General features: G+C 72.4%; 52 protein-coding genes (2 of these 52 cut by a window edge). 26 read left to right on the top strand and 26 right to left on the bottom strand.

Features of this window, described 5'->3' with window-relative positions:
- Together TR50_RS04035 and TR50_RS04030 are read left to right on the top strand one after the other, a co-directional pair.
- On the top strand, window positions 1-422 hold the 3' portion of the coding sequence (locus tag TR50_RS04035) for an ArnT family glycosyltransferase (RefSeq protein WP_236654253.1). It extends 958 nt beyond the left edge of the window; 422 of the gene's 1380 nt are visible here — the last part of the coding sequence; its start codon lies beyond the left edge, outside the window; its stop codon occupies window positions 420-422.
- Between the two features lie 118 nt (window positions 423-540).
- The gene (locus TR50_RS04030) at window positions 541-1473 is read left to right on the top strand and encodes a DsbA family protein (protein WP_052440675.1); all 933 of its coding nucleotides are present in this window, start codon (window positions 541-543) and stop codon (window positions 1471-1473) included.
- 998 nt (window positions 1474-2471) lie between these two features.
- On the opposite strand, the gene TR50_RS04025 is transcribed toward TR50_RS04030, so the two are convergent.
- From TR50_RS04025 to TR50_RS04005, 5 genes are all read right to left on the bottom strand, one after another.
- Window positions 2472-4601, bottom strand: coding sequence for a 3-hydroxyacyl-CoA dehydrogenase NAD-binding domain-containing protein (locus TR50_RS04025; protein ID WP_042414007.1), 2130 nt, complete (start codon window positions 4599-4601; stop codon window positions 2472-2474).
- The gene (locus tag TR50_RS04020; protein WP_042414003.1) at window positions 4601-5824 is read right to left on the bottom strand and encodes a thiolase family protein; all 1224 of its coding nucleotides are present in this window, start codon (window positions 5822-5824) and stop codon (window positions 4601-4603) included. Before TR50_RS04020 ends, TR50_RS04025 begins: the two co-directional genes overlap by 1 nt.
- Window positions 5825-6006: 182 nt before the next feature.
- Entirely contained in the window at window positions 6007-7365 is a 1359-nt protein-coding gene (locus TR50_RS04015) for an HRDC domain-containing protein (protein WP_084699744.1), read from the bottom strand.
- 217 nt (window positions 7366-7582) lie between these two features.
- Complete coding sequence (locus tag TR50_RS04010; RefSeq protein ID WP_042414000.1) at window positions 7583-8311, bottom strand: response regulator transcription factor; 729 nt, start codon at window positions 8309-8311, stop codon at window positions 7583-7585.
- Between the two features lie 280 nt (window positions 8312-8591).
- On the bottom strand, window positions 8592-9299 hold the full coding sequence (locus TR50_RS04005; protein WP_042413997.1) for a DUF3000 domain-containing protein: 708 nt from the start codon (window positions 9297-9299) through the stop codon (window positions 8592-8594).
- A 142-nt stretch (window positions 9300-9441) separates the two neighbouring features.
- Here TR50_RS04005 and hemE point away from each other — a divergent pair, with 142 nt between their 5' ends.
- A complete protein-coding gene (gene hemE, locus TR50_RS04000) occupies window positions 9442-10452 on the top strand; it encodes a uroporphyrinogen decarboxylase (RefSeq protein ID WP_236654272.1) in 1011 nt (336 codons plus the stop codon).
- Between the two features lie 164 nt (window positions 10453-10616).
- Here hemE and TR50_RS42275 read toward each other — a convergent pair whose 3' ends face one another.
- Window positions 10617-11639, bottom strand: a complete 1023-nt coding sequence (locus tag TR50_RS42275) for a DUF4349 domain-containing protein (protein ID WP_084699712.1) — start codon at window positions 11637-11639, stop codon at window positions 10617-10619.
- Between the two features lie 146 nt (window positions 11640-11785).
- Here TR50_RS42275 and hemG point away from each other — a divergent pair, with 146 nt between their 5' ends.
- On the top strand, window positions 11786-13240 hold the full coding sequence (hemG, locus tag TR50_RS03990) for a protoporphyrinogen oxidase (protein WP_042413990.1): 1455 nt from the start codon (window positions 11786-11788) through the stop codon (window positions 13238-13240).
- A gap of 20 nt (window positions 13241-13260) precedes the next feature.
- Window positions 13261-13977 (top strand): hydrogen peroxide-dependent heme synthase, encoded by a 717-nt coding sequence (gene hemQ, locus TR50_RS03985; RefSeq protein ID WP_042413986.1) that lies wholly within the window; start codon window positions 13261-13263, stop codon window positions 13975-13977.
- Between the two features lie 66 nt (window positions 13978-14043).
- Here the strand turns inward: hemQ and TR50_RS03980 are convergent, their stop codons facing one another.
- The 3 genes from TR50_RS03980 to TR50_RS03970 all read right to left on the bottom strand — a co-directional run bounded on the left by TR50_RS03980 (window position 14044) and on the right by TR50_RS03970 (window position 17187).
- A complete protein-coding gene (locus tag TR50_RS03980; RefSeq protein WP_042413984.1) occupies window positions 14044-14934 on the bottom strand; it encodes a TIGR04222 domain-containing membrane protein in 891 nt (296 codons plus the stop codon).
- A gap of 541 nt (window positions 14935-15475) precedes the next feature.
- Window positions 15476-16045 (bottom strand): PIN domain-containing protein, encoded by a 570-nt coding sequence (locus TR50_RS03975; RefSeq protein ID WP_042413981.1) that lies wholly within the window; start codon window positions 16043-16045, stop codon window positions 15476-15478.
- On the bottom strand, window positions 16042-17187 hold the full coding sequence (locus TR50_RS03970) for an XRE family transcriptional regulator (protein WP_042413979.1): 1146 nt from the start codon (window positions 17185-17187) through the stop codon (window positions 16042-16044). Before TR50_RS03970 ends, TR50_RS03975 begins: the two co-directional genes overlap by 4 nt.
- A 95-nt stretch (window positions 17188-17282) precedes the next feature.
- Here TR50_RS03970 and TR50_RS03965 point away from each other — a divergent pair, with 95 nt between their 5' ends.
- Window positions 17283-18092 (top strand): heavy metal-binding domain-containing protein, encoded by an 810-nt coding sequence (locus TR50_RS03965; RefSeq protein ID WP_084699711.1) that lies wholly within the window; start codon window positions 17283-17285, stop codon window positions 18090-18092.
- 117 nt (window positions 18093-18209) lie between these two features.
- Window positions 18210-19373, top strand: coding sequence for an acyltransferase family protein (locus TR50_RS03960; protein WP_042414584.1), 1164 nt, complete (start codon window positions 18210-18212; stop codon window positions 19371-19373).
- A 60-nt stretch (window positions 19374-19433) separates the two neighbouring features.
- Here the strand turns inward: TR50_RS03960 and msrB are convergent, their stop codons facing one another.
- The 4 genes from msrB to TR50_RS03940 all read right to left on the bottom strand — a co-directional run bounded on the left by msrB (window position 19434) and on the right by TR50_RS03940 (window position 22938).
- Complete coding sequence (gene msrB / locus TR50_RS03955) at window positions 19434-19841, bottom strand: peptide-methionine (R)-S-oxide reductase MsrB (RefSeq protein WP_042413975.1); 408 nt, start codon at window positions 19839-19841, stop codon at window positions 19434-19436.
- Between the two features lie 16 nt (window positions 19842-19857).
- Entirely contained in the window at window positions 19858-21255 is a 1398-nt protein-coding gene (murC, locus tag TR50_RS03950) for a UDP-N-acetylmuramate--L-alanine ligase (RefSeq protein ID WP_042413971.1), read from the bottom strand.
- 256 nt (window positions 21256-21511) lie between these two features.
- On the bottom strand, window positions 21512-21982 hold the full coding sequence (locus TR50_RS03945; RefSeq protein ID WP_042413967.1) for a hypothetical protein: 471 nt from the start codon (window positions 21980-21982) through the stop codon (window positions 21512-21514).
- A 131-nt stretch (window positions 21983-22113) separates the two neighbouring features.
- Window positions 22114-22938, bottom strand: a complete 825-nt coding sequence (locus TR50_RS03940; RefSeq protein WP_042413963.1) for a pyrimidine reductase family protein — start codon at window positions 22936-22938, stop codon at window positions 22114-22116.
- On the opposite strand from TR50_RS03940, the gene zapE reads away from it, so the two are divergent.
- Genes zapE through TR50_RS03930 form a run of 3 tightly spaced genes read left to right on the top strand, consistent with a single transcriptional unit; the run spans window position 22939 to window position 24583 of the window.
- Entirely contained in the window at window positions 22939-24048 is a 1110-nt protein-coding gene (zapE, locus tag TR50_RS03935) for a cell division protein ZapE (RefSeq protein WP_042413960.1), read from the top strand.
- Window positions 24045-24290 carry a nitroreductase family protein gene (locus TR50_RS48410; RefSeq protein WP_236654252.1) on the top strand — a complete coding sequence of 82 codons (246 nt, stop codon included), beginning with the start codon at window positions 24045-24047 and terminating at the stop codon, window positions 24288-24290. Before zapE ends, TR50_RS48410 begins: the two co-directional genes overlap by 4 nt.
- A complete protein-coding gene (locus TR50_RS03930) occupies window positions 24176-24583 on the top strand; it encodes a nitroreductase family protein (protein ID WP_236654251.1) in 408 nt (135 codons plus the stop codon). The genes TR50_RS48410 and TR50_RS03930 overlap by 115 nt, the downstream gene beginning before the upstream one ends.
- Here the strand turns inward: TR50_RS03930 and TR50_RS03925 are convergent.
- Window positions 24580-25371, bottom strand: a complete 792-nt coding sequence (locus TR50_RS03925) for a class I SAM-dependent methyltransferase (protein ID WP_042413957.1) — start codon at window positions 25369-25371, stop codon at window positions 24580-24582. The two genes, TR50_RS03930 and TR50_RS03925, sit on opposite strands and share 4 nt — an antisense overlap.
- A gap of 83 nt (window positions 25372-25454) precedes the next feature.
- Here TR50_RS03925 and uvrB point away from each other — a divergent pair, with 83 nt between their 5' ends.
- The 4 genes from uvrB (at window position 25455) to TR50_RS03905 (ending at window position 30175) form a co-directional block, all read left to right on the top strand.
- Window positions 25455-27569: an excinuclease ABC subunit UvrB gene (gene uvrB, locus TR50_RS03920; protein ID WP_042413954.1), complete on the top strand. Its 2115-nt coding sequence runs from the start codon at window positions 25455-25457 to the stop codon at window positions 27567-27569.
- A gap of 117 nt (window positions 27570-27686) precedes the next feature.
- On the top strand, window positions 27687-28244 hold the full coding sequence (locus tag TR50_RS03915; RefSeq protein ID WP_042413951.1) for a TerD family protein: 558 nt from the start codon (window positions 27687-27689) through the stop codon (window positions 28242-28244).
- A 2-nt stretch (window positions 28245-28246) separates the two neighbouring features.
- Window positions 28247-29032 (top strand): glycoside hydrolase family 16 protein, encoded by a 786-nt coding sequence (locus tag TR50_RS03910; RefSeq protein WP_236654250.1) that lies wholly within the window; start codon window positions 28247-28249, stop codon window positions 29030-29032.
- 123 nt (window positions 29033-29155) lie between these two features.
- Window positions 29156-30175 carry a TerC family protein gene (locus TR50_RS03905; RefSeq protein ID WP_042413945.1) on the top strand — a complete coding sequence of 340 codons (1020 nt, stop codon included), beginning with the start codon at window positions 29156-29158 and terminating at the stop codon, window positions 30173-30175.
- Here TR50_RS03905 and TR50_RS03900 read toward each other — a convergent pair.
- Complete coding sequence (locus TR50_RS03900) at window positions 30155-31117, bottom strand: TauD/TfdA dioxygenase family protein (RefSeq protein ID WP_042413942.1); 963 nt, start codon at window positions 31115-31117, stop codon at window positions 30155-30157. The genes TR50_RS03905 and TR50_RS03900 overlap by 21 nt on opposite strands.
- 138 nt (window positions 31118-31255) lie before the next feature.
- On the opposite strand from TR50_RS03900, the gene TR50_RS03895 reads away from it, so the two are divergent.
- The 3 genes from TR50_RS03895 to TR50_RS03885 are packed head-to-tail and all read left to right on the top strand — an operon-like array spanning window position 31256 to window position 33457.
- On the top strand, window positions 31256-31897 hold the full coding sequence (locus TR50_RS03895) for a TetR/AcrR family transcriptional regulator (protein ID WP_042413940.1): 642 nt from the start codon (window positions 31256-31258) through the stop codon (window positions 31895-31897).
- A gap of 31 nt (window positions 31898-31928) precedes the next feature.
- Window positions 31929-32723, top strand: coding sequence for an ABC transporter ATP-binding protein (locus TR50_RS03890; protein WP_084699709.1), 795 nt, complete (start codon window positions 31929-31931; stop codon window positions 32721-32723).
- Window positions 32720-33457, top strand: a complete 738-nt coding sequence (locus TR50_RS03885; protein ID WP_042413937.1) for an ABC transporter permease — start codon at window positions 32720-32722, stop codon at window positions 33455-33457. Before TR50_RS03890 ends, TR50_RS03885 begins: the two co-directional genes overlap by 4 nt.
- Before the next feature lie 323 nt (window positions 33458-33780).
- On the opposite strand, the gene TR50_RS03880 is transcribed toward TR50_RS03885, so the two are convergent.
- The gene (locus tag TR50_RS03880; protein WP_042413934.1) at window positions 33781-33987 is read right to left on the bottom strand and encodes a cold-shock protein; all 207 of its coding nucleotides are present in this window, start codon (window positions 33985-33987) and stop codon (window positions 33781-33783) included.
- A gap of 280 nt (window positions 33988-34267) precedes the next feature.
- Here TR50_RS03880 and TR50_RS03875 point away from each other — a divergent pair, with 280 nt between their 5' ends.
- Window positions 34268-34477: a cold-shock protein gene (locus TR50_RS03875; RefSeq protein ID WP_042413932.1), complete on the top strand. Its 210-nt coding sequence runs from the start codon at window positions 34268-34270 to the stop codon at window positions 34475-34477.
- 115 nt (window positions 34478-34592) lie between these two features.
- On the opposite strand, the gene TR50_RS03870 is transcribed toward TR50_RS03875, so the two are convergent.
- The 3 genes from TR50_RS03870 to TR50_RS03860 are packed head-to-tail and all read right to left on the bottom strand — an operon-like array spanning window position 34593 to window position 37298.
- Window positions 34593-35315: an FAD:protein FMN transferase gene (locus tag TR50_RS03870; RefSeq protein ID WP_084699743.1), complete on the bottom strand. Its 723-nt coding sequence runs from the start codon at window positions 35313-35315 to the stop codon at window positions 34593-34595.
- Between the two features lie 23 nt (window positions 35316-35338).
- Entirely contained in the window at window positions 35339-35872 is a 534-nt protein-coding gene (locus TR50_RS03865) for an FMN-binding protein (protein ID WP_042413928.1), read from the bottom strand.
- A 43-nt stretch (window positions 35873-35915) separates the two neighbouring features.
- Complete coding sequence (locus TR50_RS03860; protein WP_042413924.1) at window positions 35916-37298, bottom strand: ferredoxin reductase family protein; 1383 nt, start codon at window positions 37296-37298, stop codon at window positions 35916-35918.
- A gap of 220 nt (window positions 37299-37518) precedes the next feature.
- On the opposite strand from TR50_RS03860, the gene TR50_RS03855 reads away from it, so the two are divergent.
- Both TR50_RS03855 and TR50_RS03850 read left to right on the top strand, forming a co-directional pair.
- On the top strand, window positions 37519-38277 hold the full coding sequence (locus TR50_RS03855; protein ID WP_236654249.1) for a response regulator transcription factor: 759 nt from the start codon (window positions 37519-37521) through the stop codon (window positions 38275-38277).
- A gap of 16 nt (window positions 38278-38293) precedes the next feature.
- A complete protein-coding gene (locus tag TR50_RS03850; RefSeq protein ID WP_236654248.1) occupies window positions 38294-39862 on the top strand; it encodes a sensor histidine kinase in 1569 nt (522 codons plus the stop codon).
- 100 nt (window positions 39863-39962) lie between these two features.
- Here TR50_RS03850 and TR50_RS03845 read toward each other — a convergent pair whose 3' ends face one another.
- The 4 genes from TR50_RS03845 to TR50_RS03830 all read right to left on the bottom strand — a co-directional run bounded on the left by TR50_RS03845 (window position 39963) and on the right by TR50_RS03830 (window position 42736).
- On the bottom strand, window positions 39963-40931 hold the full coding sequence (locus tag TR50_RS03845) for a tetratricopeptide repeat protein (protein ID WP_042413918.1): 969 nt from the start codon (window positions 40929-40931) through the stop codon (window positions 39963-39965).
- A 182-nt stretch (window positions 40932-41113) separates the two neighbouring features.
- A complete protein-coding gene (locus TR50_RS03840; RefSeq protein WP_152648236.1) occupies window positions 41114-41347 on the bottom strand; it encodes a hypothetical protein in 234 nt (77 codons plus the stop codon).
- Complete coding sequence (locus tag TR50_RS03835; protein WP_042413911.1) at window positions 41344-41997, bottom strand: MBL fold metallo-hydrolase; 654 nt, start codon at window positions 41995-41997, stop codon at window positions 41344-41346. Before TR50_RS03835 ends, TR50_RS03840 begins: the two co-directional genes overlap by 4 nt.
- Window positions 41998-42001: 4 nt before the next feature.
- Complete coding sequence (locus tag TR50_RS03830; protein ID WP_042413908.1) at window positions 42002-42736, bottom strand: maleylpyruvate isomerase family mycothiol-dependent enzyme; 735 nt, start codon at window positions 42734-42736, stop codon at window positions 42002-42004.
- Window positions 42737-42932: 196 nt separating this feature from the next.
- On the opposite strand from TR50_RS03830, the gene uvrA reads away from it, so the two are divergent.
- Together uvrA and TR50_RS03820 are read left to right on the top strand one after the other, a co-directional pair.
- Window positions 42933-45851: an excinuclease ABC subunit UvrA gene (gene uvrA / locus TR50_RS03825; protein WP_042413905.1), complete on the top strand. Its 2919-nt coding sequence runs from the start codon at window positions 42933-42935 to the stop codon at window positions 45849-45851.
- Between the two features lie 127 nt (window positions 45852-45978).
- Window positions 45979-46431, top strand: a complete 453-nt coding sequence (locus TR50_RS03820; RefSeq protein WP_084699707.1) for a Rieske (2Fe-2S) protein — start codon at window positions 45979-45981, stop codon at window positions 46429-46431.
- 238 nt (window positions 46432-46669) lie between these two features.
- Here TR50_RS03820 and TR50_RS49650 read toward each other — a convergent pair whose 3' ends face one another.
- The 3 genes from TR50_RS49650 to TR50_RS49645 all read right to left on the bottom strand — a co-directional run bounded on the left by TR50_RS49650 (window position 46670) and on the right by TR50_RS49645 (window position 52004).
- Window positions 46670-50185 carry an AfsR/SARP family transcriptional regulator gene (locus tag TR50_RS49650; RefSeq protein WP_042413902.1) on the bottom strand — a complete coding sequence of 1172 codons (3516 nt, stop codon included), beginning with the start codon at window positions 50183-50185 and terminating at the stop codon, window positions 46670-46672.
- A 412-nt stretch (window positions 50186-50597) separates the two neighbouring features.
- Entirely contained in the window at window positions 50598-51779 is a 1182-nt protein-coding gene (tuf, locus tag TR50_RS03810) for an elongation factor Tu (protein ID WP_042413898.1), read from the bottom strand.
- 96 nt (window positions 51780-51875) lie between these two features.
- Window positions 51876-52004: a hypothetical protein gene (locus tag TR50_RS49645; protein ID WP_269084777.1), complete on the bottom strand. Its 129-nt coding sequence runs from the start codon at window positions 52002-52004 to the stop codon at window positions 51876-51878.
- A 66-nt stretch (window positions 52005-52070) separates the two neighbouring features.
- On the opposite strand from TR50_RS49645, the gene TR50_RS03805 reads away from it, so the two are divergent.
- From TR50_RS03805 to TR50_RS03790, 4 genes are all read left to right on the top strand, one after another.
- Entirely contained in the window at window positions 52071-52622 is a 552-nt protein-coding gene (locus tag TR50_RS03805) for a Uma2 family endonuclease (protein WP_042413895.1), read from the top strand.
- A gap of 108 nt (window positions 52623-52730) precedes the next feature.
- Window positions 52731-54716 (top strand): excinuclease ABC subunit UvrC, encoded by a 1986-nt coding sequence (uvrC, locus tag TR50_RS03800; protein WP_042413892.1) that lies wholly within the window; start codon window positions 52731-52733, stop codon window positions 54714-54716.
- A 51-nt stretch (window positions 54717-54767) separates the two neighbouring features.
- Window positions 54768-55676, top strand: coding sequence for an RNase adapter RapZ (gene rapZ / locus TR50_RS03795; RefSeq protein WP_268874041.1), 909 nt, complete (start codon window positions 54768-54770; stop codon window positions 55674-55676).
- 148 nt (window positions 55677-55824) lie between these two features.
- Window positions 55825-56354: the 5' portion of a gluconeogenesis factor YvcK family protein gene (locus TR50_RS03790; RefSeq protein ID WP_236654270.1), read on the top strand. The gene runs 427 nt beyond the window's last position; the window shows 530 of its 957 coding nt (coding positions 1-530); it begins with the start codon at window positions 55825-55827; the stop codon falls past the right edge of the window.

The raw sequence follows: 56354 nt of genomic DNA, 5'->3' as shown, positions 1-56354 counted from the left end.
TCTTCGTCGCCCTCGGCCTGACGGCCTCCACGCAGCCGGTGACGCGCGTGCGGACCGTCGCGCAGGCCGTCGACGCCGACACCAGCGCCGGGCAGCGCGTGCTGGTCTGGGGCATGCACCCGGAGATCTACTGGCTCGCCGACCGGGCCCCCGCGAGCCGTTACCTGACCGCGGGACTGCTCACCAACTTCGCCGGCGGCCGGGGCGGCAAGGGCGTGGGCGTGCAGAAGGCCGTGGCGGGCTCCTGGACGACGTTCGAACGGGAGGTGGAGGAGCACCCGCCGGCCCTCGTCGTGGACGACTCCCAGGGCGCTCCGTACGCCCCTGCGGCCGTCCCGCCGATCCGGGATCTGCTCGCGGCCCGCTACGAACGGGTCGGGACCTCGGGCGGCGCTGTGATCTACCGGTTGCGAGGGCGTTGACCCATGATCCAGTTGAAGCCTTCACACGTTCGCATGAGAGGCTGACCCCCGTCCGCCGAACTGGGCAGTAGGCCAGTCGGATACACAGCACGGACCGAGTAGTCGAGGACAGGTGGAAGTGAAGAGCTCCACGGACAACAACCCGCAGCAGGCGGGAGCGTCTGTTCGCAAGACGCCGTGGCGACGCTGGCTCGTGGCCGGCGGTGTGGTCGTCGCGATCTTCGTGGTCGCGGGCCTGATCGGATCCGTGGTGCGGGCCGACAAGGCCACGCAGCTGGCGCCTCCGGCCGGTGCGGTCGGCACCCCCGCGCTGGCCGTTCCCGAGTACGGCCACGCGGCCGTCACCCTGACCGTCTACGAGGACCTGCGCGACCCCGCGACGCTGGCCTTCGAGAACACCTACGGCGCGACGCTGCGCCAGCTCGTCTCCTCCGGCGTGGCCAACGTCTACTACCACGAGACCGCCGGTGTGGACGCCACCCAGGGCGGCAGCGGCTCGCTCGACGCGGGCAACGCGCTCGGCTGCGCGCTGGACGACAAGAAGTTCGCCGACTACCGCGCGGTCCTGCTGAACCACCAGCCGGCCGAGTCGGACGACGCGTTCGCGTCGAAGAGCGGCCTCATCCTGCTGGCCAAGAAGGTCAAGGGCCTGGACACCGACGTGTTCCGCGCCTGCGTGAACAACGGCGACCACAACGTCTGGGTGCAGGACTCCACGAAGGCGTTCACCGCGCTGAACCTGGGCGCGGCCCCGGTCCTGCAGATGCAGAGCGCGGCTGACGCCGCGGCCGGCAACGCGAACGCGACGACGATCGTCTCCGCGTCGCAGTCGCTGACCCCGCAGCAGCTGCAGGACCGCGTCCTGGCCGCGGCGGTCTCGGCCACGCCGGTCTCGGGCGACCTGCCGTCCATCGCCGTCACCAACGGCGCGACCCCGACGCCGACGGCGCCGCTGACCCCGAGCGCCTCGGCGAGCCCGAAGGCGAAGGCGGCGAAGGACAAGAAGAAGCCGACGGCCACCACCTCCCCGTCGGCCTCGGTCACCCCCTGACCCGAGCGCCCCACGCCCCCTCCCGGGGGCACACCGGCCTCCGCAGGCCCCGGCCCTCCCGGCCGGGGCCTGCGCCGTCCCAGGCCACCAGCCCACCCCGCCCCCGGCCGAAGCACCTCACCCTGCGGCTCTCGACCGGCGTCCCCCGAGCCGAGCCGCCCTCCGGGCTCTCCGCCCGGCCCAGGACAAGGGATCCCCTCCTCGGCCGGGCCGCCCGCGTGTCTCCGGCCCCTCCGGGGCTGGTGGCTGGCCACGGGCCTCCCGTACCGCGCATGGCGCGGCTCCTGCGGAGCGTGCCGGCCGGTCGAGGCCCTGCGGGGCGCTCGCGGCCGTCGCGGGCCGGGCTCGCTCACGTCTTGCGCGCGTGTCTGGCCCTTCCGGGGGTGGTGGTCAGCCGTGGCTGCCGTCCGGCCCGCGGATCGACTTCTGCGGAGCGTGCCGGTGAGTCGAGGCCTTGCGGGGCGCTCGTGGCCGTCGGCGGGACTCCCGACCCCGCGCGGACCCTGCCCGTCCACAACTCGCCTGCGCTAGCAGGCCCCTGCAGGGCTGGTGGCGAGTCACGTCCATCCCGTCCGGCGCGCGTCGCGGCTGCTGCGGAGCACGGCGTCCGTCCGGTGCGGAGCCCTGCGGGGCGCTCGCGGCCGTCGCGGGCCGGGCTCGCTCACGTCTTGCGCGCGTGTCTGGCCCTTCCGGGGGTGGTGGTCAGCCGTGGCTGCCGTCCGGCCCGCGGAGCGACTCCTGCGGAGGCGTGCCGGCGGGTCGAGGCCCTGCGGGCCGGGCGCGGACGCGCCTCGTGCGCGCGGTGCCCGGCCTCCCGTCCGGCGCGTGGCGCGGCTCCTGCGGAGCACGGCGTCCGTGCGGTGCGGAGCCCTGCGGGGCTTGGGGCCCTCCCGGAGGCGGGCGGCGGGCGGGTGGTGGGTCGGTGGGAGGGAAAGCGAAAGGGCGGCTTCCCCGAGAGGAGATCTCGGGGAAGCCGCCCTTCTGCGTCAGCTACTGCCTCACGCCGGGACGCTCGCGACGCCCTGGGCGAGGAAGCGCTTGCCGTTGACGCGCTCGGAGACGCCCTCGCGGTCCAGGTACGGGGTGATGCCGCCCAGGTGGAACGGCCAGCCCGCGCCCGTGATCAGGCAGAGGTCGATGTCCTGCGCCTCGGCGACGACGCCCTCGTCCAGCATGAGCTGGATCTCCTGGGCGACGGCGTCCAGCGCCCGGTCGCGGACCTGCTCCTCGGTGAGGACCTTGTCGCCGACCTGGAGCAGCGCGACGACCTCGGGGTCCAGCTCCTGCTGGCCCGAGGCCCAGGTGTAGAAGCCGCGCTTGCCGGCCTGGACCACGCGGGCCAGGTTCTCGGAGACGAAGAAGCGCTCCGGGAAGGCGGTGTGCAGGGTCTCCGACACGTGCAGGGCGATGGCCGGGCCGACCAGCTCCAGCAGCACGATCGGGGACATCGGCAGGCCGAGCGGCTCGACGCCCTTCTCGGCGACGGCGATCGGGGTGCCCTCGTCGATGATCTGCTGGATCTCACCCATGAAGCGGGTGAGAATCCGGTTCACGACGAACGCCGGGGCGTCCTTCACGAGAACCGCGGTCTTCTTCAGCTTCTTCGCGACGCCGAACGCGGTCGCGAGCGACGCGTCGTCCGTCTTCTCGCCGCGGACGATCTCCAGCAGCGGCAGGACCGCGACCGGGTTGAAGAAGTGGAAGCCGACGACCCGCTCGGGGTGCTCCAGCTTCGACGCCATCTCGCTGACGGACAGCGAGGAGGTGTTGGTCGCCAGGATGCAGGTGGGCGAGACCACGGCCTCGACCTCGGCGAAGACCTGCTGCTTGACGCCCATCTCCTCGAAGACGGCCTCGATGACGAAGTCCGCGTCGCCGAAGGCGGCGGCCTTGTCGAGCGAGCCGGTGACGAGGGCCTTGAGGCGGTTCGCGTTGTCGCCGTTGACGCGGCCCTTGGCGAGCAGCTTGTCGATCTCGCCGTGGACGTAGCCGACGCCCTTGTCGATGCGCTCCTGGTCGATGTCCGTGAGGACGACCGGCACCTGGAGACGACGGGCGAAGAGCAGCGCCAGCTGCGAGGCCATCAGGCCCGCGCCGACGACGCCGACCTTGGTGACCGGGCGGGCCAGCGACTTGTCCGGCGCGCCTGCCGGGCGCTTGCCGCGCTTCTGGACCAGGTTGAAGGCGTAGATGCCGGACCGCAGCTCGCCGCCCATGATCAGGTCGGCCAGCGCCGCGTCCTCGGCGTCGAAGCCGGCCTGCAGGTCGCCGTCCTTGACCTGGGCGATGATGTCCAGCGCCCGGTAGGGGGCCGGAGCCGCGCCGTGGACCTTGCCGTCGACGACCGCGCGGCCCCAGGCCACGGCGTCGTCCCAGGCCTGGCCGCGGTCGATCTCCGGACGCTCGACCGTCACCGCACCCGTCAGGACCTTGGCGGTCCACAGCAGCGACTGCTCGACGAAGTCGGCCGGCTCGAAGATCGCGTCGGCGATGCCCAGCTCGAAGACCTGCTTGCCCTTGAGCTGCTTGTTCTGGGCCATCGAGTTCTCGATGATGACCTGGACGGCCTTGCCCGCGCCGATCAGGTTCGGCAGCAGCGTGCAGCCGCCCCAGCCCGGGACCAGGCCCAGGAAGCACTCCGGCAGCGAGAAGGCCGGCAGGCCCGAGCTGACGGTGCGGTAGGTGCAGTGCAGGCCGACCTCGACGCCGCCGCCCATCGCCGCGCCGTTGTAGAAGGCGAAGGACGGGACGGGCAGGGCCGCGATCCGCTTGAAGACGTCGTGGCCGCCCTTGCCGATGGCCAGCGCGTCGCTGTGCTCCTTCAGCACCTCGACGCCCTTGAGGTCGGCGCCGACCGCGAAGATGAACGGCTTGCCGGTGATGCCGACGGCGACGATCTCGCCGGCCGCGGCCTCACGCTCGACCTGGTCCAGCGCCTCGTTCAGCTTGGCCAGCGAGCCGGGGCCGAAGGTGGTCGGCTTGGTGTGGTCGAAGCCGTTGTCCAGGGTGATCAGCGCGAAGCGGCCGGCGCCCAGCGGCAGGTCGAGGTGACGCACGTGAGCGGTCGTCACGACCTCGTCCGGGAACAGCTCGTGAGCCTTGAGCAGCATCTCGGTGGTGGTGGTCATCACTTGGCCTCGTTACCGTCGAAGTGCGGGTTCTCCCAGATGACCGTCGCGCCCATGCCCATGCCGATGCACATGGAGGTGAGGCCGTAACGGACGTCCGGACGCTGCTCGAAGCGGCGGGCCAGCTGCGTCATCAGGCGCACGCCGGAGGAGGCCAGCGGGTGGCCGAAGGCGATCGCGCCGCCGTACGGGTTGACCCGCTCGTCGTCGTCCGCGATGCCGAAGTGGTCCAGCATGGACAGGACCTGGATGGCGAAGGCCTCGTTGATCTCGAACGCGCCGATGTCGTCGATCGTCAGACCGGCCTTGGCCAGCGCCTTCTCGGTCGCCGGGACCGGGCCGATGCCCATGACCTCGGGCTCCACGCCGACGAAGGCGTAGGAGACCATGCGCATCTTGACCGGCAGGCCCAGCTCGCGCGCGACGTCCTCGGCGGCGATCAGGGAGGCGGTGGCGCCGTCGTTGAGACCGGCCGCGTTGCCGGCGGTGATCCGGCCGTGCGGGCGGAACGGGGTCTTCAGGCCCGTCAGCGACTCCAGCGTGGTGCCCGGGCGCATCGGCTCGTCGGCGGTGGCCAGGCCCCAGCCGGTCTCGCCGCCGTCAGGGTTGGTGCGGCGGACGGCGACCGGCACCAGGTCGGGCTGGATGTTGTTGTCGGCGTAGGCCTTGGCGGCCTTCTCCTGGCTGCGGACGGCGTAGGCGTCGCAGCGCTCCTTGGTCAGGTGCGGGAACCGGTCGTGCAGGTTCTCCGCCGTCATGCCCATGAACAGGGCGGACTCGTCGACCAGCTTCTCGGAGAGGAAGCGCGGGTTGGGGTCGACGCCCTCACCCATGGGGTGGCGGCCCATGTGCTCGACGCCGCCGGCGACGGCGATGTCGAGGGCGCCCATGGCGATGCCGCCGGCGACGGACGTCACGGCGGTCATCGCGCCGGCGCACATGCGGTCGATGGAGTAGCCCGGGACGGTCTTGGGCAGGCCCGCCAGCAGCGACGCGGAGCGGCCCAGGGTCAGGCCCTGGTCGCCGATCTGCGTGGTGGCGGCGATGGCGACCTCGTCCACGAGGGCCGGGTCCAGGTTCGGGTTCCGGCGCAGCAGCTCCCGGATCGCCTTGATCACCAGGTCGTCGGCGCGGGTCTCGGCGTAGATGCCCTTGGGGCCGGCCTTGCCGAAGGGGGTGCGGACGCCGTCGACGAAGACGACGTCCCTCGCGGTACGAGGCACGGTGGCTCTCCTCCCAAGCGCCCGTTCGCAGCGGGCACGGTGTGGTCACAGGGGAACGGGGCAGCCGACGGCGGCAGAGGCTCACGACAAGCTCACGACTGCGGCTCGCGACTGCGACGTCCCGAGAGTGATGCTACCCGCCGGTAACCAACGCGCCAAGGAGGGGAGGGATGAGCCGTGGGTCACTCCGCCGCGGCGGCACTCGCGGAGGCGTTCGCGGTGGGGCCCGTGGCGGGGTCTGTGGCGGGGTCTGTGGTGGGGCTCGCGGTGGCGCCGTTCGGGCTCACCCGGGCGGTCACGAAGGCGCGGGCGATGACCGGCGAGACCTGCTCTATCTGCCAGGGACGCGCGCCCAGCGCGGCGAGCGCGTCCGCGACCGATCCGTCGGTGACCCGGGACGGGGGCGTCCACGCGAGGCGTCGCACCAGCTCGGGGGTGACCAGGTTCTCCTGCGGCAGGTGCAGCCGCTCCGCGAGCGAGGTCACGGCGGCGCGGGCGGCGGAGAGCCGGGCGGCGGCCAGCGGGTCCTTGTCGGCCCAGGCGCGCGGCGGCGGCGGTCCCTCGTGCGCGGCGGTGGCCGTCGGCAGTTGGAGCTCGGGCAGCGTGCGGGCGACCTCGATCGCGGCTATCCACTGCTCCAGCGCCCGGCGGTGCATGCGCGGACCGAAACCCGGTACGGCCTGCAGCCCGGCGATGGACGAGGGCATCGCGAGCGCGGCCGCGACGATCGCGGCGTCGGAGAGGACGCGCCCGGGGGAGACGTCGCGCTCGCGCGCCAGCCGGTCCCGCAGCTGCCACAGCTCCCGGACGGCCGCCAGCTGACGACGCCTGCGGATCTTGTGCACGCCGGACGTCCGCCGCCACGGATCGACCCGCGGTGCGGGCGGGGGAGCGGCGACGATGGCGGCGAACTCCTGCCGCCCCCACTCGAGCTTGCCCTGGTCGCTCAGCTCCTGCTCCAGCGCGTCACGCAGCTCGACCAGCACCTCGACGTCGAGCGCGGCGTAGCGCAGCCACGGCTCGGGGAGGGGGCGGGTCGACCAGTCGACGGCGGAGTGGCCCTTCTCCAGGCTCAGCCCGAGCACGTTCTCCACCATCGGCCCGAGGCCCACCCGCGGGAAGCCCGCGAGGCGTCCGGCGAGCTCGGTGTCGAAGAGCCGGGCCGGCCGCATGCCGAGCTCGGCGAGGCAGGGGAGGTCCTGGTTGGCGGCGTGCAGCACCCACTCGGTGTCGGCCAGCACGGCCCCGAGCGCGGAGAGGTCCGGACAGGCGATCGGATCGATCAGCGTGCTGCCGGAACCCTCGCGGCGCAGCTGCACGAGGTACGCCCGCTGCCCGTACCGGTAGCCCGAGGCCCGCTCGGCGTCGATCGCCACGGGCCCGTGCCCGCGCGCGAAGCGGGCGACGACGTCCGCGAGCGCGTCGGCGTCCGCGATGACGGGCGGGATGCCCTCGCTCGGTTCGAGCAGGGGAACGGCGACCGTCGGCCCGGGGGCATCGCTGCTTGCTTGGTCGATGGCGTCTTCGCGGGCGTCGGTCACGAACAAAGACTACGCCCGTAGGTGGGTGATGACCTTCCGGTGCGAGGCAACAGGGGCACGGGCGACTGCGCGACAAGCCACCGTGGGCGGGGGGTCCCGAAACAGCGGGCCATCCGCACATCAGTGGTTTCTCGCGCAGTTCCCCGCGCCCCTGGAGGGTGCGGCCTGAGCCTCGCCGAAACGTTCCCTCCGGGGAGGGGCGGTCTCAGCGGATGTCTCAGTGGATGATGCCGGTCCGGAGCGCCACCGCGACCATGCCCGCGCGGTCGCCCGTGCCGAGCTTGCGGGCGATGCGGGCCAGGTGGGACTTGACCGTCAGGGCCGAGAGCCCCATCGCGACGCCGATCGCCTTGTTGGACTGCCCCTCCGCGACGAGACGCAGCACCTCGACCTCGCGGCCGGAGAGCTCGCGGTACGCCTGCGGCGCGGGCTGGCCCTGGGTCGGGGCGGAGCCCGGGACGCCTCCGGCGCCGGGCGGCATCTGCATGCCGGGGCGCCGCAGGTGCGACGCCGAGCCCGGCAGGCCCGGACGCAGCGCGGGGACGCCGTTCATGCCGGGGCGCTGCGGGACGCCGTTGCCGACGCGGGTGCCGGTCACGACGTAGCCCTTGACCCCGCTGGCGAGCGCGCTGCGGACCGCGCCGATGTCGTCGGCGGCGGAGAGCGCGAGGCCGTTGGGCCAGCCCGCGGCGCGGGTCTCGGCCAGGATGGCGAGGCCGGAGCCGTCCGGGAGGTGGACGTCGGCGACACAGATGTCACGGGGGGTGCCGACCCGTGGCCGGGCCTCGGCGAGAGAGGAGGCCTCGATCACGTCGCGCACGCCGAGGGCCCAGAGGTGCCGGGTGACCGTGGAGCGAACGCGCGGGTCCGCGATGACCACCATGGCGGTGGGCTTCGTCGGACGGTAGGCGACCAGGTTTGCGGGGTGCTCAAGGAGAACGGACACCAGGCCTCCTGTATGAGGTGCCGGGAAAGGGTCACTGTCTGCTTCGGCACCATCGGTGCCCGGCTTTAGCGAATGATCACGATTGAGTGAGGGGCAAATCGGGCAGTTCGGATACTTTGTTCAGCCTGATTGAGCCTAAGTCACCCGAAAGTGATCAAAAGCGGTCGACACGCCGAACATGTGACCCAAATGTCCGAAATCGGATACCCCAGCGTACGCCGAAGCTGACGAACCTTCACCTGATCGGCGCGAGTAAACGACGGGCGGACCGGGTGCCGTCTCACGCCCCGCCGCGCGGCTGGCGGCGCGTCGGCATCGGCACGACGCTGCTCACCTGCGAGGGCGCGGTCGGTGACGGTGCGCCCGGAGCCGGCAGCGGCAGCGGTGACGGCGGCAGGCCCGCGCACTGGCACAGCAGCTCGCCCCACGCACGCAGGTGCGCGCCCAGGTCGAGCGAGCCGTCACCGTGCGGGACCGGCGTCCAGGACGCACGGATCTCGATCTCCGTACTGGAGGGACGCTCCGCGATCGCGCCGAAGTACTGCGAGTAGGCGCGCGAGACCGTGCCGCTGGGCTCGGTGTAGCCGCAGCCGAACTGCTCCAGCGCGTCCGTCAGCCAGGACCAGCCGACCTCGGCGAGCAGCGGGTCGTCCGCGATCTCGCGCTCCAGCTCCGACTGCGTCAGCGAGACCAGCCGGAACTCGCCCCGCCAGGCCTCGTGCCCGGCCGGGTCGTGCAGCAGCACCAGCCGGCCGTCGGCCAGCTCCTCGCCGTCGGACTCCACGGTCGCGGTCAGCGCGTAGGCGTAGGGCGCGAGACGGCGCGGCGCAGGGGTGTTCCCCAGCGTGATCTCCGGGCGCATCCGGGTGCCGAGCAGCTCGGTCACGGCCGCACGGAACGGCTCGGGGAACGAGTGCTCCCCCGACGCCCCGTCACCGAACCCGGAACCGCCCTCGTACCTCGGCTTTCCGCCGCTCACCCCAGCCATGCCGGAAGACTATGCGCCCGTGGTGTCCGCGCAGCGCAGACACCACGGAAGACGCCCGCTTCGAGCGTGCGAAGATTTCAGGGTGACCCAGAGCGAGAGCGGCCCGATCGGCCAGAGCAGCCCCACGTACGACTCCGCGTTCATGCGCGCCTGCCGTGGGGAGGAGGTTCCGCACACCCCGGTCTGGTTCATGCGCCAGGCGGGCCGTTCGCTCCCGGAGTTCCGCAAGGTCCGCGAGGGCATCGCGATGCTGGACTCCTGCATGATGCCGGAGCTGGTCAAGGAGATCACCCTGCAGCCGGTCCGCCGGCACGGCGTGGACGCGGCCGTCTACTACAGCGACATTGTGGTGCCGCTCAAGGCCATCGGCGTCGACCTCGACATCAAGCCCGGCGTCGGCCCCGTCATCGCCCACCCCGTGCGCACCCGCGAGGACCTCGCGCAGCTGCGCCCGCTGGAGCCCTCCGACGTCCCCTACGTCACCGAGGCCGTCGGCATGCTCGTCGCCGAGCTCGGCAGCACCCCGCTGATCGGCTTCGCCGGCGCGCCGTACACGCTGGCCAGCTACCTCGTCGAGGGCGGCCCGTCGCGCACGTACGAGAACACCAAGGCCATCATGTACGGCGACCCGGAGCTCTGGGCCGAGCTGGTCGACCGCCTCGCGGTCATCACGGCGGGCTTCCTCAAGGTGCAGATCGAGGCTGGGGCCTCGGCCGTCCAGCTCTTCGACTCCTGGGCGGGCGGGCTGGCGCCGGACGACTACCGGCGCTCGGTGATGCCGGCCTCGCAGAAGGTCTTCGCGGAGGTCGCCTCGTACGGCGTCCCGCGGATCCACTTCGGCGTGGGCACCGGCGAGCTGCTGGGCCTGATGGGCGAGGCCGGTGCGGACGTGGTCGGCGTGGACTGGCGCGTCCCGCTGGAGGAGGCGGCCCGCCGGGTCGCCGGCGGCAAGGCGCTGCAGGGCAATCTGGACCCGACGGTCCTGTTCGCCCCCGAGTTCGCCGTCCGCGCGAAGACGGACGAGGTCCTCGCCTCCGCGAAGGCCTCCGGCCGCGGCCACATCTTCAACCTCGGCCACGGCGTCCACCCGACCACCAACCCGGACGCCCTCACCCGCCTCACGGCCTACGTGCACGAGCAGACGCAGCGGTAGCTGCGGGATCCGCGGGCGAGGGGAACGGCGCGACAAGCCACCGTGTGTGGGGAGTCTCCGCGCGAGCAGGGCCATCCCGGCCGGGTGGTTGCCCGCGCCCCGCGGCGCAGCCGCATGTCGGCACAGCCCCGCGTCGCTGGGCTGTGCCACTCCTCGTCTGTCTCCTACTCTTCGTGCTCTTCGTGTGCCTGGGCCTTCCGGCGGCGGCGCGAGAGCCGGTAGACGGCGTAGCCGACCAGGGCGAGCGGCAGCAGGAAGGGGAGGCTGGCCGAGACGGCCACCAGCAGGCCCCGGCCCACGAGATAGAGGCCGTGCCAGCCCGCGGCCAGTGCGTGGCCGGCCGCGCCCCACGCGCCGGAGGGCTTCGGCTTGGCCGCCGGCGGGGCCGCCGTCTGGAAGAGCTCGACCGTCACGGTCGACATCGCGACCTGGCTCTGCAGGGACGCGACCTGGGATTCCAGGGAGTTGAGATCGGACTCCCGCTGGGTCACCGCCTGCTCCAGGGTGAGCATGTCGTTCAGCGAGCCGGCCTGCTTCATCAACGCGTCGAGCCGGTCGAGGCTGGCCTTCTCGCTGGTGACGCGGGCGTTCAGGTCGACGACCTGCTCGGTGACGTCCTGGCTGGAGCGCTCGCGCGCCAGCACCGTGCCCAGCGCGGAGAGCTGGGTGAAGACCGCGTCGTAGGACGCGGACGGGACGCGCAGCTCCAGGACCGCCGCCTCGCCCGACGCCGCGGACGGCGGGGCGAGCGGCGCGGGCTGGGGTGTCCCGGAGTCGGCGGCCACGCCGCCGTTCCACGGCATCGTCGTGGCGTCTCCGACCTGCTCGGAGTCGATGTAGCCGCCGACCGACCGGACCAGCGTCTGCGTCTGTTGGACCGCCGCGTCGACGTGCGCGGACCGCAGCTGGATCTCGCCGCTGTAGATCACCGACCGGTTCGCCGCCGCCGCGCCCGTCGCTCCGGGCGAGGGCGCGGAGGACGGTGCGCTTCCCGCCGTGCCGCTCTTCGGTTGGGCCTGCGACCCGCCTGCCCCCGATCCCGCCGCCCCCGCCGCGGCGCGCGGCGCGCCCGCCGCACTGCTGTCGCTGCCGCTGGACGCCGAACAGCCGGTCAGTGCCAGGCCCGCCGCCAGGAATCCGGTGGCCACGGAGATCCCGAGCCTGCGTCTGTGGTCCCTCGTTCGCATGTGTCCGCTCCCCTCGTCACGTACTCGCGCATTGGATGCCCCGGACAGCCCGCGGGTTCCCGACTCTGTGTCAACAAGGCGGTAACGAAAGGGTTGAGACCCGGCCGCGGTCGGCGGCGCGGACGGGGTGTGCGAGAGTGAGGGACATGCACAGCACGACGCCCGCCCCCTCCGGCAGCCCGACCGGAGCCCTTCCGCACGTCCTGGTGATCGGCGGCGGGATCGCCGGCCTCGCGGCCGCCGCGCGGCTGCGCGGGATCGTCGACGGGACGGAGCGGGCGCGCGTCACCCTGCTGGAGGCCTCGCCGCGGTTCGGCGGCAAACTGCTCTCGGGTGAGGTCGGCGGGGTCGGCGTGGACCTGGGTGCGGAGTCGATGCTGGCCCGCCGCCCGGAGGCGATCACGCTGGCGCGGGCCGTCGGCCTCGGCGACGCGCTGCAGCCGCCGACCACCGCCAAGGCGTCGATCTGGACCCGCGGCGAGCTGCGCCCGATGCCCACGGGCCACCTGATGGGCGTCCCCGGCGATCTCGACGCGCTCGCCGCCACCGGCGTGCTCTCGCCCGAGGGCCTGGCCCGTGCCGCCGAGGACGAGACGCTGCCGCGCACCGAGATCGGCGAGGACATCGGCGTCGGGGAGTACGTGGCCGCGCGGCTGGGCCGCGAGGTCGTGGACCGGCTGGTCGAGCCGCTGCTCGGCGGCGTCTACGCCGGCCACGCCGACGCGATCTCGTTGAGCGCGGCCGTGCCGCAGTTGCTGGCCATCGCCCGGCGCGAGCGTTCCGCGATCGAGGGCGTGCACGCCGCCCTGGCGGCCGTGGCGAAGAACCCCGACCCCGCCCCCGTCTTCACCGGCATCGACGGCGGCATCGGGCGCCTGCCCGGCGCGGTCGCGGACGCCTGCCGTGCCGCCGGGGCCGAGCTGCGCACCGACACGCCCGTCGCCGCACTGCGCCGCACCGCGGACGGTTGGACCGTCGTCACCGAGGGAGGCGGGGTGCTGACCGCCGACGCCGTGGTGCTGGCCGTCCCCGCGCCGGTCGCGGCGCGGCTGCTCGCCGAGCTCGCGCCCGGCGCGGCCGCGGAGCTCGGCGAGGTCGAGTACGCGGGGATGGCGCTGGTCACCCTCGCCTACCGCCGCGCCGATCTCGGTCCGCTGCCCGGCAGCGGCTTCCTGGTCCCGCCGGTCGACGGCCGCGCGATCAAGGCGTCCACCTTCTCCAGCAACAAGTGGGGTTGGCTCGACAAGGCCGCCCCCGACCGTTTCGTGCTGCGCACCTCGCTGGGCCGCCAGGGCGAGGAGGCGGTGCTGGACCTCGACGACGCCGAACTCGTCGCCCTCTCCCGCGCGGACCTGCGCGAGGCGGCGGGCATCACAGCGACGCCGTACGCGCACGCGGTGACCCGCTGGCGTGCGGGACTGCCGCAGTACCCCGTCGGACACCCGCAGCGCGTCGCCCGCATCGAGGCGGCCGTCGCCGCGCTGCCCGGCCTGGCGCTGTGCGGCGCGGCCTACCACGGCGTCGGCATCCCGGCCTGCGTCGCGGACGGCTGGCGTGCGGCGGCCGCGGTGACGAAGGACCTGGTGTCCGGAGCCGAGTGAGCAAGGGAGACAATGACCCCATGAGTGACCAGCACACTGACACCGATAAGGCGAAGCCGAAGGCTCGCGAGCTGAACGACGTCATCCGCTACACCCTGTGGTCGGTCTTCCGCCTCAAGGACGCGCTGCCGGACGACCGCGCCGCGATGGCCACCGAGGTCGAGGAGCTGTTCGCGCAGCTCGCCGAGAAGGACGTCACCGTGCGCGGCACCTACGACGTCTCCGGCCTGCGCGCCGACGCCGACCTCATGATCTGGTGGCACTCCGGCGACAGCGACAACCTGCAGGAGGCGTACAACCTCTTCCGTCGCACGGAGCTCGGCCGCCGCATGGAGCCGGTCTGGTCGAACATGGCCCTGCACCGCCCGGCGGAGTTCAACAAGTCGCACATCCCGGCGTTCCTCGCGGACGAGACGCCGCGCGGCTACATCTGCGTGTACCCCTTCGTGCGCTCGTACGACTGGTACCTGCTGGAGGACGCCGAGCGCCGCGAGATGCTGGCCGAGCACGGCAAGATGGCGCGCGGCTACCCGGACGTCCGCGCCAACACGGTCGCGTCCTTCGCCCTGGGCGACTACGAGTGGCTGCTCGCCTTCGAGGCGGACGAGCTGTACCGCATCGTCGACCTCATGCGCCACCTGCGCGCGAGCCGCGCCCGCCTGCACGTCCGCGAGGAGGTCCCGTTCTACACGGGCCGCCGTCGCCCGATCGGCGAGCTCGTCGCCGGTCTCGCCTGACGGTCCGCTCCGACGGTCCGCTCTGACGGTCCCGCCTGACGGGCCCGTCCGGCGGCATCACTCGCCTCAGGGGCGCGGGGTCTCCCCGCGCCCCTGACGCGTCCGTGGACGCACCGTCAGCGCGGCACGCAGCCGCGGGTCACGGATGGCCGCGGGCCCGCGCAGGACGACCGCCGACAGCGGGTCCGCCGCGTGGTGGAGTGCCCGGCGGCGCGGGCGGAGCGCGTGCAGGAGCTCCTGACCGGCCGGGGCCGCCCAGGGCGTGACCGGGGCGAACTCGGCGCGGGCCATCAGCAGCGTGCCGCCGGTCAGCACCAGCGGCAGCACGAACCAGGCCGCCGGGGTCAGCAGGCCCTCGTGTGCCCCGGACACGAGGTCGCGGGCGCCGATGAGGGCCAGTGCCGTGGCCCCGAGGCCGAGCGTGGCCAGGAACGCGAACCGCACGCCCGCGACCGCCTCGGCGAGCGCCGCCCGTGCGCCGGGAGGGACGGCGAGCCCGAGGTCGGCCAGGGAGCGGGCGAGCGCGGCGACGGCCGGACCGGCGGCGACCTCGCCGCGGACCTCGTCGGTGCGGCGCTGGCCCTCGGGGCCGAGCGCGGCGAGGACCTCCGACTCCAGTTCCGTGTCGGGGAGCGGACGGGCCACCGAGGTCCAGCCGGTGTGGGCGAGGTGGAGCAGGCCGCGCCCGGTCATGTCGATCAGCGTCACGTCCACGACCCGGCGCGGTCCGCCCGCCAGGTACGCCGCCTCGACGGGCGCGGGCGGGCGCGGCGCCGACGGGCGCAGCTCACGCAGGAACGACTCAGACGGCGTGCTCGGCGCCGACGCGCCGGGCGGCAGCAGGAGCGCCTCCGGGCCGAGGCCCGGGAGCGGGTCGCTCGCCGCGGCCAGGCGGCACAGGCGGAGCGACGACAGGGCCGCGAGCAGCACCGCGGGCACCAGGAACAGGTACGGCATGTCCGCCAACCAACCCGAGTGGCGTCTGTTGCTCAAGATGCGCAGGTCGACGGATATGCAACCGTGATCCGACGTCATGCCGTCGGCGCGCGGCCACGACCCGCGCGACCCCGGCCAGCGCGGCCAAGGCGACGAAGCCGGCCAGCGGCGGCACCCCGGCAGCGGGCCCGGGTGCGCCCGGCAGCGGCACGCTCGCACCGGTCGTGGTCGCGCCCATCGTGGCGTCCGACCAGCGGAAGGTGGCGACCGCCGCCAGCAGCAGCGTCAGCAGCACCGAGCCGCCGAGCAGCCGCCTGGCGGCGCGAAAGGCTCGGGCGCTGCCCCTGGATCGGGAGCTGGTCCACAGGAGCAGCCCGGCCGCCGGACCGACGACGACCGCCGCGGCGACCAACAGTGGATCGAGGCTCATCCGGACACCTCCTCCAAAGAAAGAGGGAAGGAGCCAGGTCCCCCGCACCTGGCTCCATGGGGAGAGCATGTCGGCTGGGCCGTTCGCCGGGAAGAGCCGGACCTCATTCTCAGAGCTAGATTTGAGCTTTCCTCACCTGTGCGGAAATGGTCCGGCGCCGAACTCCTCCGGCCCCGAACTTGTTCGGTGCAGGTGGCGGCCCGTCTCCGTCATCCGGTGCAGCAGTTCGTGGGCCTCGGCGGGGGTGACCAGCCGCTCGCGGACGGCTGCGGCGACGAGATCGTAGGTCTCCAGGGTGGTGATGCCGCGGCGGCGGGCGTAGCGCGCGGCGTCGCGGTCGTCGGAGATCCACACGGAGCGGCGGAACTCCGGATCCCTGGTGATCAGCGCGAGCGTCTCGGCCTCGCCGAGATGCTGGGTGGGACGACGTCGGTCGCCGCCGAAGACGGCCCGGCGCAGGCGTTCCACCTCGGCGCGGACGTCCATGTCGGTGACCTCGATCGGCTCGCCCAGGGAGCCGCGGTCGACCAGGCCGGTCAGCGGCGGCAGCCGGCGGGCGGAGAGCCCGGACTCCCGGGCGACCGCCTCGGACCAGCGGCCTCTCCCGTCGAGCACCTTCTCCAGCAGCGGCAGTCGGTCGACGGCCGCGAAGTTGCAGAGCACCGTGTTGTCGGGGAACCACCACTGGGTCCGGCCGGTCATGGTTGGTAGACCAACTCCCCCTCGTCGGCGCGGGGTTCCGAGGGGTTCGGCCCGGCGTCGGACGTCGCCAGCCGGCCCTCCAGCTCGCCGGGGGCCATGCCGAGCAGGGCGGCGAGCGGACGCAGTGTCGTCTCGCCCGCCTCGAAGGCGGACCAGAGGCCGTCGGCGAGACGCGCCGGCGGGCGTTCCGCGGCGGCGAGGGCGGCCTCCCGCAGGTAGGCGTCCATGGCGGCGGCCGCCAGGTGGCAGGCGGCGGTGGTGCGCCGCCGGAGCCTGGCCTGCTCGGTCGGGCCGATCATGCCGAGCCGGCGCAGCCGCGCGGCGAGCGCGCTGGGCGAGACCCGGAAGCGGACCACCAGCTCGGCGAAGTCGAGCGTGGCGGCGGCCTCGCGGACCTCCGCTTCGGGCAGCAGCAGTGCCGCGGCGAAGGCGTTGGCGCGCACCTCGTCCGGTTCCGCCTGGCGGCCCGGCGCCACGGGGGACTCGGCCAGCGGCTCGACGGCGTCCCCGGCGAGCAGGTGGCCGAGCTCGTGGGCGAGGGTGAAGCGCTGCCTGGTCCAGCGCTCGTCGCGCCGGGCCAGGGCTAGCCGGAAGCCCTCCTCCTGCCAGGCGAATCCGTCGACGGCGGCGGGCAGTTCGGTCACGGCGAAGTCCACGCCGAAGGTGTGTTCGCAGACCGAGAGCAGGTCGCCGGTGGCGAGCAGGGCGGGCTCCGCATCGGCCTCCGCGCGGATCCGGGCGCCCGCGTCGGCCGCGAGCAGTTCGCCCTGCTCGTCCGGGTCGCCGACCGGGGGCACCACCGGCAGCGCGGGCAAAGCGGGTGCGCGGCCCAGTAGTTCGAGCACGTCGTAGGCGGCGGTGAACCGCTCGGCGCGTTCGCTGAGGCTCGGGCCGTGTGCGCCGGCGTCGCCGCGCGCGGCGACGCCGGCCGGGGGCTGCCGCCGACCGGTGAGCAGCCAGTCGACGCTGACCTCGGCCGTCTCCGCGATGAGCGCGAGGTCGAGCGAGCTGAAGCGGCGGACGCCGCCGAGGGACTTGGAGAGCTTGTCGGGCGTGATTCCCGTGCGCGCGGCGAAGGCGGCCTGGCTCAGGCCTGCCGCCCGGATCACCTCGCGTACCCGCCCGGAGACGGATTCGTCCATACCCCCACGGTACGGCCGTATTGCGAGAATCGCAACGCTGCTACCGTTCCCCCGAAGGGCCGCGCCGAGGCCCGTGACCGAAGGGGGAGGCGGCCATGAGCACGCCCGGGTATCAGCAGGTCCAGGTCTCCGAGATCGCACGCGGCCGTCTCGACGGCTCGCGGCAGGGCCGTCCCTGCTTCACCTCCGACCTGTCGGTCAACGAGTTCGTGCTGGTCACCGAGTCCGGCTTCGAGCCGCTGGGCATGGTGATGGGCACCAGCGTCTACCACGTCGGCGTCCAGTACGGGAACTGGAAGGTCAGCCAGGAGCTGGGGGTCCTCACCCAGGCCATGTACAACGTGCGCGAACTGGCCATGGCCCGCATGGAGGCGGAGGCCGCCCAGCTCGGCGCGGACGGGGTCATCGGCGTCGAGCTGCGCCCGATGAACTACGGATTCCTCGCGGACGTCGTCGAGTTCATCGCGGTGGGCACCGCGGTCAAGGCCACCGACGGCGCCAACTACCGCGCCCCGAACGGAAAGCCGTTCACCACCAGCCTCTCCGGCCAGGACTTCTGGACGCTCTGGGAGCACGGCTGGCTGCCGCGCCGGCTCGTGCTCGGCAACTGCGTCTACCACGTGGCCCACCAGACCCTGCGGCAGACGCTCTCCCAGGTCGGGCAGAACGCGGAGATGCCGCAGTTCACGCAGGCCCTCTACGACGCGCGCGAGCTGGCGATGGCCCGGATGCAGTACGAGGGCCAGCAGCTGGGCGCGGACGGCATCGTCGGGACCTTCGTCGACGACTTCCGCTACTGGGGCGAGCACGGGGTCGAGTTCTTCGCGCTCGGCACGGCGGTCAGCAAGGTCCGGCCGGACGCCAACCCGGTCAAGCCGACGATGACCATGCCGCTCAGCCGCTGACCCTCGGGCGGGTTGCCGAGCTGTGTCGACCCTGTGAATGCATGGTTCCGCATATGGATTATCGGACAGGTGTCTGGGTAGGGTCGCCGGGCAGTGTTCCCCACCGAAAAGACCGTCGTGACCAGCACCCTCCTGGACCAGCCGACCGCCACTGCCGCACCGAAGGCCGCCACCCCAGGCCCCGGTACGGCACGTCCCCGCCTCGCCGTTCTGGACGGGCTACGCCTCGTCGCGGCCCTCGCCGTCCTCTCCTGGCACTGGATGGGAGTCCAGCACTGGCCGCAGATATGGCACGGCAAGACCGGTCGGCTGATGCCGGTGGGCTCCGCGATCGGCGCCTACGGCTGGCTGGGGGTCGAACTCTTCTTCCTGATCAGCGGCTTCGTCATCTGCATGACCTGCTGGGGCCGCTCGGTCGGTGAGTTCGTCACCTCACGGGTGACCCGGCTCTTCCCGGCCTTCTGGGTCGCCGTGCTGCTGACCTCGGCCGTGCTCTACTTCGCACCCCAGCGCTGGGGCGTCGACCCGCACAAGCCGACGCTGGTGCGGGTGCTGACCAACCTGACGATGGTGCCGTCCCCCGTCGGCCAGTCCAACATCGACCAGGTCTACTGGACGCTCTGGATCGAGCTCTGCTTCTACGTGCTCTTCGGCGTCCTGGCCGCCTTCGGCCTGACCTACCGCCGGGTGCTCGCCTTCTGCGGCATCTGGGGCTTCGCCTCGATCATCGCGATCGGCTCGAACTTCCCGCTGCTGAGCAACCTCGTCCAGGCCGACTACTCCTGGTACTTCATCGCCGGGATCGCGTTCTTCCTGATCCACAAGTACGGTCCCAACCTGCTGCTCTTCGGCATGGTCGGGTTCTGCTGGCTGATGTCGCTGGACCGGATCCAGTCGATGGTCCAGACGAACTCGGGCGGCGCGGAGCGTCCGCTGTCGTGGCGGGTCGCGGCCGTGGTGATCACCCTCTCCTTCGCCCTGGTCGGGGCGATAGCGCTGGGTGCCATGAACGGGGTGCGGTGGCGCTGGCTCACCGTGGCGGGCACCCTCACCTACCCCCTCTACCTGGTGCACCAGGAGATCGGGTTCGAGATCATCAACCGGCTCAGCCCGCACCTGCCGCCCTACGCGACGGTGGCCGTCTCGCTCGGCGTCATGCTGGTGACGGCGTGGCTGCTGCACCGGCTGGTGGAGCGCCCGCTCGGCCCGCTGCTCAAGCGCGGCATGGCGCGCTCCTTCGCCCAGGTCCGCGCGAACGGCCATCTCGGCAGCGGCTCCTGAGCCCCCCGGGCTCGCGCCCGGGGACTCACCCGGCGGGCTCGGCCCGCCGGGTCTCGGCCGTCACGCGTCCGCGGGGCGGAGCTTCAGCGAGATGGAGTTGATGCAGTACCGCTGGTCGGTCGGGGTGCCGTAGCCCTCGCCCTCGAAGACGTGGCCCAGGTGCGAGCCGCACTTCGCGCAGCGCACCTCGACCCGGTTCATCCCGTGGCTGTCGTCCTGGATGTACTGCACCCGGTCCTCGGCCAGCGGCGCGAAGTAGCTGGGCCAGCCGCAGTGCGAGTCGAACTTGGTCTCCGAGCTGAACAGCTCGTTGCCGCAGGCGCGGCAGGAGTAGACGCCCACCGTCTTGGTGTCGGTGTACTCACCCACGAAGGGGCGCTCGGTGCCGGCCTCGCGCAGCACCGCGTACTCGGCGGGCGTCAGCTCGCCGCGCCACTCCGCGTCGGTCTTCTCGATCTCGTAGCCCATGATCGCGCTCCTTCGGTCAGCCGAGGGTGTCCAGGCGGGAGAGGATCTCCGGACCGAGGAAGGTGACGTCCCCGGCGCCCATGGTGAGAACGAGGTCACCCGGCTTCGCGATTCCCGCGACGAGGTCCGGGACCGCCGCGAGCGAGTGGGAGCCCTGGACGTCCGTGCCCTTGGCGCGGGCCGCCTCGATGACGATCTCGCTGGTGATGCCCGGGATCGGGTCCTCGCGGGCCGGGTAGACGTCCAGCACCACGACCTGGTCGGCCAGCGACAGCGCCTCGCCCATCTCCAGACCGAGCTCCCGCGTGCGGCTGAAGAGGTGCGGCTGGAAGACCACGACGACCCGGCCCTCGCCCGCGGCCTCACGGATCGCCTGGAGGTCGGCCGCGATCTCGGTCGGGTGGTGCGCGTAGGAGTCGATCACCTGGACGCCGGCGGACTCGCCCTTCAGCTGGAGGCGACGGCGCACGCCCTGGTAGGTGCTGAGCGCCGGGGCCAGCTCCGCCGCCGGGACGCCGAGCTTGACGCCCGCGGCCAGCGCGGCGACGGCGTTGTGCGCGTAGTGACGGCCCGGGACGTTGACGGTGAAGGTGTACTCGTGCCCGCCGTCGAACTCGACGGTGACCTCGCTGGTCATCCCGCGCGGAGTGATCTTGCGGATCCAGAAGTCCGCGGGCTCGGCCTCGCCGACCTTCACGATGTCGAAGTGGCGCCCGGAGACCCGCGAGGCCAGCTCGGCCGCACCCGCGTGGTCGATGTCGACGACCAGCGTGCCGCCCGGCGTGATCCGGTCGCAGAAGGCCTCGAAGGACTCGTAGATCTCGTCCATGGAGGCGTAGTTGGCGTGGTGGTCCAGCTCCACGTTGAGGACGATGGCGACCTCGGGCGTGTACTTCTGGAAGCTGCGGTCGCTCTCGTCCGCCTCGGCGACGAAGATCTCGCCGGCGCCGTGGTGGGCGTTGCTGCCGGGCTCGTTCAGGTCGCCGCCGATGGCGAAGGACGGGTCGAGGCCGAGGGCGGTGAGGCTGACCGCCAGCATGCTCGTCGTCGTGGTCTTGCCGTGCGTGCCGGCGACGGCCAGCGCCCGGCGGCCCTCCATCAACGCGGCCAGCGCGTCGGAGCGGTGCACGATCGGCAGGCCGCGACGGCGGGCCTCGGCGATCTCCGGGTTGTCCTCGCGGATCGCGCTGGAGACGACGATGGCACTGGCGCCGGCCGGCACGTTCTCGGCGGCGTGGCCGACGTGCACCTCCGCGCCGAGCTGGCGCAGGGCCAGCACGACGGTCGACTCCTTGGCGTCGCTGCCGGAGACCTGCGCCCCGCGCAGCGCGAGGATCTTGGCGAGCCCGGACATGCCGGCGCCCCCGATGCCGATGAAGTGCGGGGCGCCTAGGGGCGCGGACGAGGCGTTCATGGTGTCGGGCTCCGATTGCTCGCGTCGACGACGGGCGGTCGCCTCGATTCTGCCGCATCCAGGGCGAGGCGCCCGCCAGGCACTTCAGCTGCGCGGCGGAGCCGCCGATGTGCGGCTCCCCCCGGCCTTCGGCCGGGAGGCGCGCCCAGCGCGGGCCCGACAAGCCGGGCCCTGGGCGGTCGGATCCCGGGCGGACGAGGCCGTCCTCCTCGATCGGCCGTCCTCCTCGGTCGGGTTGCCCACGCGGGGCGCGGCACTAGTCCTGCTGGGAGAAGAGCTGGAGCACCGGGACGCCCACCTTGTGCCGGGCCTGTGAGGCCCAGTCGCGGTGGAAGAGGCCCTCGACCCAGTGCGGAGCGGCCAGCACGATCACCTCGTCCGCGGAGACCTCCTTGACCAGGTCCTGGAGGCCCTCCAGCGGGTTGTGGTCCACCACCGCGCCCTCCGCGCCGGCCGCCCCGGCGTGCCGCAGCGCGCGCAACGTGTGCTCGAGCGCCGCGTCGGCGGCGCTCAGCGCCGCCTGCCCGTGCGGCTCCTCCCGCTCCTTGGCCGCCTGTTCCAGGTAGCCGAACGCCACGTCGTCGATCGCGCGCAGAAACTCGTCCTGCTTGCCGCGCGGCTGCATCACCACGTGGAAGAAGACGTTCTCGTCGGCATGGAGCGTGGTGACCAGCTCGACGTCGGCGTCCGACAGCGCCTTCTCGATCAACAGAACGGTAGTGAACACGTGAGTCCTTCTTCCCTCGTCAGCCGGAGAACCTGTCGTCCAACCGCCACGGCCCGCCATGGCGTGCTGCCCGGCGTGCCGCTGTGCGCTGCTTCTGCATCCTCCCGCAATATCCGGAGGCAATCCCTCCGTTATTGCGCAATCTTCACGCTACGGGTGTAGCGAGCGAAGAGGAAACCTTTCTCCTCCAGCAGCCCGACCAGCTCCATGCGCTGGGCGATCGACTTCGCGCCGTGGGCGATCCGGGGTGCGTCACCGGCCGCGAGCAGGGGTGCGAGGGTCAGACAGAGTTCGTCGAGACGGTCCGCCTCGGCGAGCTGACCCAGGAGTCGGGGGCCGCCCTCGGTCAGCTGCCGCGTCCAGCCCCGCTCGGCGAGCGCGGCGGTGGCCCGGCCGATGTCGACCTGCTCCTCCCCGGCGACCACGACGTCCGAGACCCGCCGCGTCGCGGCCAACGCGTCGGCCGGCGCCGCCTCCGCCGTCACCACGACGGTCGGCACCCGCGGCGAGGTGAAGAGCGGCAGATCGAGGTCCAACTCCAGGCTCCGGCTGACCACCGCGATCACCGGCGCCGGCCCCTGGCCGCGCGCCGCGCGCTCCGCGGCGAACTCGGCGCGGGCCATGGCCGGGCGGTAGCCCTCCGCCCGGACGGTCTGCGCGCCGACCAGGACGACGTCCGCGAGCGCCCGCAGCACGCCGAAGATCCGCTTGTCGGCGGGGGAGGAGAGGCCCTCCGAGAGCCCGTCCAGCCGGGCGGCGCCGTCGAGGCTGCTGACCATGTTCGCCCGCAGCCACGGGCGGCCGGCGTCGACGACCTCGGCGGGGTACGCGTACGCGTCGGCGAGCGCCGCGAGGCTCCACCGGTCCGCGTCGGCACCGGCCGGTGCGGTCTCGTTCTGGCCCGGTCTGGAGGTGAAGTCCGTCACATCCGGGGCGTACGGAAGCAGTCTGCGCACATGGGGCAGTCTTCCACGCCCCCGAGGACCGTACCCTTGGGACTCGTGTCGCCTGTGCCTCCCATAGCCCTTGCCGAGCGTCGACCCGTCGTCGCCGCGGAGCGGCTGATCGCCGAGATGGTCCCGCCGCCCCGCTTCCAGCAGGCGCGCTTCAGCACCTACATCCCGGACCAGCGGCAGCCCAGCCAGGCCGAGGCCGTCCGGGTGCTGGAGACCTTCGCCTCGGGCCTCACCGCACGGGACGGCGCCTCCGCCAAGCCCGCGAAGAAGCGCTGGTTCGGCCGCTCCGCGCAGCCTGCGACGCCCGCCGGCCCGGGCGGGGTCTACCTCGACGGCGGCTACGGCGTCGGCAAGACCCACCTGCTCGCGTCCCTGTGGCACGCCACCCCCGGTCCCAAGGCGTTCGGCACCTTCGTCGAGCTCACCAACCTCGTCGGCGCGCTGGGCTTCCAGCAGGCCGTGCAGGCGCTCTCCGGGCACACGCTGCTGTGCATAGACGAGTTCGAACTCGACGACCCGGGCGACACCGTCCTGGTCTCCACCCTGCTGACCCGCCTCGCCGAGGCCGGCGTCAAGCTCGCGGCCACCTCCAACACCCTGCCCGGCAAGCTCGGCGAGGGCCGGTTCGCCGCCTCCGACTTCATGCGCGAGATCCAGGGCCTGGCCTCCCGCTTCCGCAGCCTGCGCATCGACGGCCAGGACTACCGCCACCGCGGCCTCCCCGAGGCCCCGCCGCCGTACAGCGACAGCCAGGTCACCGACCTGGCCGGCTCCTACGGCGCCGGCGCGTCCCTGGACGACTTCGACCGGCTGCTGACCCACCTCTCCGAGGTCCACCCCTCCCGCTACGGCGCGCTCCTCGACGGCGTCGACGCCGTCTTCCTGCGCGACGTCACGGCCGTCCCGGACCAGAGCACGGCGCTGCGCCTGGTGGTCCTGGCGGACCGGATGTACGACCGCGAGCTGCCGGTCGTCGCCTCCGGCACCGCGTTCGACTCCATATTCAGCGAGGAGATGCTGAACGGGGGGTACAAGAAGAAGTACTTCCGCGCCATCTCCCGCCTGGTCGCGCTCGCGCGCGACAGCCGGCAGATAGCCGCCGCGAGTTGATCCACCCGCTGCTGGCCGCGCGCTTCAGCCCGGACAAGTTCGATCCCGCCTGTGCGGTCGACGACGAGGCGCTGGAGCTGCTGCTCGAAGCGGCACGGTGGGCGCCGTCCGCCGGGAACGCCCAGCCGTGGGGCTTCCTCCCGGCCCGGCCGGGGGAGCTCGACCACGACCGGATGGTCCCCCACCTCGCGCGCAGCTCCGCGCGCTGGGCACTCGACGCCGGTCTGCTGGTCGTGACCTGACCCGGCGCTGGGTCGACGAGCCGGGGATCGCGTACTCCGAGTTCGCCGACTACGACCTGGGCCAGGCCGTCGCCCACCTCACCGTCCAGGCGCAGGCGCTGGGTCTCGCCGCCCACCAGTTCCGGGCCTTCGACCTGGACGGGCTCACCGCCGAGCTGCGGCCGGCACCCGGCTGGGAGATCGTCTCGATGCTCGCCGTCGGCCGCGCGGTCGACGAGCCGTCCGTGGCACGGGGGCGTCGCAGCGTCGCCGATCTGGTCACGGCGCCCTTCCGGGCGGTCACGGAAGGCTAGATCCGGCCCACGGCCATGATGTGGGCGCTCGACGCGATCATCTCCGGGTCCTGCTCCGTGACCCGGGCGGTGCGGATCGCGGTCGCGACGAGGTCGTCGCGGTCCTCGACCAGCCCCGAGACCAGCAGCGGCCAGAGCGGCCCCTCGATGCCGTACAACGATGCCTCGCCGAGTCCCGCGTCCCGCCACTCCTCGCGCAGCTCCGCCGCCGTGTGGAAGTAGGCGACGGTGAAGCCCGACCGCGGGTCGTTGACGCCGGTCTCAGCCAGCTCCGCGGCAAGCTCCTGCGCCCGCTCGTCGGTCGTGATCCGGCCGCGCGCGGACAGGTCCAGCAGCGGGGCGTGGCGGGAGATCACCGCGGCCATGATCACGCCGCCTGGTCGGACGACGCGATGCGCCTCCCGCAGCGCCCTGATCCGGTCCGACCGCTCCGTCAGGTGGTAGAGCGGGCCGAGCAGCAGCGCCGCGTCGCACGAGTCCTCGTCCTGCGGCAGCGCCCGCGCGTCTCCGGGCAACGCGGTGAAGGACCCGTGGCGGGAGGCCTGGTCGACATGGCGGGGGACCGGGTCCAGCAGCGTCACCCGGTAGCCGCGCGCGGCCAGCTCCGCCGCGTGCACGCCGGGGCCGCCGCCGATGTCGAGGACGCGGGCCGGGGCCGGCGGCAGATGGCGGGCCAGCAGCTCGAGCGTCCGCAGCCGCTCGGCGCGTCCGGCCGCGCTGCGATGGAGACGGTCCGACTCGTCGTAGGCGTCGGTGTAGAACTCGATGATGTCGGGATGCACACTCATGACGGGATGCTGCCAGCGCTGTCGAGGGGGCCGCCTCCCCATTTCGCGGCCGTTTGTCAGTGGCGGGTCGTACGGTTGGTGGCGTGAGACCCATCACCGAGCTTCAGCGGTCCGTGGCGCCCTTCGAGGTCGTCAGTCCCTACCAGCCCAACGGCGACCAGCCCACCGCCATCGCGGAGCTGGAGCGCCGAATCCGCGCGGGCGAGAAGGACGTGGTCCTGCTCGGCGCGACGGGCACGGGCAAGTCCGCCACCGCGGCGTGGATGATCGAGAAGCTGCAGCGCCCCACGCTCGTCATGGCGCCGAACAAGACGCTCGCCGCCCAGCTGGCGAACGAGTTCCGCGAGCTGCTGCCGAACAACGCGGTCGAGTACTTCGTCTCGTACTACGACTACTACCAGCCCGAGGCGTACATCGCGCAGACGGACACCTACATCGAGAAGGACTCCTCGATCAACGAGGAGGTCGAGCGGCTGCGCCACTCGGCCACCAACTCGCTGCTCACCCGGCGCGACGTGGTCGTGGTCGCCTCCGTCTCCTGCATCTACGGCCTCGGTACGCCGCAGGAGTACGCGGACCGCATGGTCCAGCTCAAGGTCGGCGACGAGATCGACCGGGACGCGCTGCTGCGCCGGTTCGTCGAGATCCAGTACAACCGCAACGACGTGGCCTTCACTCGCGGCACCTTCCGCGTCCGCGGGGACACGATCGAGATCTTCCCGGTCTACGAGGAGCTCGCGATCCGGATCGAGATGTTCGGCGACGAGATCGAGGCCCTCTCCACCCTGCACCCGCTCACCGGCGAGGTGATCAGCGAGGACGAGACGGTCCACGTCTTCCCGGCCTCCCACTACGTCGCCGGCCCGGAGCGGATGGAACGCGCCATCGCCGGGATCGAGACGGAGCTGGAGGAGACCCTCGCCAGGCTGGAGAAGCAGGGCAAGCTGCTGGAGGCCCAGCGGCTGCGCATGCGCACGACGTACGACATCGAGATGATGCGTCAGATCGGCACCTGCTCCGGCATCGAGAACTACTCCCGCCACATCGACGGCCGTACCGCCGGCAGCGCGCCGAACACCCTGATGGACTTCTTCCCGGAGGACTTCCTCCTGGTCATCGACGAGTCGCACGTGACCGTGCCGCAGATCGGCGCGATGTACGAGGGCGACGCCTCGCGCAAGCGCTCGCTGGTCGAGCACGGCTTCCGGCTGCCGTCGGCGATGGACAACCGGCCGCTGAAGTGGGAGGAGTTCGTCCGGCGCATCGGGCAGACGGTCTACCTCTCCGCCACGCCGGGCGAGTACGAGCTCTCCCGCGGCGACGGCCACGTCGAGCAGATCATCCGCCCGACGGGTCTGATCGACCCGGAGATCGTGGTCAAGCCCACCGAGGGCCAGATCGACGACCTGGTCCACGAGATCCGGCTGCGCACGGAGAAGGACGAGCGCGTCCTGGTCACCACGCTGACCAAGAAGATGGCCGAGGACCTGACGGACTACCTCCTCGAGCTCGGCATCCGGGTCCGCTACCTGCACAGCGACGTCGACACGCTGCGCCGCGTGGAGCTGCTGCGCCAGCTGCGCGCGGGCGACTACGACGTGCTGATCGGCATCAACCTGCTGCGTGAGGGCCTCGACCTGCCCGAGGTCTCCCTCGTCGCGATCCTGGACGCGGACAAGGAGGGCTTCCTGCGCTCGCCCCGGTCCCTGATCCAGACGATCGGCCGCGCCGCGCGTAACGTCTCCGGCCAGGTGCACATGTACGCGGACCGGATCACCCCGGCCATGGAGCACGCGATCTCGGAGACCAACCGCCGCCGCGAGATCCAGCAGGCGTACAACGCGGAGCGCGGCATCGACCCGCAGCCGCTGCGCAAGAAGATCGGCGACATCCTGGACACCCTCGCCCGCGAGGACATGGACACCGCCGAGCTGCTCAGCACGGGCTACCGCGGCAGCGGGGGCGGAGGCGGCGGTCGCGGCCAGAAGGCCGCGGTGCCGGTGCTCGGACTCAAGGCGGACGTCAAGGGGGCGAAGAGCCTCCCGGCCGCCGAGCTGGCCGAACTGATCGGCGAGCTGACGGAGCGTATGCACACGGCGGCGGCCGAATTGCAGTTCGAGGTGGCCGCGCGGCTGCGCGACGAGGTGAACGAACTGAAGAAGGAGTTGCGCCAGATGCGCGAAGCCGGGATCGCCTGAGTGACGGAGGCCCGTTTACTCCACCCCAAGCTCCGACCGAGCGCCTATGGTGCTCGATAGAAGCTGCATGGAACGGACACAGGTCCACGGGCGTCCGACAAAGGGGAGGGCCGAGCCATGTCGGTGAGTCTGAGCACGGGCCAGAGCATCCGCCTCGACCGCGCGGACCCGGGGGGCGGCCCGCCGGTGATCCGGCTCCATCTCGACTGGCAGGGCGCGCCGCGCCGGGGCATCTTCGGATCGCGTCGGCGCGATCCGAAGGTGGACCTCGACGCGTCCGCGGTGCTCTTCGCCGACGGCACCCTGGCCGATGTCGTCTTCTTCCAGCACCTGGTCAGCAACGACGGCTCGGTGCGGCACACGGGCGAGAGCGAGTCGATCACGGTGGACCTGGGCCGGGTCCCCGACCGGATCACGCAGATCGTCTTCACGGTGAACTCCTACAGCGGCCAGAGTTTCGCCGAGGTCCAGCACTTCCGCTGCGAGCTGGTGGACGACGGCACCGGGGCCGAGCTCGCCCGCTTCACGCTGAGCGGCGGCGGTGAGCACCGCGGCCAGGTGCTGGCCAAGGTCGGCCGGGACGAGGGGGGCGCGTGGGAGCTCACCGCGATTGGCGTGCCGACCCACGGGCAGACCTTCCGGGAGATGCTGCCCGTGATTGAGAAGCACTTGTGAGTGTGAGCACGCCCATGTCGACGCTTCGCCCCACCCCGTCGTCCACTCCCGCCACCCCGCCCGCGCCGATCTGGGCGGAGGAGTTCAGCAGTCCCCTGACATGGGGCCGCCGTTGGGTCGGTGACACCACCTCGGCGTACGAGTACGGCAACCACAACCCGAACGACAACAAGCTCGACTGGTTGGACCCGAGCGCGGTCTCCGTCGCCGACGGCGTCGCCACTTTCACCGCTCGGCCCGGCTCGCACACCCTGCGGAACGGTCGGCGCGCCTGGACCACCGGCCTGCTCACCACCGAGGGTTCCCAGGAGGGGTTCCAGGTCACGACCGGCGACCACATCGAGACCCGGGTGCAACTGCCGACCGGTCAGGGCGCCTGGCCGGCGCTGTGGACCTGGAAGGACGGCGACGGTGAGATCGACTCCTTCGAGTACCACCCGGACAACCCGAACCTGCTGGAGCTGAGCAACCACGTGGGCGGCGGTGGCACCTACTACACCGACGCGAACCTGATCAAGCCGGGCGGCTGGGTCACCGTCGGCACCACCTACGGTGAGGAGTCGGTCGACTGGTACGTGGGCGGCGTCAAGGTCTTCTCGGACGACACCGGCGTCGGCGTGGACTGGTCCGCCTACCTGATCCTGAACCTGTCCGTCTGCGCCGGTCGGTACCACCCGGCGCCGAGCGGCAGCACGCCGATCACCTTCGCGGTCGACTACCTCCGCGTCTACAGGGCCGCCGACCCGTTTGTTACCCTGGACGGGCCAGCGGAGGGGAGTACTCCCTGAAACGGCGCTCCCGTCATCACGACGGTCCTCGGACCGTCCGGGTGCGTCGACCCGGCTCGTGACGAGCGGGTGGAGGAGACCTCCGGCAGACACACGTGTCTTCTGCCGGAGGAGCAACCGTCCATGGACGTTTCCCTGACCATGTGGGTCACCACGATCGTGGTGCTCGTCGTCCTGATCGCCGTCGACTTCTTCGTCGGCGCGCGCAAACCCCACGAGGTCTCACTGCGCGAGGCGGCCACTTGGTCCGCGGTGTGGATCGCCCTCGCCGGGCTCTTCGCCGGCTTCCTGTGGTGGCACTCCGGCTCGGCCCCGGCCGGGCAGTTCATGGCCGGGTGGATCACCGAGAAGTCGCTCAGTGTCGACAACCTCTTCGTCTTCGTGCTGATCATGGCGAAGTTCGCCGTCCCGCGCGTTCTCCAGCAGCGGGTGCTGATGATCGGCGTGCTGATAGCCCTGGTGCTGCGGGCCGTCTTCATCGCCGCGGGCGCGGCCGTCATCGCCTCCTTCTCGTGGATCTTCTTCCTCTTCGGCGCCTTCCTGATCTGGACCGCCTGGAAGCTGATCAAGGAGACCCGGTCAGGCAAGGAGGACGACGAGTACAAGGAGAGCAAGCTGCTCCGCGCCGTCGAACGCCGCTTCCCGACCACGGACGGCTACCGGGGCACCCGGTTCACCGTCGTGGAGGGCGGCCGCCGGCTGATCACCCCGATGCTGCTGGTGATCCTGGCGATCGGCACGACGGACGTGCTCTTCGCGATGGACTCGATCCCCGCCATCTTCGGGCTGACGCAGGACGCCTACATCGTGTTCGCGGCCAACGCCTTCGCGCTGATGGGCCTGCGCCAGCTCTACTTCCTCATCGGCGGCCTGCTGGACCGCCTGGTGCACCTCTCCTACGGTCTGTCCGTGATCCTCGGCTTCATCGGCGTGAAGCTGCTGCTGCACGCCCTCCACGAGGCGGGCGTCCACGGCGCGCCGGAGATCGGCACGCCGCTCTCGCTCGCCGTCGTGGTCGGGGTGCTGGCCGTCACGACCGTCACCTCGCTGATCGCCTCGCGCCGGACGGCGCGTGCGACCGAGGCGAAGGAGGACGAGCAGGGGAAGGCCGAGCAGGAACTGTCAGGCGCGCGGGAGCGCTAGCTGCTCCAGCTCGGCGGCCGGCACGATCCCGGCGACGCGCGGCGGATCGGCGGGCTCCAGCAGTCGGCTGGGCTGCCCGTCGACGCCGACCGGGACGTCTCCGTCGAGGGTGATCCGGCGGACCAGGCGCGGCTCGTCGCCGTAGTCGTTGACGGCGTAGTGCTGGGTGGCGCGGTTGTCCCAGATCGCGACGTCGCCGACCTCCCACCGCCAGCGGACGGTGTGCTCGGGCTTCTCGACGAAGCGCTGGAACAGCGCGATCAGCTCCCGGCTGTCGTCGCTGGAGAAGCCGACCAGGCTCTGCGTGAAGGCGCCGAGCAGGATCGTCTTCTCGCCGGTCACCGGGTGGACCCGCACCACCGGGTGCTCGGTCTTGAACGCCGTCGCGACGAACACCTGCCGGAACAGCTCGGCCACCTCGCGATTCTCGGCGAGCTCCGGGCGCAGCCCGAGCCGGGCGGCGTAGTCGAAGTCGTTGGTGTGGACGGCGCGCAGGTGCTCGGCGAAGACCTTCAGTGCGGGCGGCAGCGACCGGTAGGCGGCGGCCGTGTTGGCCCAGACGGTCTCGCCGCCGTAGGGCGGCAGCTCGATCGCCCGCAGGATGGAGGCGGCTGGGTAGGCGGGGACGAAGGTGACGTCCGTGTGCCAGTTGTTGGCCCGCACGCCCTTGGTCGCGTCGAGCTCGAACACGTAGCGCCCGTCGGCGGCGGGCACGGTCGGGTGGCCGACCGGCTGACCGAGCAGCCGGGCGAAGTCCTCGTGGCTCGCGTCGTCCAGGTGCTGCTGGTTCTTGAAGAAGATCACCTTGTGGGTGTGGAGCGCGGCCCGGATCGCCTCGACGGTCGGGCCGGACAGCTCGCCGCCGAGCCTGACGCCGTGCAGGAGGGCACCGATGCGACCGCCGAGTCGGGTGATCTGCAAGTGGGTTGGCGCCGTTGCCATGGCTTTCGTCCTTCCAACGAGAACGTGTTTCAGCACATCGTGGACCCGTCCTGTTGCAGAGTCATGGCCCGTGCATGAAGGATCATCCGACGGCTTCGGCGAGGATGTTCAGCGAGGATGTTCGGAGAGGATGGGGGCATGAGCGAGAAGGAAGAGGCATCCCTGCCCGCCGCGGCCCCCAGACCTGCCGCGGCCCGCCGGACCGGCCGGCGGCCGGGCGGCGCGGACACCCGTGGCGCGGTGCTGGAGGCCGCTCGGGCGGAGTTCGGCGCGCGCGGCTACGACAAGGCGAGCATGCGCGGCATCGCGCGGGTGGCCGGGGTGGACGCGGCCCTGCTGCACCACTACTTCGGCTCCAAGGAGCGGTTGTTCCTCGCCGCGCTCGACTTCCCGATCGACCCGGCCACCGTCGTCCCGTTGATCACCTCCGGCGATCCGGAGCAGATGGGCGAGCGGCTCGTGCGCTTCCTGCTCACGATCTGGGGTCAGCCGGAGATCCTCGACCGGCTGTTGGCCGTGCTGCGGACCGCTGTCGGCAGCGAGCAGATCGCCGCGCTGCTGCGGGACTTCATGGTCCGCGAGCTGGTGACCCGGCTGGCGGCCGAGCTGGACCTCGAACACCCCGAGCTCCGGGCCGAGTTGGTGCTCTCCCAGATCATCGGGCTGGCGGTGGCCCGCTACGTGATCCGTGCGGAGCCGATCGCCTCCGCGACGGAGGAGGAGCTGGTGCCGCTGCTGGCTCCCACGTTCCAGAGGTATCTGGCCGGGCCGGTGGGTTGACGGCGGTCCTTGTGCGCGCAAAACTCAACACATGATGAATTCATCTCCCGCCGTCGACGTGCGCGCGCTGTGCGTCGTGCGGGGCGGCAGACCCGTGCTGCAGCGGATCGATCTGACGGTCGCGCGGGGGTCGGTCACCGGACTCCTCGGGCCGAGCGGCTGCGGGAAGACGACGCTGCTGCGCAGCGTCGTCGGGGTGCAGCGGATCGAGAGCGGGGAGGTGCGGGTGCTCGGGCTGCCGGCCGGGTCGCCCGCCCTGCGGAACCGGGTCGGCTACGTGACCCAGGCGCCGTCCGTCTACGCCGACCTCTCCGTGCTCGCGAACCTGCGCTACTTCGCCGAGGTGCTCGGCGCCCCGCGCACCGACCCCGACCGCGTGCTGGACGAGGTCGGGCTGAGTCCGCACGCGAAGGACCTGGTCGGGCGGCTCTCCGGAGGGCAGCGCGCACGGGTCTCCCTCGCGGCGGCGCTCCTCGGCGCGCCGGAGCTGCTGGTGCTCGACGAGCCGACCGTCGGGCTCGACCCGGTGCTGCGGCAGGAACTGTGGCAGCTGTTCCACCGGCTCGCCGCGGGCGGCGCGACACTGCTGGTCTCCAGCCACGTCATGGACGAGGCCGCACGCTGCACCGCGCTCCTGCTGATGCGCGAGGGGCGGCTTCTGGCCCACGACACCCCGCAGGCCCTGCTCGACGCGACCGGCGCCGCGGACATCGAGGGCGCGTTCCTGTCGCTGGTCGCGGACGCCGATACGGACGCCCACGCGGAGGCTCACATGGACGCACGTGCGGACGAAGACGCCGAGGCCGCCTCGGAGGGCACACGATGAACATCCGCCGGACCCTCGCCACCGCCCGCCGCGTGCTGCTCCAACTGCGCAGCGACCCGCGGACCGTCGCCATGCTGCTGCTGGTGCCGTGCCTGCTCATCGTGCTGCTGAAGTACGCCTTCGACGGCCGGCAGGAGGTCTTCGACAGCCTCGGCGCGCCGCTGCTCGGGATCTTCCCGATGGTCGTGATGTTCCTGGTGACGGCCGTCGCGACACTGCGCGAACGCACCACCGGGACGCTGGAGCGGCTGCTGACGATGCCGCTCGGCAGGCTGGACCTGCTCCTTGGTTACGCGCTCGCCTTCGGGCTGGTCGCGCTGCTCCAGGGGCTGCTGGCGTTCGGGCTGACGGTGGGCCTGCTGGGGCTCGACATCGCGGGGCCGAGTTGGGCGCTGCTCGCGGTCGCGGTCGCGGACGGGCTGCTGGGCATGGCGCTCGGTCTCTTCGTCTCGGCCTTCGCCGCTACCGAGTTCCAGGCGGTCCAGTTCATGCCGGCCTTCCTGCTGCCGCAGTTGCTGCTCTGCGGCCTGTTCACGCCGCGCGACACCATGGCGGGCTGGCTGCACGCGGTCTCGGACGTGCTGCCGCTCAGCTATGCGGTCGACGCGATGAACCGGCTCACCTCCGAGGCGGGCTTCGGCGGGGCGGTCGCGGTGGACCTGGTCGTCGTCCTGGGCTGCACCCTGCTCGCGCTGGGACTGGGAGCGGTGACGCTGCGGCGGCGCACAGCCTGAAGCGCCTGCCTGAAGCGGACGGCTGAAGGGCCCGCCTGAAGCGGACGGCTTGAATCGGACTGGCCATGCCGTCCCGGGTGTCCTATGGTCCGAAGAGACCACAGGGACGAAAGGGGCGAAACGTGAAGATCCTCGAGATGATCGCATTCTCGATCGGCGTCATGGCCTTCTCCGTCGGGCTGTTGATCTTCATGATGGGTGGCCTGAAGTACCAGGGCGACGTCAGGTCGAAGGGCAAGCCCAGCCACTGAGCGCCTGAGCGACACGACAGAGCCCCGCACCGGGCAGGCCGGAGCGGGGCTCTGTTGCGCGTGCTGCTGAGGTCAGCTCTGCGGGACGATGTTCTCGGCCTGCGGGCCCTTCGGGCCCTGGGTGACCTCGAACTCGACCTTCTGGCCCTCGAAGAGCTCGCGGTAGCCCTGGGAGTTGATGTTCGAGTAGTGGGCGAAGACGTCGGCGCCGCCGCCGTCCTGCTCGATGAAGCCGTAGCCCTTTTCGGCGTTGAACCACTTCACGGTACCGGTGGCCATAGGTTTCCCCATTCTCCAGAGTTGGTCGGCCCACGCAGGAGCGCGCTGGCCGGGTCGCCGGAATGATCACCCTGGTCGGAGAGACCTTAGAAAGCACGAACGCCCGTGATCGGGACCACGGGCGGTGAAGCTTAGGGAACCACGACTGCAACTGCGGCAAGCCTACAGGATGGGTCTGAATCACTCTTCGGCGTGGCGTAGGGCGTGCTTCGTGGTGACGTGATCGCCAAGCGTGTACGGTCGTGGCTTGCAAGACCGCAGAACGGAGAAAGACACAATCATGGCGACCGGTACCGTCAAGTGGTTCAACGCCGAGAAGGGCTTCGGCTTCATCGAGCAGGACGGCGGTGGCGCCGACGTCTTCGCTCACTACTCGAACATCAACGCCCAGGGCTTCCGCGAGCTGCTGGAGGGCCAGAAGGTCGAGTTCGACGTCACCCAGGGCCAGAAGGGCCCGCAGGCCGAGAACATCACGATCATCAACGTCTGAACCGTCTGCTGACGGTCCCGGCTCGCACGACGCCCCGCCCCGGTTCGCCCGGGGCGGGGCGTCGTCGTTTCCCGCCTCACGCCTCCCGCCTTTCCGCTTCCCCGGCGTCGTCGGCTCAGACCGCGTAGCGCAGGAACCCGCTGGTCGCGCGCTTCGGCAGGGCCGGGTCGGGGAGGATCGCCAGGGCCTCCAGGTCGGGCTGCCGCCCGGTCCAGGCCAGGCCCTGCTCCGCACCCATCGCGAAGGCTGCCGTCGCGCACGCGTCGGTGCGGGCCAGGCGCGCCGGGCCGGAGCTGACCAGCGTCAGCGAGAGCAGTCCGGTGGGAGCCTCGCCGGTGCGCGGGTCGAGGATGTGCGCGCCGCGTTCGGCCGTGCCGGAGGTGGCCACGACCAGGTCCCGGCCGGCCAGCACGGCCGCCAGCGCGCCCGGCCGGAACGGATCGGCCACGCCGATCCGCCACGGCCCGCCGACGGACTGCACGTCGCCGCCGCCGTTGACGCAGTGCTCCGTCGACCCGGCCTCGCACAGCAGTGCGCAGACTTGTTCGACGGCCCAGCCCTTGACCCAGCCGCTCGGGTCCAGCCGGCCCTCGGGGTAGGGGCTGAACCAGCCGTCCGTCAGCGCCTCGATCTCCGCGCAGCGCTCCAGCACCTCGGCCAGCTCCGGGCTCGCGTCAGCGAGCTCCGACTCGCCGTGCGCGATCCGGCTGACCTCGCTGTCCGCCCGGTAGGGGGAGAAGCGCGCGTCGATCGCGTGCAGCCGGGCGACCGCCGCGTGCAGCGCCTCGTCGACGGCGGGGCTCGGGTCGCGCACCACGAAGGAGAAGACCGTGCCCATCACCTGCTCGGCGTGGCGGGTGATCACTTGAGGCCCGCCTGGTCGAGCGCGCTCTGCAACGACTGCGTGTACCCGTCGCTGGTGTAGGTCGCGCCGGAGACCGCGTCGATCTGGGCACTCTGCGCGGAGAGCGCCTCCTGGTTGAGGACGGGCAGCGCGTAGCTGTTGATGTCCTGGTCGCGCTGCATCCCGTCCGGGTACTGGAGCACGTCGATCTTGCTGATCTTCCCGCCGCTGACGTCGATGCGGACCTGCACCGGCCCGTAGCGGGTGTCCACGGCCTGGCCGGTGTAACTGCTGCTCTTCGACGTGCTCGAGGAGCTCCCGCCCGCCTTGCCGGAGGGAGCGGCGGACGGCGCGGTGGTGGACGAAGCGTCGCCGTTGCCGGCGCTGCCTGTGCCGCCGGTGTCGCTCGTGCCGCTGGTGCTGCTCGTGTCGCTCCCGGAGCTGATGACGGGCGCCTGGGCGGACGCGGACTGCCCGCCGTGGGGCTTGAGGGACAGCAGCAGGACCACGCCGGCCGCCGTGGCGGTGGTGGTGACGATGGCGCGGCGCATGGGGCCTCCCGGAGAGCGCAGGGGCAGAGCAGAAGCTGGCGGATCAGAAGCTGAAGGACTCGTGGTGGATGTGGTGGCGCGGCACCCGCGCCTGGCGCAGCGCCGTGACGGCCTGCTCCATGAACGCCTCCGGCCCGCAGACGTACACGTCGTGACCGGCCAGGCCGGGGACCAGGTTGCGCAGCACCGTGGGCTGGATCGGATCGCCCACCTCGCTGCGGCGTCCGACCAGGAACTGGAGGCGGGCGCCGCGCGCCTCGGCGATCGCTGTCAGCTCGCGTCGGAAGAGCAGCTCCTGCTCGGCGCTCGCCCGGTAGAGCAGGGTCAGCTCGCCGGGCGCGGCCGGCAGGGTCTCGAAGAGGGCGCGCAGCGGGGTGATGCCGACCCCCGCCGCCAGCAGCAGCACCTGCCGCGAGCGACGCCGACGCGCGGTGAACGCCCCGTACGGGCCCTCGGCGCGGACCTTGGTCCCGGGCCTGAGCCCGGCGACGGCGGCGCTGTGACCGCCCAGGTCCTTGACCGTGAAGCGCAGGTAGTCGCGGGTCGGCGGAGCCGAGAGCGAGTAGGGGTTGGCGGCGAAGCGCAGGCCCTTGGCCTGGAACTGGAGCCGGAAGAACTGGCCCGCCTCCGCGCCCAGCTCGTCCAGGTGGCGGCCGGTCAGGAAGAGCGAGACGGTGCCCGGTCCCTCCGGGCGGACCTCGGCGACGCGCAGCTGGTGGCGTCGGTCGAGCTGCCACGGGCGCAGCAGCCGGAACCAGGCGATCAGTCCGGCGGTGCCGAGGTACAACCCGTACCAGAGCAGCCGCTCGGGGCCCTCGCCCAGGTCGGCGCCGTTGCTGAGCTGGTGGGCGAAGCCGAGGGTGACCGCCAGGTAGGTGGCGAGATGCAGGTAGTACCAGGTCTCGTAACCGAGCCGCTTGCGGGCGGCGCGCGCGGAGAAGAAGCCGGTGGCGAGGAGGATCAGCGTGCCGAAGGTGGCCTTCAGCATGTCCGGGTAGGTGAGCACCATGGTGACGCCCTCGCCGACCACGTTCTTGTGGGCGGTCAGCGCGTAGCCCCAGATGATCGTGGTCACGTGCGCGGCCACCAGGCCGACCAGGTACCGGCCGCCCATGGCGTGCCAGCGGGCCAGCCGGTCCGCGCCGACCTCGCGCTCCAGCAGCGGGATCCGGGCCATCAACACCAGCAGGACCGGCGCCGCGTACCCGGCGAGCAGGCCGGTGATCCGGCCCGCGTTGGTGAGCCACTGGTCGAGGCCGACGACGCCGAGGGTGTTCTTCCACCAGATCGCGATCACCGCGAGGGCGCCGAGGCCGATCGCGGCCAGCACCAGCCGGGGCACGGTGTCCACCGGGGCCTGTGAGCCGGAGGGGGCGCCGCGGTGCGCGCCGGTGCGTGCGGCGCGCTGCTGCGTGACAGCGCTCATGGTGCGGCTCCCTCTGTCCCTGACTGTCCCGGTTGGTACGGCAGCAACCCTGACAGCGCAGGTTCAGAATTCCCTATGAGTAAGACGTGACCAAGGGGCCGATCATGTGATATCGCTGCAGGTCAGCAGCCTGTTCGTGTGGAATTCGGCAGGCTCGGCAGCCGGAGTGATCTCATTGCATTCTCATGGCAGCTCGTCCGACTGCACCACAATGGCCCCCATGTCCCAGGAGACTCTCATGTCGACCCCGGCCCGACGCATCCTCGTCGTCGACGACGAGCCCGACCTCGTCGAGGTGCTGTGCGGAGCCCTGCACTACGAGGGCTGGGAGACGCGCGCGGCCGGCAGCGGCGAGGAGGCCGTGGCCATCGCGGGCCGGTGGCGTCCCGACGCGATCGTCCTGGACGTGATGCTGCCCGACTTCGACGGCCTGGAGGTGCTGCGTCGCGTCCACGCCGAGCAGCCCGAGGTGCGCGTGCTCTTCCTGACCGCGCGCGACGCGGTCGAGGACCGCATCGGTGGGATCGCGGCCGGCGGCGACGACTACGTGACCAAGCCGTTCAGCCTGGCGGAGGTCGTCGTCCGGCTGCGCGGTCTGCTGCGGCGGGCCCAGCCCGCGTCCGGGGCGGCGGGCGCCGGCTCCGAGCCCGGCTCCGACCAGCCCGGGGAGACCGAGGACGTGCTCACGCTGGCCGACCTCGTCCTCGACGAGCGCGCCCACGAGGTGGTGCGGGGCGGCGAACTGATCGAACTCAGCCCGACCGAGTACGCGCTGCTGCGCTACCTGCTGCGGCACCCGCGCCGGGTGCTGAGCAAGGCGCAGATCCTGGACGCGGTCTGGTCCTACGACTTCGGCGGCCAGGCCCATGTGGTCGAGCTCTACATCAGCTACCTGCGCAAGAAGATCGACCACGGGCGCGAACCCCTGATCCACACCGTCCGCGGGGCGGGCTACCTGATCAAGGCCCCGCACTCGTGAGCCCCGTGAGCGTCGCGTGACCGCCCGGGCGCGCCTGAGGCCCACGCTCCCGAGGCCGAGGCGTCCGCGGTTCCTGCGGCTGCCGCGCACGCTGCGCGGTCGCCTCGTCGCGGGCCTGCTCGCGCTGCTCGTGCTGGCCGGCACCGCGATCGGCCTGGTCACCGTGTCGGAGCTGCACCGCTTCCTGGTCGACAAGCTCGACCAGCAGCTCGCCCAGACCGGCGGCCGCTACGCCGTGAGCCTCCAGACGGACCCGCACGGCGACACCCGGGCCCAGGCCGTCGGCACCCTCGGGGTCGCCCTGCGGGGCGGGCGGATAGAGGCCGACGGGGTCGTCGACGGGGACGCGGACGACGCCGTCGGCGGCAGCGCCCGCGACCATCCCGTCCTCGACGCGCACGTGCAGGCCGTCCTCGCGGCCCTCCCGGTCGGCGGCGGGCCCACCACGAGACGCCTCGGGCCGCTGGGGGACTACCGCGTCGTCGCCCAGCGCGGCGAGGGCGGCGGCACGCTCGTCACGGGCCTGCCGCTGAGCCAGGTCGAGAGCACGGTCCGCCGACTGGTCCTGGTCGAACTCCTGGTCTTCGCCGGGCTGTTCGCCCTCACCGCGGCGGCGGGCACGTTCTGGGTCCGGTTGGCGCTGCGCCCCCTGGAGCGGGTCACCCGCACCGCCGAGCAGGTCAGCGCGCTGCCGCTGGCCAGTGGCGAGGTGGAACTGCGCGAGCGGGTCCCCGACGAGAACCCGCAGACCGAGGTCGGGCGCGTCGGCGTCGCGCTCAACCTGATGCTCGGTCACGTCGAGGACGCCCTCGCCCAGCGGCAGGCCGTCGAGGAGCGCCTGCGCGAGTTCGCCGCCGACGCCAGCCACGAGCTGCGCACGCCCGTGGCCGCGATCCGCGGTCACGCGGAGCTGGCGCTGCGCAGCCCCGAGCCGACGCCCGAGTCGGTGCGGCACTCGCTGCGCCGGATCGAGGCGGAGTCGCAGCGCATGGGCGCGATCGTCGAGGACCTGCTGCTGCTCGCCCGCCTGGACGCGGGCCGCCCGCTCGCCTCCGCCGAGGTCGACCTCACCCGCGTCGCCCTCGACTGCGTGACGGACGCCCGCGCCGTCGGCCCCGAACACAAGTGGCAGCTGGAACTCCCCGAGCACCCGCTCGTCGTGCGCGGCGACGCGGACCGCCTCCGCCAGGTCGTGGCCAACCTCCTCGCCAACGCGCGCGTCCACACCCCGCCGGGCACCCAGGTGGTGCTCGCCCTCCAAGCCGTCCCGGGCAGCGGCGCGGGCAGCGCCACGGGCACTGGCACGGGCACCGTCCGGGACGCCGTCCCGGAGGCGGTCCGTCTCACCGTCACCGACACCGGCCCCGGCATTCCGGCCCACCTCACCGGCCACGTCTTCGAGCGCTTCGTCCGCGGGGACCGCGCCCGTTCCCGCGCCACCGGCTCCACCGGTCTCGGCCTCGCCATCGTGCACGCGGTGACCACGGCCCACGGCGGGACGGTCTCGGTCGAGTCCGTCCCGGGCCGCACCGCCTTCGAGGTCCGCCTGCCGGTCCAGCCGGCCTGGTCGGTCCAGTCCGCCTAGCCGGTCCGGCCCGTCCAGTCCGCCTAGCCGGTCCGGCCCGTCCGGCCCGTCCGGCCCGTCCGGCCGGTCCGGCGGCACCGGGCGGCCGACGGCGGGAAAGTCACAGCGGGGAGCCGCTGAGTTCCGCCCGTCCCAGCAGGGATCGGAGTTCGCGGAGGCGCACGTGCTGCGCGCCGAGGGACTGTTCGGTCTGCGGCAGCACGGCGCGGAGCACCTGGACGGCCTCCTCGCGCCTGCCCTGCGCGAGCAGCGCGCGGGCCTGCGTGATCGCGGTGGCCGCAGCCGTCTCCGCGGTGAGGCGCGGGGGACGCGGCGCGACCGCGAGCAGGTCGAGGGCCTCCTGGTGGCGTCCCTGCGCGTTCAGCGCGTCGGCGAGGTTCACGTGGAGGACGTGGGCGTTGGTCGTGGCGGCGAACCCGCTCTCCGACATGGCGATCACCAGGCCCTGGCGGGCCGCCGACTCCGCCTCCATCGCGCGGCCCTGACCGGTCAGGGCGACGGAGAGCAGGATCAGCCCCGAGAGCCGGACGGACACGCCCGCCGGACCCGTCTGGGCCGCGGCGGACTGGAGCAGCCGGTGGCCCTCCGCCTCCGCCTCGGCGAAGCGCTCGGCGTGACACAGGGCGGCGGCGCGCTGCGCGCCGCAGATCCGGACCAGGTCACCGCGTTCGATGAGGTTCCTGGCCAGCTGGCCGAGCGCGCCCCAGGCCTCGGCGGCCTCGTCGTGGTGGCCCTGGTTGTCGAGCGCGTCGGCGTGCAGCACCCATGCCTGCTGAAGCGTCTGGCTGGTGCCGAGCCGCTCGCGGGCGGCCACGACGGCGGCGGCCTGCCGACCCGACTCCGCGAGGTCCCCCGTCGCGCGCAGTGCGGCGGCGAGGCGGTAGCGCAGCTCCAGCGTCACGTCGTGCTCGGCGCCCAGCCCGGCCACGGCCTGGTCCAGCCACGCCCGCATGGGGTGGACCATCTCGGCCTGTCGCCCGGCGTCGAAGTACGGCTGTGTCCCCAGCACCTTCGCCGCCAGGTCGGACGCCAACCGCTGCCGCGCCCGCCAGTCCTGCAAACGTCCCATCCCCCACCCCTCCTTGATCCTCGGCGCGTCATTGTGCCAGTTCCCGGCCGACAGGAGCCCAGGAGTTCGCGGGAGGTCGAGGGGCGCGCGGACGACCCGTCAGGGAAGACAGCGCCGCCCGTCCGCGGCAACGGGGGAATGGCGCGGACGGGCAGGCGGGAGCAATCCTGCACGGTGGATGATCATTTGTCGAGAGCCTGCGGAGCCTGATCTTCCGCCGCCGCGAAGCCGTGACATTCGCGCACCGGAAGCCGCGGATAACGCGGCAGCCCCGGGTCGGTCGCCGCACGGCCGCAGCGCAGGTAGGCCGTCCCGCGCCTGGTCTCGTTCAGCAGCCTGTGCGCGCAGCCCAGGCACAGGCCCGGGTGCGCGCCGAGCTTGGCGAGGGCGCTCGCGGCGTCGCTCGCGTCGCTCACCAGCCCCGGGCCTCCCACTCGGGCAGGTGGGGGCGCTCCGCGCCGAGCGTGGTGTCGTCGCCGTGGCCGGGGTAGACCCAGGTCTCGTCCGGGAGCGGCTCGAAGAGCTTGGTGCTGACGTCGTGGAAGAGGCTGCGGAACGCGGCCGGGTCGCCCCAGGTGTTGCCGACGCCGCCCGGGAAGAGGCAGTCGCCGGTGAACAGGTGGGGGTGTCCCTGCGGGTCGTCGTAGAGCAGGACGATCGCACCCGGGGTGTGGCCGACCAGGTGGCGGACGGTCAGCGGGACCTCGCCGACGCGCAGCGTGTCGCCGTCGTCCAGCAGCAGGTCGGTCGGGACCGGGATGCCGTCGGCGTCGATGCGGCCGGCCGCCGTCCGCGCGCCGGTGGCGCGGACGACGTCGGCGAGGGCGTTCCAGTGGTCCTGGTGCCGATGCGTGGTGACCACGGTGGCGAGGCTGTCCCCGATCGTCTCCTGGAGCACCGGCGCGTCCGCGGCGGCGTCGATCAGCAGCTGCTCGTCGGTGGCGCGGCAGCGCAGCAGGTAGGCGTTGTTGTTCATGGGACCGACGGCGATCTTGGTGATCACCAGGTGGGCCAACTCCCGGACGTCGGGCGTCCCGCCGACCTTCACCGCTCCGTGGTACGTCATGGGATCAGCCTAGCGGCGGGAGGGGCGGCAGGACGGTCTTCGGGTCCACGTCGAGGTCGTGCCCGTCGGAGCGGCCGGTCAGCCAGGCCAGCAGGGCCGGGCCCGTGCCGCGCACGGTGAGTTCGCGTGCGGCGGAGCCGCGTTCCGCGCCGGACGCGTGCGCCCCGCCCGTCGCGGAGTCGACCAGGACCAGGTGCGGCAGGTCCGGATGCCCGGCGAACTGCGCGCTCACCCGCGTCAGCTGCTCCCGCACGAAGGCCTCCGGCCAGTCGTCCGGCGCGTAGGCGTCCGGCAGGCCGAGGTCGACGTGGTGGTACTCGACCTCCTGGATCCGCCGGGCCGGCACCCCGGCCGCGGGGAACGCGCCGAGCCGGTGCGGGACCTCGACTGCCCAGGCGGCCTCCGGCATCGCGGCGACCGCCGCGTCGAAGCGCGCCGCGCTCGCGCGCAGGTCGGCGGCGTGCTCGGCGAGCGAGCGCTTCGCGCCCGCCTCGATGTCGTGCTCGCGGGCCTCCGGGCTCGCGTACATCGGCGTCGGCACACCCGTGCGGGCGCCGGTGAGCAGGTTCAGCAGTCCGTCCGCGTTGCGGGCGAGGTGGGCCAGGACGTGGCCCCGCGTCCAGCCCGGGAGCAGCGAGGGTTCGGCCAGCTGCTCCTCGCGCATGCCGTCGACGGTGGCCAGCAGTCGGGCCGTCGCGGCGGCCAGGACGGGAATGTCAGTGGCGGGTGCGATGCTCAAAGGATGTCCCCCAGAACCGGTTCGGTCGTGACTCGGAGCACTTGTCCGTCGTTCCCACGAGCGGAGTGTTCCACGCGCTAGCGTTTCATCCGTTCGGGCGAACACGGTCGATTGCCTGAAAAATCGAACACGTGATCCCATTACCCTTGTCTTGACTGGTTCCCCCCGTTCATCCGCTTTTGAAGGGCGCAGTAGCGTGGCAGACCGCCTCATCGTCCGCGGTGCTCGCGAGCACAACCTCAAGAACGTCTCGCTCGACCTGCCGCGTGACTCGCTGATCGTCTTCACCGGCCTCTCCGGCTCCGGCAAGTCCTCCCTCGCGTTCGACACGATCTTCGCCGAGGGGCAGCGCCGGTACGTCGAGTCGTTGTCCTCCTATGCCCGGCAGTTCCTCGGGCAGATGGACAAGCCCGACGTGGACTTCATCGAGGGCCTCTCCCCGGCCGTCTCGATCGACCAGAAGTCGACCTCGCGCAACCCGCGCTCCACGGTCGGCACGATCACGGAGGTCTACGACTACCTCCGCCTCCTCTTCGCCCGCATCGGGCACCCGCACTGCCCGGAGTGCGGCCGTCCGATCTCGCGGCAGTCGCCGCAGCAGATCGTCGACAAGGTGCTGGAGCTCCCCGAGGGCACCCGGTTCCAGCTGCTCAGCCCGCTGGTCAAGGGCCGCAAGGGCGAGTTCGTCGACCTCTTCGCCGATCTCCAGACCAAGGGCTTCTCCCGCGCCCGGGTCGACGGCAAAACGATCCAGCTGAGCGAGCCGCCGACGCTCAAGAAGCAGGAGAAGCACACCATCGAGGTGGTCGTCGACCGCCTCACGGTCAAGAAGAGCGCCCAGCGCCGCCTGACCGACTCGGTGGAGACCGCGCTGGTCCTCTCCGGCGGCACGGTCGTGCTCGACTTCGTCGACCTCCCGGAGGACGACCCGGAGCGCGAGCGCATGTACTCCGAGCACCTCTACTGCGTCTACGACGACCTGTCCTTCGAGGAGCTGGAGCCGCGCTCCTTCTCCTTCAACTCGCCCTTCGGCGCCTGCCCGGAGTGCACCGGCATCGGCACCCGGATGGAGGTCGACCCGGAGCTGATCGTCCCCGACGAGGAGAAGAGTCTCGACGAGGGCGCCATCCACCCCTGGTCGCACGGGCACATCAAGGACTACCACCTGCGCCTGATCAAGGCGCTGGGCAAGGAGCTCGGCTTCCGCACCGACATCCCGTGGGCGGGCCTGCCGGCGCGCGCCAAGAAGGCGCTGCTGTACGGGCACAAGACGCAGATCGAGGTCACCTTCACCAACCGCTACGGCCGCGAGCGCTCGTACACCACGGGCTTCGAGGGCGCGGTGCCGTTCGTGCAGCGCCGCCACGCCGACGCGGAGAGCGACAGCGCGCGCGAGCGCTTCGAGGGCTACATGCGCGAGACGGCCTGCCCGGCCTGTCGCGGGGCGCGCCTGAAGCCCGTGGTCCTCGCCGTCCGCATGGCCGGCAAGTCGATCGCCGACGTCTCCTCCATGTCGATCGCCGACTGCGCCGAGTTCCTCGGCGCGATGGAGCTGTCCGACCGCGAGAAGACGATCGCCGAGCGGGTGCTGAAGGAGGTCAACGAGCGGCTGAGGTTCCTGGTCGACGTCGGCCTGGACTACCTCTCGCTCGACCGCGCCGCCGGCACGCTCTCCGGCGGCGAGGCCCAGCGCATCCGCCTGGCCACGCAGATCGGCTCGGGCCTGGTCGGCGTGCTCTACGTGCTGGACGAGCCCTCCATCGGCCTGCACCAGCGTGACAACCACCGCCTGATCGAGACCCTGGTCCGGCTGCGCGATCTCGGCAACACCCTGATCGTCGTCGAGCACGACGAGGACACCATCCGCACCGCGGACTGGGTCGTCGACATCGGCCCCGGCGCGGGCGAGCACGGCGGCAAGGTCGTCCACTCCGGCTCCCGCGAGGGCCTGCTGAAGAACAAGGAGTCGCTGACCGGCGCCTACCTCTCCGGCCGCAGGGCGATCCCGCTGCCGGAGGTGCGCCGCCCGCTGGACGCCAAGCGGCAGATCACCGTCCACGGCGCCCGCGAGCACAACCTGCGCGACGTCGACGTCTCCTTCCCGCTCGGCCTGTTCACCGCCGTCACGGGCGTCTCCGGCTCGGGCAAGTCGACGCTGGTCAACGACATCCTCTACACGCATCTGGCGCGTGAGCTGAACGGCGCGCGCAGCGTGCCGGGTCGGCACACCCGCGTCACGGGAACGGATCTGGTCGACAAGGTCGTCCACGTCGACCAGTCGCCGATCGGCCGCACCCCGCGGTCCAACCCGGCCACGTACACCGGTGTCTTCGACCACGTCCGCAAGCTCTTCGCGGAGACGACGGAGGCGAAGATCCGGGGTTACCTGCCCGGCCGCTTCTCCTTCAACGTCAAGGGCGGCCGGTGCGAGAACTGCGCGGGCGACGGCACGATCAAGATCGAGATGAACTTCCTGCCGGACGTCTACGTCCCCTGCGAGGTCTGCCACGGCGCCCGCTACAACCGGGAGACGCTGGACGTCCACTACAAGGGCAAGTCCATCGCCGAGGTCCTGGACATGCCGATCGAGGAGGCGCTGAGCTTCTTCGAGGCGGTCCCGGCGATCGCGCGCTACCTGAAGACGCTGTCCGAGGTCGGTCTCGGGTACGTGCGCCTCGGCCAGTCCGCGACGACGCTCTCCGGCGGCGAGGCGCAGCGCGTCAAGCTCGCCTCGGAGCTGCAGAAGCGCAGCAACGGTCGGACGATCTACGTCCTGGACGAGCCGACCACGGGTCTGCACTTCGAGGACATCAGCAAGCTGATCAAGATGCTGACGGGCCTGGTCGACAAGGGCAACACGGTCATCGTCATCGAGCACAACCTCGACGTCATCAAGACCGCGGACTGGGTCATCGACATGGGCCCCGAGGGCGGCGCCGGCGGCGGCATGGTCGTCGCCGAGGGCACGCCGGAGGCGGTCGCGGCCGTGGGGGAGAGCCACACCGGCAAGTTCCTCCGCGACATCCTCGGCGAGGAGCGGGTCTTCGACTCCGTCCCCAAGCCGCGGAAGAAGCCGGCCGCGCGGAAGAAGGCCGCGGCGGCGGCGAAGGCGTAGCCGAGGGCACACCGGAGGCGGGTGCCGGCGGCGGGGCCCTGAGCTTGTTCACAGCCCTGCCGCATAGGGTGGTGGGCGGTTCCCCGCGAGGGCGGGGGCCGTCCGAGCCTGAGGAGACCCCGCCGCCGTGAACAGTGAGTCTGCAAACCCCGCGACGGGCACCGAGACGGCGGGTTGCTGCCGTCGCCAGCTGCTGCGCGGCGCGGCGGCCGTCGGGATCGCGGGCGCCGGAGTGGCCGTGCTGTCCGCCTGCGGCGGGTCGTCCTCGGCGTCGGCCCAGAAGGGCCCGGTCACCCTCGGCCCGACCAGCGACGTGCCGGTCGGCGGCGGCAAGGTCTACCGCGACCAGCAGGTCGTCGTCACCCAGCCGAGCGCGGGCACGTTCAAGGCGTTCAGCGCGATCTGCACCCACGCGGGCTGCGTGGTCGACGGCGTCGACAACGGCCTGATCACCTGCCCCTGCCACGGCAGCCAGTTCAAGACCACCGACGGCTCGGTCGCCCAGGGCCCGGCCCAGACGGCCCTCCCCTCCATTCCGGTCGCCGTCCAGAACGGCAAGCTCGTCGCGACCCTGAGCTGAGGCCCCGCAGAGGCGCGTCCGGGCGCCGTGGGGCGTCGCCGGTTCGACAGCCTCCGCCTTCGGCGCTGGGGGCACCGCCTCCGCAGGGCGGGTCGGCCACACGCGGCTGGGGCCGCGGGCCGCGCTTGGAAGCCTGCCCCCGAGGACGTGCCTGCCGCCCGCACGCGGTTGCGTCGCGGGACGGGTCGGAGCCTCGGGTCTGTGGGGTGGCCGAGGCGGTGCGCCTGCTCCTGCGCGCCTACAGCGCGGGCAGCGTGGCGAACAGCGTCTCCGCCGCTTCCGCCGCCTCCGTCGCGCCGATGCGTCGGTAGAGCGCGGCGGCCTCCCGCAGCTCCGCGGCCGCCTCGGACGGACCGCCCAGCGCGGCGTGCGCGCGGCCCAGGCCCTCCAGGGCGCGGGCCTCCTCCAGGGGGCTGGGGACGCGGCGGGCCAGGCGTCGCGCCTCCTCGTAGCAGGGCAGGGCCGCCTCCGGGCCGGAGACGTCGGAGCGCAGCGCGCCCGTGCTGTTGAGGACCTCCGCCTCGCCGTGCGGGTCGCCGAGGTCCTGGAAGAGGGCCCGCGCCTGGGTCAGCAGGTCCGCCGCCTCCGTCGTGCGGCCCAGCGCGTGCCGGGCCCGGCCGAGGTCGTGGCGGGCGTTGGCCTGTCCGTTGCGGTTGCCCGTGGTCTGGAAGATGGCCAGGGACTGCTCCTGCAACGCGGCCGCGGACTCGAAGTCGCCGGCGGCGAAGCGGACCCGGCCGAGGTCCCACTGCGAGCGGGCGACCGCCGACTCCACCGCCATGGCCCGGAACAGGCGCAGCGCCCGTTCGAAGAGGTCCGTCGCCGCCGCCAGCTCACCGAGGTCCCGGTGGACACGTCCGAGCGTCTGGCACGCGATGGCCTCGCCGAGCTGGTTGTCGATCGCGCGGAACGCGGCGAGGGCCTGCTCGCCCAGGTCGACCGCCGCGCGCATCTCGCCGCTCAGCTGGCGTACGCGCGCCAGATCGCACAGGACGTGACCCTCGCCCCAGCGCTTGCCCAGGGCGGCGTAGAGCCGCAGGGCGCGTTCGCCGCGCTCGCCGCCCCGCGCGAGGTCGCCGGTGAGGCGGTAGGCGCGGCCGAGCTGGAAGAGCGTGTTGGCCTGGCCCAGCTCGCTGCCGATCTCGCGGTAGAGCCCGAGGCACTGCTCCAGCAGCGGGGCGGCGGCCGCGTAGTCGCCACGGTAGATGTGCACCGAGCCGCTCTCGTAGATCGCGTTCGCCTCGCCCAACTGCGAACCCAGGGCGCGGTAGAGGGCGAGCGACTCCTGGTGGGCCCGCCGCGCGTCGGCGAAGTCGCCGCGCTGCATGTGGATGCGGCCCAGCTCGGTGAGGCACTCGGCCTGGCCGAGCCGGTCACCCGAGGCGTGCGCGGCTTCCGCGCACTGCCGCAGCAGCTCCGCGGCGTCGGGCAGCGGGCCCTCCTGGTGCAGCAGCGGCGCCAGGGCCAGGGCCAGGGCGATGCCGCCGCCGCGACGGCGGACCGACCGGCCGTCGACGACGGGGTCGGCGGCGTCGCCTGCGACGGCGGACCGCGCCGAGGCCAGCAGGTTCTCGCGCTCGGCGCGCATCCAGGCCAGGGCCGACTCCTCGTCCCACTCCGGTGCGCCCCCGATGCCCCCGACGTCCCCGCCGGTCGCCGCCACCGCGCGGGGCGAGCGGCGCAGCAGCACGGCGGCCCGCTCGGCGCTGCGCACGTAGTGGGCGAGCAGTCGGTCGAGCGCCGCCTGGTGTTCGTCCGCCTCCCACCGGCGCGGCTCGCGGCAGTACAGCCGGATCAGGTCGTGGAAGCCGTAGCGGCCGGGGACGTGCTGGATCAGCAGGTTCTGGTCGAGCAGCGAGTCGAGTGACTGCTCGGTGGCGAAGGCGTCCTCGCCGAGCAGGGCCCCGGCCGCGGTGGCGTCGACGTCGGCGCCGGGAATGAGGGCGAGCAGCGTGAGGAGACGCTGTTCGGCGGCGGGCAGGGCGGTGAACGAGGTCGCGAACACCGCGCTGAGCCCCCGGTCCTCCGGCGCCTCCGAGGCGTCCGCCGCCGCGGAAAGGTCCGACGGGACGGGCAAGGCCGAGGGGACGGGGTCGTCCGCAGCGGGGCGGTCCACGGCGGGGCGGTCCACGGCCGGGCCGTCCGCGGCCGGGCTGTCCGCGGCCGGGCCGTCCGGGGCCGGCCCGTCCGCGTCGGAGCCGTCCAGCTGGTCGAGCCGGGGGAGTCGGTGGTGTTCGTCGCGCAGGCGCTCCACCAGGTCCGTCAGCCGCAGGGAGCGGCGTCGGCGCAGCTGCGCGGCGGCGATCCGCAGGGCCAGCGGCACGAAGCCGCAGAGCTCGGCCAGTTCTCGCGCCTCGGGCTGCTCCGCCGGTACCCGCTGCGCTCCGGCGACGCGGCGCAGCAGCGTCAACGCGTCGGGTTCGCTCAGCACGCGCAGCGACACGGCGTGCGAGTCGTCCAGCCCGGTGAGTCGTTTGCGGCTGGTCACCAGCACCAGGCAGCGGGAGGAGGCCGGGAGCAGGGGCCGGATCTGGGCGCTGCTGAGCGCGTTGTCGAGGACGATCAGCGTCCGGGTCCCGGCGAGGCGGTCGCGGAGCTGGACGGCGCGCTCGGCCGGGTCCTTGGAGATCGTCTGCGGCGGCACGTCGAGCGAGCGCAGCAGCGCGTCGAGGGCCTCCGCGGTGCTCATCGGCGCGGCGTTGGGGGTCCAGCCGCGCAGGTCGAGGAAGAGCTGGCCGTCGGGGAAGTCCGCGCGCACCTGCTGTGCGACGTGGACGGCCAGGGCCGACTTGCCGACCCCGGCCATGCCGTCGACGGCGGCGACCACGGCCCAGCCGGTCTCGTCCCCGTCCACGGCCTGGCGCGCGCAGTCGAGGAGCCGCTCGACCTCCGCCTCACGTCCGGTGAACGCGCGGGCCTCGGCGGGGAGTTGGCACCTCGCGGGAGGGGTCGCCGGAGGCCGGTCGGTCTTCGCCGCGGAGGCCGTCGGCGTGTCCGGAGCAGCCGGGGCGTCCTCGGCGAGGGCCTGGAGGTAGACCTCCTGCACGGCCGCGCCCGGGTCGACGCCCAACTCCTCGCTCAGGCGCAGCCGCAGGCGGCCGTACACGTCGAGCGACTCCGGCCGGCGGCCGTCGCGCAGCAGCGCGGTCATCAGGTGGCGTTGGAGCTCCTCCGCCAGCGGGTGCTCCGCGGCCCAGCTGGTCAGTTCCGGGATGAGGTCGTGGTGGCGGCCCGAGCGCAGCTCGGCGGCGGCCCGCCAGGAGCGCAGCTGGAGCCGGGAGTTCTCCAGCGCGTGCTGGAAGGTGTCGGCGGCCTCCGCCTCGGCGAGCGACGGGAGGTCCTCCAACAGCCGTCCGCGCCACAGCCGCAGGGCGGCCGCGGCCTCGCGGCTGACGGCCTCCCAGTCGCGGTCGAGCCGGGCCAGGCGGGCGCCCTCGGCGCGGCGTTGGAACTCCTCGAGGTCCAACTCGCCCCGCTCGACCCGGATCAGGTAGCCGGAGGCGGTGGTGCGGACGCGGTCCTGCTCGGCCGGGCCGAACAGGCCGCGCAGCCGGGCGACGTGGTTCTGCAGCGAGGCGCGCGCGGTCGGCGGCACGGCGTCGCCCCACAGCGCGTCGAGCAGGCCGTGCGTCGGCACTGTCTCGTTGGCGCGCAGCAGCAGCGCGCCGAGCAGCAGCCTCCCCTTGGGCGAGGTCAGCGGCACTGTGCCCGCCGCACCCTCGACCATGAGCGGCCCGAGCAGCCCGAATCGCATCTCCCACCCCTCACCTCGCCCGGCGACCTGGTGCGCGCAACGGGAGGCGCGAAGGATGCTAACAGTCCGGTTCGACTGCGGCCGACCCGCGCCCAACTGCGGTTTCGCATCCGGGCGTGTGGGCTGTTGGTGATCCGTTGGCGTGTGCGGGGAATATTGCGTCATCGGCCCGGCCGACGGTCCGGGGGGAGCGTCGGCCGGCCAGACGGGGGCATGGGCGTGCCCCGACGTCGCCATGGCACCGAGGCGGGGGATCGCCGGAAGCTCGGTGCACGCTCCGGGGCGTCGGAACGCCGCCGCACGGGCTCGGATCGGGGGATACGAGCCCGTGCGGCCGAGTGCTCCGTGCAGGCCGGACAGCGCTGTTCGCACTGTCCGGCCTGCACGTGCGTGACGCGCCCTTCGAGCCGCGCTACTCGACGATCTCCGCGACCGCGCCCGCGGCGACGGTGCGGCCGCCCTCGCGGACCGCGAAGCCGAGCCCCGGCTCCAGCGGCACGGCCTGACCGAGCGTCACCGTCAGCTCCACCGTCTCGCCCGGCAGCGCGACCCCGACGCCGTCCGGCAGCAGCACGTCGCCGACGACGTCACCGGTCCGCAGGTAGAACTGCGGGCGGTAGCCGCTGGTGATGGGCGTGCGGCGGCCGCCGTCCGCCCCGGAGAGCAGGTGCACGCGGGCGGTGAACACCCGGTGCACCGAGGCGCTCCCGGCCGAGGCGACGACCATCCCGCGCCGGACCTGGCCGCGCTGGACGCCGCGCAGCAGCAGGGCGACGTTGTCGCCCGCCTCCGCGCTCTCCATGGTGCGGCCGAAGGTCTCCACCCCGGTGACGACGGAGGACAGCTCCGAGCCGTAGCCGAGGACGTCGACCCGGTCGCCCATCCGCACGGTGCCGCGCTCGACCGCGCCGGTCACCACCGTGCCGCGGCCGGTGATGGTCAGCACGTTCTCGACCGGCATCAGGAACGGCGCGTCGGTGTACCGGACGGGCGTGGGCACGTACGCGTCCACGGCGTCCAGCAGCTCCAGCAGCGCCGCCGACCAGACCGGGTCGCCCTCCAGCGCCCGCAGCCCGGACACCCGCACGACCGGCAGCCCCGCGCCGTCGTAGCCGTGGGCGGTGAGCAGCTCGCGCACCTCCAGCTCGACCAGGTCCAGCAGCTCCGGGTCGCCGGCGTCGGCCTTGTTCAGCGCGACGACGACGTGCTCGACGCCGACCTGGCGGGCCAGCAGCACGTGCTCGGACGTCTGCGGCATCACGCCGTCCTGCGCGGAGACCACGAGGATGGCGCCGTCCAGCTGGGCCGCGCCGGTGATCATGTTCTTCACGAAGTCGGCGTGGCCGGGCATGTCGACGTGGGCGTAGTGCCGGGTGGCCGTCTCGTACTCGACGTGCGCGATGTTGATGGTGATGCCGCGGGCGGCCTCCTCCGGGGCGCGGTCGATCCGGTCGAACGGCACGAAGGCCGCGCCGCCGTGCTCGGCGAGCACCTTGGTGATGGCGGCGGTGAGGGTGGTCTTGCCGTGGTCGACGTGACCCATGGTGCCGATGTTGAGGTGCGGCTTGGTCCGCACGAAGGCCTGCTTGGCCATGACGTTTCTCTTCTCCGGGAGTTCGCTCCTGACGGGACCTCAAGGGCGGGGCCGACCTTCCCCGGCAGAGGTCCCGGGGAGACGGCCCGGGGAAGGTCAGCTTCGCGCGCCGCCGAAGGCGGCTGCGGCTGCGGTGGCAGCGGTGAGCGCTGCGCCCGCCTGCGTCAGGGCAGCAGCCATCGCGCCCGCGACTGCGGGGAACTGGGCGATGGCGTACCGGAACATGCGCACCATCGTGCCGTCCGGCCAGTGCCGGACGCCAACGGTTTTCGGCGTGGCTATTCTGAGGACATGACCTACCAGGGCGACGAGGAGCGGGAGATCCTGCGCCTGTGGGACGAGCTGGAACTGCCGGGCGGCGCCTGGGCGGAGCTGCTCGACTCGCAGATCGTGATGCAGGCGAACCCCACGCACCTGCACGACGTCCCTGGCCGGGTCTTCGTACGCACGACCCCCGAGCCGTTCCAGGCGTTCTCGGAACGCGGGATCGACATCGGCCCCACCGACAAGCCCCGGCCCGACGTAGCGATCGCCCACGGCGACGACATCCCGGAGGACGTTCGCGACTGGCCGGCCGCGATCGTCCGGGCGGTGGTCGAGACGGTGAGTGCGGGGCGCGGCGCGGCCAAGCGCGACTACGAGGACAAGCGTGCGGCGTACGAGCGCGCGGGCATCCCGGTCTATGTGATCGTCGACCCGCGCGACGGCACCTGGCTGGTCCTGCATCTCGTCGACGGCGTCTACACCGAGCACGCCCAGGGCGTCTTCGGGCAGCCCATCCCGCTGCCCGAACCGCTCGGCTTCCCCATTCCCACAGTGGCCTTCCACCCGTATCCGGCCTGAGGACTCCTGGCGCCCGGACCAAACCCGGACCAGTCCCGGACGAAGCCGGGACAGAGATCGCACACGGGACGCGACTCCGTCGTCACTCCTGGTCGGTACGGTAGGGGCATGGCCGACCCGTCCACCTACCGTCCCGCGCCCGGGCAGATTCCGGACTCGCCCGGGGTCTACAAGTTCCGCGACGCCGACTCGCGCGTGATCTACGTCGGCAAGGCGAAGAGCCTGCGCCAGCGGCTGGCGAGCTACTTCCAGGATCTGGCGAACCTGCACCCGCGGACGCGGCAGATGGTGACGACGGCCGCGTCCGTCGAGTGGACGGTGGTCGGCACCGAGGTCGAGGCGCTCCAGCTGGAGTACACCTGGATCAAGGAGTTCGACCCGCGCTTCAACGTGAAGTACCGGGACGACAAGAGCTACCCCTTCCTCGCCGTCACGCTGAACGAGGAGTTCCCGCGCGCCCAGGTGATGCGCGGGTCCAAGAAGAAGGGCGTGCGGTACTTCGGGCCCTACGGGCACGCCTGGGCGATCCGCGAGACGCTCGACCTGATGCTGCGCGTCTTCCCCGTCCGCACCTGCTCCGCCGGGGTGTTCAAGCGGGCCGAGCAGATCGGGCGGCCGTGCCTGCTCGGCTACATCGGCAAGTGCTCCGCGCCCTGCGTCGGGCGGATCTCCCCCGAGGAGCACCGCGAACTCGCGGAGGAGTTCTGCGACTTCATGGCCGGCCACGCCGGCACCTACGTCAAGCGCCTGGAGGCCCAGATGCGCGAGGCGGCCATGGAGATGGAGTACGAGAAGGCCGCCCGGCTGCGCGACGACATAGAGGCGCTCAAGCGCGCGATGGAGAAGAACGCCGTCGTCCTCGGCGACGGCACCGACGCCGACCTGTTCGCCCTCGCCGAGGACGAGCTGGAGGCGGCCGTGCAGATCTTCCACGTGCGCGGGGGCCGGGTGCGCGGGCAGCGCGGCTGGGTGACGGACAAGGTCGAGCAGATCGACACCGCGTCCCTGGTCGAGCACGCGCTGCTCCAGCTCTACGGCGAGGAGCGCGGCGAGGGCGTCCCGCGCGAGGTGCTGGTGCCCGCGCTGCCGGAGCCGGTCGAGCCGGTACTGACGTGGCTCGCGGAGCGGCGCGGCAGCCGGGTGGATCTGCGGGTCCCGCAGCGCGGCGACAAGCGCGAGCTGATGACGACGGTGGAGCGCAACGCGGCGCAGGCGCTGGCCCTGCACAAGACCAAGCGCGCCGCCGATCTCACCACCCGCAGCGTCGCCCTCCAGGAGATCGCCGACGCGCTCGGGCTGGAGAGCGCGCCGCTGCGCATCGAGTGCTACGACATCTCGCATCTCCAGGGCCAGGACGTGGTCGCGTCCATGGTCGTCTTCGAGGACGGGCTCGCGCGCAAGTCCGAGTACCGGCGCTTCTCGATCAAGAGCTTCGAAGGCCAGGACGACGTCCGCTCCATGCGCGAGGTGATCACCCGCCGCTTCAAGCACCAGGAGCAGGCGCCGGCCAAGGACGAAGAGACGGGCAGGGCCCGGCGCTTCGCCTACCCGCCGCAGCTGATCGTCGTCGACGGCGGCCAGCCGCAGGTCGCCGCCGCGCAGCAGGCGCTGATGGAGGTCGGCGTCACCGATGTGGCACTCTGTGGCCTGGCCAAGCGCCTGGAGGAGGTCTGGCTGCCGGACGACGACGACCCGGTGGTCCTGCCCCGCTCCAGCGAGGGGCTCTACCTGTTGCAGCGCGTGCGCGACGAGGCGCACCGCTTCGCCATCGCCTACCAGCGCCAGAAGCGGGGCAAGCGCGCCACGAGCAGCGCTCTCGACTCCGTTCCCGGTCTCGGGGAGACCAGGCGTCAGGCCCTGCTGAAGCACTTCGGCTCGCTGAAGAAGCTGAGGGCGGCGACGATCGACGAGATCTGCGACGTTCCCGGCGTGGGACGCCGTACGGCGGAGGCCGTTGCCGCAGCGTTGGCCTCACGTACACCGGGCGCTCCGGCGGTGAACATGGCGACGGGCGAGATTATGGAAGAGTCGGACATCATGGGCGTCACTCCTGAGAGTCTGGTCACTCCGGAGAGTGATAAGGGGAAGCCCTAGGCGACCGCGCGCGTTGTTTGTACTGATGTGACCGAAAGCGGGGAGAAAGAAGTGAGTACGCCTGAGAGGCTGGTGCAGACCGAGCCACAGGACAGTTCCGAGGTGCCCGAGCTGGTGATCATCTCGGGGATGTCGGGGGCCGGCCGCAGCACGGCCGCGAAGTGCCTGGAGGACCTCGGCTGGTTCGTGGTCGACAACCTGCCGCCGGCGTTGATACCGACCATGGTCGACCTCGGTGCGCGCTCCCAGGGCGCGGTGGCCCGGATAAGCGCCGTCGTGGACGTGCGCGGACGCAGCTTCTTCGACGACCTGCGCACCGCCCTGGACGATCTGGAGAAGGGCGGCGTGCGCCTGCGCGTCGTCTTCCTGGAGGCGTCCGACGAGGCGCTGGTGCGCCGCTTCGAGAACGTCCGCCGCCCGCACCCGCTCCAGGGCGAGGGCCGGATCGTCGACGGCATCGAGCGCGAGCGCGAGCTGCTGCGCGAGCTGCGCGGCGAGGCCGACCTCGTGATCGACACCTCCAACCTCAACGTGCACGAGCTGCGCGCCAAGATGGACGCGCACTTCGCCGACGACGAGGAGCCGGAGCTGCGGGCCACGGTGATGTCCTTCGGCTTCAAGTACGGCCTGCCGGTCGACGCCGACCTGGTCGTGGACTGCCGCTTCCTGCCGAACCCGCACTGGGTCCCGGAGCTGCGCGCCCACACCGGCACCGACGAGGAGGTCGCCCGCTACGTCTTCGACCAGCCGGGCGCCAAGGAGTTCCTCAACGGCTACGCGGAACTGCTGCGGATCGTCACCGAGGGCTATCGCCGCGAGGGCAAGCGCTATATGACGATTGCCGTAGGCTGCACCGGAGGAAAGCACCGCAGTGTGGCGATGTCGGAACGGCTGGCCAAGCGCCTGATCGCCGACGGCCTGGAGACGGTGCTCGTCCACCGGGACATGGGGCGTGAGTGACGAGGCGGCGGCACGGGCGGTAACCGGGCCGCGTCTCGCCACGCTGAGGCGATAGGGGCGCGGGTTGGCGGGAAGCTACAGCGGCGCGGCCGGCGGGCCGGGCGGAGCGTTCCGAGCGGCGCGTCGTCGTGACAGACGCGCCCCGCGGATCGTGGCGCTCGGCGGCGGCCAAGGGCTCTCCGCCTCCCTGCGCGCCCTGCGGCGGCTCACCGACGAGCTGACCGCCGTGGTCACCGTCGCGGACGACGGCGGCTCCAGCGGCCGGCTCCGCGACGAGCTGGGGGTCCTCCCGCCCGGCGACCTGCGCAAGGCGCTCGCCGCGCTCTGCGGCGACGACGAGTGGGGCCGCACCTGGTCCGAGGTGATCCAGCACCGCTTCCAGAGCGACGGCGAGCTGCACGGCCACGCGCTGGGCAACCTGCTGATCGTCGCGCTGTGGGAGAAGCTCGGGGACCCGGTCGCCGCGCTGGAGTGGGTCGGCCGGCTGCTGGGCGCGCACGGGCGCGTCCTGCCGATGTCGGCCGTCCCGCTGCACATCGAGGCGGCCGTGCGCGGGCTGGACCCGGCGGAGCCCGACGAGCTGAGCATCGTCCACGGCCAGGCCGAGGTGGCCGTGACGCCGGGTACCGTGGAGGCGATCAGGCTGCTGCCCGAGGATCCGCCCGCGGTCCCCGAGGC

Source organism: Streptacidiphilus anmyonensis (genome assembly GCF_000787855.1).
In the GTDB taxonomy this organism is placed as follows: Bacteria; Actinomycetota; Actinomycetes; order Streptomycetales; family Streptomycetaceae; genus Streptacidiphilus; species Streptacidiphilus anmyonensis.
Note: the sequence above shows the minus strand (reverse complement) of the source record. Positions and strands in the feature narration are given on the sequence as shown.

Coding starts and splice junctions, on each gene's coding strand:
- TR50_RS04025 (WP_042414007.1), bottom strand. CDS start 4,601: ATGACCACCACCACCGAGATGCTGCTCAAGGCTCACGAGCTGTTCCCG.
- TR50_RS04005 (WP_042413997.1), bottom strand. CDS start 9,299: ATGGCTGGGGTGAGCGGCGGAAAGCCGAGGTACGAGGGCGGTTCCGGG.
- hemE (WP_236654272.1), top strand. CDS start 9,442: ATGCGCGCCTGCCGTGGGGAGGAGGTTCCGCACACCCCGGTCTGGTTC.
- TR50_RS42275 (WP_084699712.1), bottom strand. CDS start 11,639: ATGCGAACGAGGGACCACAGACGCAGGCTCGGGATCTCCGTGGCCACC.
- hemG (WP_042413990.1), top strand. CDS start 11,786: ATGCACAGCACGACGCCCGCCCCCTCCGGCAGCCCGACCGGAGCCCTT.
- hemQ (WP_042413986.1), top strand. CDS start 13,261: ATGAGTGACCAGCACACTGACACCGATAAGGCGAAGCCGAAGGCTCGC.
- TR50_RS03980 (WP_042413984.1), bottom strand. CDS start 14,934: ATGCCGTACCTGTTCCTGGTGCCCGCGGTGCTGCTCGCGGCCCTGTCG.
- TR50_RS03975 (WP_042413981.1), bottom strand. CDS start 16,045: ATGACCGGCCGGACCCAGTGGTGGTTCCCCGACAACACGGTGCTCTGC.
- TR50_RS03970 (WP_042413979.1), bottom strand. CDS start 17,187: ATGGACGAATCCGTCTCCGGGCGGGTACGCGAGGTGATCCGGGCGGCA.
- TR50_RS03965 (WP_084699711.1), top strand. CDS start 17,283: ATGAGCACGCCCGGGTATCAGCAGGTCCAGGTCTCCGAGATCGCACGC.
- msrB (WP_042413975.1), bottom strand. CDS start 19,841: ATGGGCTACGAGATCGAGAAGACCGACGCGGAGTGGCGCGGCGAGCTG.
- murC (WP_042413971.1), bottom strand. CDS start 21,255: ATGAACGCCTCGTCCGCGCCCCTAGGCGCCCCGCACTTCATCGGCATC.
- zapE (WP_042413960.1), top strand. CDS start 22,939: ATGGGGCAGTCTTCCACGCCCCCGAGGACCGTACCCTTGGGACTCGTG.
- TR50_RS03925 (WP_042413957.1), bottom strand. CDS start 25,371: ATGAGTGTGCATCCCGACATCATCGAGTTCTACACCGACGCCTACGAC.
- TR50_RS03915 (WP_042413951.1), top strand. CDS start 27,687: ATGTCGGTGAGTCTGAGCACGGGCCAGAGCATCCGCCTCGACCGCGCG.
- TR50_RS03905 (WP_042413945.1), top strand. CDS start 29,156: ATGGACGTTTCCCTGACCATGTGGGTCACCACGATCGTGGTGCTCGTC.
- TR50_RS03900 (WP_042413942.1), bottom strand. CDS start 31,117: ATGGCAACGGCGCCAACCCACTTGCAGATCACCCGACTCGGCGGTCGC.
- TR50_RS03895 (WP_042413940.1), top strand. CDS start 31,256: ATGAGCGAGAAGGAAGAGGCATCCCTGCCCGCCGCGGCCCCCAGACCT.
- TR50_RS03890 (WP_084699709.1), top strand. CDS start 31,929: ATGATGAATTCATCTCCCGCCGTCGACGTGCGCGCGCTGTGCGTCGTG.
- TR50_RS03885 (WP_042413937.1), top strand. CDS start 32,720: ATGAACATCCGCCGGACCCTCGCCACCGCCCGCCGCGTGCTGCTCCAA.
- TR50_RS03880 (WP_042413934.1), bottom strand. CDS start 33,987: ATGGCCACCGGTACCGTGAAGTGGTTCAACGCCGAAAAGGGCTACGGC.
- TR50_RS03875 (WP_042413932.1), top strand. CDS start 34,268: ATGGCGACCGGTACCGTCAAGTGGTTCAACGCCGAGAAGGGCTTCGGC.
- TR50_RS03870 (WP_084699743.1), bottom strand. CDS start 35,315: ATGGGCACGGTCTTCTCCTTCGTGGTGCGCGACCCGAGCCCCGCCGTC.
- TR50_RS03865 (WP_042413928.1), bottom strand. CDS start 35,872: ATGCGCCGCGCCATCGTCACCACCACCGCCACGGCGGCCGGCGTGGTC.
- TR50_RS03860 (WP_042413924.1), bottom strand. CDS start 37,298: ATGAGCGCTGTCACGCAGCAGCGCGCCGCACGCACCGGCGCGCACCGC.
- TR50_RS03855 (WP_236654249.1), top strand. CDS start 37,519: ATGTCCCAGGAGACTCTCATGTCGACCCCGGCCCGACGCATCCTCGTC.
- TR50_RS03845 (WP_042413918.1), bottom strand. CDS start 40,931: ATGGGACGTTTGCAGGACTGGCGGGCGCGGCAGCGGTTGGCGTCCGAC.
- TR50_RS03835 (WP_042413911.1), bottom strand. CDS start 41,997: ATGACGTACCACGGAGCGGTGAAGGTCGGCGGGACGCCCGACGTCCGG.
- TR50_RS49650 (WP_042413902.1), bottom strand. CDS start 50,185: ATGCGATTCGGGCTGCTCGGGCCGCTCATGGTCGAGGGTGCGGCGGGC.
- tuf (WP_042413898.1), bottom strand. CDS start 51,779: ATGGCCAAGCAGGCCTTCGTGCGGACCAAGCCGCACCTCAACATCGGC.
- TR50_RS49645 (WP_269084777.1), bottom strand. CDS start 52,004: ATGTTCCGGTACGCCATCGCCCAGTTCCCCGCAGTCGCGGGCGCGATG.
- TR50_RS03805 (WP_042413895.1), top strand. CDS start 52,071: ATGACCTACCAGGGCGACGAGGAGCGGGAGATCCTGCGCCTGTGGGAC.
- uvrC (WP_042413892.1), top strand. CDS start 52,731: ATGGCCGACCCGTCCACCTACCGTCCCGCGCCCGGGCAGATTCCGGAC.